This window comes from Pleurocapsa minor HA4230-MV1 (assembly GCA_019359095.1).
In the GTDB taxonomy this organism is placed as follows: Bacteria; Cyanobacteriota; Cyanobacteriia; order Cyanobacteriales; family Xenococcaceae; genus Waterburya; species Waterburya minor.
The window spans coordinates 285,312-342,982 of record JAHHHZ010000013.1; the positions used below are offsets into that span (position 1 = coordinate 285,312).

The 57,671-nt window shown below is 38.8% G+C and carries 48 protein-coding genes and 1 tRNA gene (2 of these 49 cut by a window edge); 20 read left to right on the forward strand and 29 right to left on the reverse strand.

Annotation, left to right across the window (positions count from 1 at the left end; all coding sequences use genetic code 11):
- Positions 1-500 carry the 5' portion of a fatty acid desaturase gene (locus KME09_06195; GenBank protein ID MBW4533512.1) on the reverse strand. The gene continues 262 nt to the left of window position 1, outside the view, so only the first 500 of its 762 coding nucleotides appear in the window; its start codon is at positions 498-500; the stop codon falls past the left edge of the window.
- An 18-nt stretch (positions 501-518) separates the two neighbouring features.
- Positions 519-1,190, reverse strand: coding sequence for a cytochrome b N-terminal domain-containing protein (locus KME09_06200; GenBank protein MBW4533513.1), 672 nt, complete (start codon positions 1,188-1,190; stop codon positions 519-521).
- 555 nt (positions 1,191-1,745) lie between these two features.
- On the opposite strand from KME09_06200, the gene KME09_06205 reads away from it, so the two are divergent.
- Positions 1,746-2,654 (forward strand): alpha/beta hydrolase, encoded by a 909-nt coding sequence (locus tag KME09_06205; GenBank protein MBW4533514.1) that lies wholly within the window; start codon positions 1,746-1,748, stop codon positions 2,652-2,654.
- 43 nt (positions 2,655-2,697) lie between these two features.
- On the opposite strand, the gene KME09_06210 is transcribed toward KME09_06205, so the two are convergent.
- Positions 2,698-3,564 carry an SDR family oxidoreductase gene (locus KME09_06210; protein ID MBW4533515.1) on the reverse strand — a complete coding sequence of 289 codons (867 nt, stop codon included), beginning with the start codon at positions 3,562-3,564 and terminating at the stop codon, positions 2,698-2,700.
- Positions 3,565-4,033: 469 nt separating this feature from the next.
- Between KME09_06210 and KME09_06215 the strand changes: the two genes are divergently transcribed.
- Positions 4,034-4,282 carry a hypothetical protein gene (locus tag KME09_06215; GenBank protein MBW4533516.1) on the forward strand — a complete coding sequence of 83 codons (249 nt, stop codon included), beginning with the start codon at positions 4,034-4,036 and terminating at the stop codon, positions 4,280-4,282.
- A complete protein-coding gene (locus KME09_06220) occupies positions 4,275-4,670 on the forward strand; it encodes a type II toxin-antitoxin system PemK/MazF family toxin (protein MBW4533517.1) in 396 nt (131 codons plus the stop codon). The genes KME09_06215 and KME09_06220 overlap by 8 nt, the downstream gene beginning before the upstream one ends.
- 169 nt (positions 4,671-4,839) lie before the next feature.
- Here the strand turns inward: KME09_06220 and KME09_06225 are convergent, their stop codons facing one another.
- The 3 genes from KME09_06225 to KME09_06235 all read right to left on the reverse strand — a co-directional run bounded on the left by KME09_06225 (position 4,840) and on the right by KME09_06235 (position 6,220).
- Entirely contained in the window at positions 4,840-5,367 is a 528-nt protein-coding gene (locus tag KME09_06225) for a hypothetical protein (protein ID MBW4533518.1), read from the reverse strand.
- Between the two features lie 204 nt (positions 5,368-5,571).
- Complete coding sequence (locus KME09_06230; GenBank protein MBW4533519.1) at positions 5,572-5,913, reverse strand: DUF86 domain-containing protein; 342 nt, start codon at positions 5,911-5,913, stop codon at positions 5,572-5,574.
- Positions 5,903-6,220, reverse strand: a complete 318-nt coding sequence (locus tag KME09_06235) for a nucleotidyltransferase family protein (GenBank protein ID MBW4533520.1) — start codon at positions 6,218-6,220, stop codon at positions 5,903-5,905. The genes KME09_06230 and KME09_06235 overlap by 11 nt, the downstream gene beginning before the upstream one ends.
- 391 nt (positions 6,221-6,611) lie before the next feature.
- On the opposite strand from KME09_06235, the gene KME09_06240 reads away from it, so the two are divergent.
- On the forward strand, positions 6,612-6,800 hold the full coding sequence (locus KME09_06240; protein ID MBW4533521.1) for a heavy metal transport/detoxification protein: 189 nt from the start codon (positions 6,612-6,614) through the stop codon (positions 6,798-6,800).
- A 91-nt stretch (positions 6,801-6,891) separates the two neighbouring features.
- Here KME09_06240 and KME09_06245 read toward each other — a convergent pair whose 3' ends face one another.
- Positions 6,892-8,076 carry an LL-diaminopimelate aminotransferase gene (locus tag KME09_06245; GenBank protein MBW4533522.1) on the reverse strand — a complete coding sequence of 395 codons (1,185 nt, stop codon included), beginning with the start codon at positions 8,074-8,076 and terminating at the stop codon, positions 6,892-6,894.
- A 59-nt stretch (positions 8,077-8,135) separates the two neighbouring features.
- Positions 8,136-9,362: a sulfite exporter TauE/SafE family protein gene (locus tag KME09_06250; GenBank protein ID MBW4533523.1), complete on the reverse strand. Its 1,227-nt coding sequence runs from the start codon at positions 9,360-9,362 to the stop codon at positions 8,136-8,138.
- Between the two features lie 368 nt (positions 9,363-9,730).
- On the opposite strand from KME09_06250, the gene KME09_06255 reads away from it, so the two are divergent.
- Positions 9,731-13,591, forward strand: coding sequence for a GAF domain-containing protein (locus KME09_06255; protein MBW4533524.1), 3,861 nt, complete (start codon positions 9,731-9,733; stop codon positions 13,589-13,591).
- A 41-nt stretch (positions 13,592-13,632) separates the two neighbouring features.
- Here KME09_06255 and KME09_06260 read toward each other — a convergent pair whose 3' ends face one another.
- Positions 13,633-14,667 carry a substrate-binding domain-containing protein gene (locus KME09_06260; protein ID MBW4533525.1) on the reverse strand — a complete coding sequence of 345 codons (1,035 nt, stop codon included), beginning with the start codon at positions 14,665-14,667 and terminating at the stop codon, positions 13,633-13,635.
- A gap of 497 nt (positions 14,668-15,164) precedes the next feature.
- Between KME09_06260 and KME09_06265 the strand changes: the two genes are divergently transcribed.
- Complete coding sequence (locus KME09_06265) at positions 15,165-18,779, forward strand: GAF domain-containing protein (protein MBW4533526.1); 3,615 nt, start codon at positions 15,165-15,167, stop codon at positions 18,777-18,779.
- A gap of 147 nt (positions 18,780-18,926) precedes the next feature.
- On the opposite strand, the gene KME09_06270 is transcribed toward KME09_06265, so the two are convergent.
- From KME09_06270 to KME09_06295, 6 genes are all read right to left on the reverse strand, one after another.
- Positions 18,927-21,218, reverse strand: a complete 2,292-nt coding sequence (locus KME09_06270; protein MBW4533527.1) for a S8 family serine peptidase — start codon at positions 21,216-21,218, stop codon at positions 18,927-18,929.
- A gap of 135 nt (positions 21,219-21,353) precedes the next feature.
- A complete protein-coding gene (dgt, locus tag KME09_06275; protein MBW4533528.1) occupies positions 21,354-22,685 on the reverse strand; it encodes a dNTP triphosphohydrolase in 1,332 nt (443 codons plus the stop codon).
- Positions 22,686-22,830: 145 nt separating this feature from the next.
- On the reverse strand, positions 22,831-23,043 hold the full coding sequence (locus KME09_06280; protein ID MBW4533529.1) for a hypothetical protein: 213 nt from the start codon (positions 23,041-23,043) through the stop codon (positions 22,831-22,833).
- Positions 23,044-23,371: 328 nt separating this feature from the next.
- Positions 23,372-24,490 carry an LptF/LptG family permease gene (locus KME09_06285; GenBank protein ID MBW4533530.1) on the reverse strand — a complete coding sequence of 373 codons (1,119 nt, stop codon included), beginning with the start codon at positions 24,488-24,490 and terminating at the stop codon, positions 23,372-23,374.
- A 407-nt stretch (positions 24,491-24,897) separates the two neighbouring features.
- On the reverse strand, positions 24,898-25,596 hold the full coding sequence (locus tag KME09_06290) for a DUF305 domain-containing protein (protein ID MBW4533531.1): 699 nt from the start codon (positions 25,594-25,596) through the stop codon (positions 24,898-24,900).
- Between the two features lie 136 nt (positions 25,597-25,732).
- On the reverse strand, positions 25,733-26,395 hold the full coding sequence (locus KME09_06295) for a DUF2301 domain-containing membrane protein (protein ID MBW4533532.1): 663 nt from the start codon (positions 26,393-26,395) through the stop codon (positions 25,733-25,735).
- 166 nt (positions 26,396-26,561) lie between these two features.
- On the opposite strand from KME09_06295, the gene KME09_06300 reads away from it, so the two are divergent.
- Both KME09_06300 and KME09_06305 read left to right on the forward strand, forming a co-directional pair.
- Complete coding sequence (locus tag KME09_06300; GenBank protein ID MBW4533533.1) at positions 26,562-26,720, forward strand: hypothetical protein; 159 nt, start codon at positions 26,562-26,564, stop codon at positions 26,718-26,720.
- 199 nt (positions 26,721-26,919) lie between these two features.
- Positions 26,920-27,004 (forward strand) — tRNA-Ser (locus tag KME09_06305).
- Between the two features lie 676 nt (positions 27,005-27,680).
- On the opposite strand, the gene KME09_06310 is transcribed toward KME09_06305, so the two are convergent.
- On the reverse strand, positions 27,681-28,679 hold the full coding sequence (locus tag KME09_06310; protein MBW4533534.1) for a replication initiation factor domain-containing protein: 999 nt from the start codon (positions 28,677-28,679) through the stop codon (positions 27,681-27,683).
- Between the two features lie 769 nt (positions 28,680-29,448).
- The gene (locus KME09_06315) at positions 29,449-30,576 is read right to left on the reverse strand and encodes a site-specific integrase (protein MBW4533535.1); all 1,128 of its coding nucleotides are present in this window, start codon (positions 30,574-30,576) and stop codon (positions 29,449-29,451) included.
- Positions 30,577-31,011: 435 nt separating this feature from the next.
- On the opposite strand from KME09_06315, the gene KME09_06320 reads away from it, so the two are divergent.
- Positions 31,012-31,884 (forward strand): YihY/virulence factor BrkB family protein, encoded by an 873-nt coding sequence (locus tag KME09_06320; protein ID MBW4533536.1) that lies wholly within the window; start codon positions 31,012-31,014, stop codon positions 31,882-31,884.
- Positions 31,885-31,909: 25 nt separating this feature from the next.
- Here the strand turns inward: KME09_06320 and KME09_06325 are convergent, their stop codons facing one another.
- The gene (locus tag KME09_06325; GenBank protein ID MBW4533537.1) at positions 31,910-32,893 is read right to left on the reverse strand and encodes a DMT family transporter; all 984 of its coding nucleotides are present in this window, start codon (positions 32,891-32,893) and stop codon (positions 31,910-31,912) included.
- A 304-nt stretch (positions 32,894-33,197) separates the two neighbouring features.
- Positions 33,198-33,419, reverse strand: a complete 222-nt coding sequence (locus KME09_06330; GenBank protein ID MBW4533538.1) for a hypothetical protein — start codon at positions 33,417-33,419, stop codon at positions 33,198-33,200.
- 86 nt (positions 33,420-33,505) lie between these two features.
- Between KME09_06330 and KME09_06335 the strand changes: the two genes are divergently transcribed.
- Positions 33,506-34,252 (forward strand): TIGR00297 family protein, encoded by a 747-nt coding sequence (locus tag KME09_06335; GenBank protein ID MBW4533539.1) that lies wholly within the window; start codon positions 33,506-33,508, stop codon positions 34,250-34,252.
- A gap of 17 nt (positions 34,253-34,269) precedes the next feature.
- On the opposite strand, the gene KME09_06340 is transcribed toward KME09_06335, so the two are convergent.
- A complete protein-coding gene (locus tag KME09_06340) occupies positions 34,270-35,769 on the reverse strand; it encodes a site-2 protease family protein (protein MBW4533540.1) in 1,500 nt (499 codons plus the stop codon).
- Positions 35,770-36,176: 407 nt separating this feature from the next.
- Between KME09_06340 and KME09_06345 the strand changes: the two genes are divergently transcribed.
- The 3 genes from KME09_06345 (at position 36,177) to KME09_06355 (ending at position 43,584) form a co-directional block, all read left to right on the forward strand.
- Positions 36,177-36,401: a hypothetical protein gene (locus KME09_06345; GenBank protein MBW4533541.1), complete on the forward strand. Its 225-nt coding sequence runs from the start codon at positions 36,177-36,179 to the stop codon at positions 36,399-36,401.
- A 608-nt stretch (positions 36,402-37,009) separates the two neighbouring features.
- A complete protein-coding gene (locus KME09_06350) occupies positions 37,010-37,603 on the forward strand; it encodes a hypothetical protein (protein MBW4533542.1) in 594 nt (197 codons plus the stop codon).
- 287 nt (positions 37,604-37,890) lie between these two features.
- Complete coding sequence (locus tag KME09_06355; GenBank protein MBW4533543.1) at positions 37,891-43,584, forward strand: VWA domain-containing protein; 5,694 nt, start codon at positions 37,891-37,893, stop codon at positions 43,582-43,584.
- A gap of 153 nt (positions 43,585-43,737) precedes the next feature.
- On the opposite strand, the gene murQ is transcribed toward KME09_06355, so the two are convergent.
- From murQ to KME09_06380, 5 genes are all read right to left on the reverse strand, one after another.
- A complete protein-coding gene (murQ, locus tag KME09_06360; protein MBW4533544.1) occupies positions 43,738-44,658 on the reverse strand; it encodes an N-acetylmuramic acid 6-phosphate etherase in 921 nt (306 codons plus the stop codon).
- 48 nt (positions 44,659-44,706) lie between these two features.
- Entirely contained in the window at positions 44,707-45,093 is a 387-nt protein-coding gene (locus tag KME09_06365) for a DUF3110 domain-containing protein (GenBank protein MBW4533545.1), read from the reverse strand.
- Positions 45,094-45,287: 194 nt separating this feature from the next.
- A complete protein-coding gene (locus KME09_06370) occupies positions 45,288-45,758 on the reverse strand; it encodes a DUF2996 domain-containing protein (GenBank protein MBW4533546.1) in 471 nt (156 codons plus the stop codon).
- Between the two features lie 98 nt (positions 45,759-45,856).
- Entirely contained in the window at positions 45,857-46,201 is a 345-nt protein-coding gene (locus tag KME09_06375) for a hypothetical protein (protein MBW4533547.1), read from the reverse strand.
- A gap of 267 nt (positions 46,202-46,468) precedes the next feature.
- The gene (locus KME09_06380; protein MBW4533548.1) at positions 46,469-46,708 is read right to left on the reverse strand and encodes a hypothetical protein; all 240 of its coding nucleotides are present in this window, start codon (positions 46,706-46,708) and stop codon (positions 46,469-46,471) included.
- A 107-nt stretch (positions 46,709-46,815) separates the two neighbouring features.
- On the opposite strand from KME09_06380, the gene KME09_06385 reads away from it, so the two are divergent.
- Positions 46,816-47,625: a creatininase family protein gene (locus KME09_06385; protein MBW4533549.1), complete on the forward strand. Its 810-nt coding sequence runs from the start codon at positions 46,816-46,818 to the stop codon at positions 47,623-47,625.
- A gap of 14 nt (positions 47,626-47,639) precedes the next feature.
- Here KME09_06385 and KME09_06390 read toward each other — a convergent pair whose 3' ends face one another.
- Entirely contained in the window at positions 47,640-48,350 is a 711-nt protein-coding gene (locus tag KME09_06390; GenBank protein ID MBW4533550.1) for an ATP-dependent Zn protease, read from the reverse strand.
- A gap of 362 nt (positions 48,351-48,712) precedes the next feature.
- On the opposite strand from KME09_06390, the gene KME09_06395 reads away from it, so the two are divergent.
- Positions 48,713-49,630: a DUF3365 domain-containing protein gene (locus KME09_06395; GenBank protein MBW4533551.1), complete on the forward strand. Its 918-nt coding sequence runs from the start codon at positions 48,713-48,715 to the stop codon at positions 49,628-49,630.
- Positions 49,631-49,666: 36 nt separating this feature from the next.
- On the opposite strand, the gene KME09_06400 is transcribed toward KME09_06395, so the two are convergent.
- Positions 49,667-50,980, reverse strand: coding sequence for a serine/threonine protein kinase (locus tag KME09_06400; protein ID MBW4533552.1), 1,314 nt, complete (start codon positions 50,978-50,980; stop codon positions 49,667-49,669).
- 167 nt (positions 50,981-51,147) lie between these two features.
- Between KME09_06400 and KME09_06405 the strand changes: the two genes are divergently transcribed.
- Positions 51,148-52,008 (forward strand): phosphate/phosphite/phosphonate ABC transporter substrate-binding protein, encoded by an 861-nt coding sequence (locus tag KME09_06405; GenBank protein MBW4533553.1) that lies wholly within the window; start codon positions 51,148-51,150, stop codon positions 52,006-52,008.
- Positions 52,009-52,072: 64 nt separating this feature from the next.
- Here KME09_06405 and KME09_06410 read toward each other — a convergent pair whose 3' ends face one another.
- Positions 52,073-52,789: a DUF4335 domain-containing protein gene (locus KME09_06410; GenBank protein MBW4533554.1), complete on the reverse strand. Its 717-nt coding sequence runs from the start codon at positions 52,787-52,789 to the stop codon at positions 52,073-52,075.
- A gap of 2 nt (positions 52,790-52,791) precedes the next feature.
- Positions 52,792-53,421, reverse strand: a complete 630-nt coding sequence (locus KME09_06415; protein MBW4533555.1) for a DUF3038 domain-containing protein — start codon at positions 53,419-53,421, stop codon at positions 52,792-52,794.
- Between the two features lie 144 nt (positions 53,422-53,565).
- On the opposite strand from KME09_06415, the gene KME09_06420 reads away from it, so the two are divergent.
- The 4 genes from KME09_06420 to KME09_06435 all read left to right on the forward strand — a co-directional run.
- Entirely contained in the window at positions 53,566-54,084 is a 519-nt protein-coding gene (locus KME09_06420; protein ID MBW4533556.1) for an adenine phosphoribosyltransferase, read from the forward strand.
- Positions 54,085-54,375: 291 nt separating this feature from the next.
- Positions 54,376-55,995: a TolC family protein gene (locus tag KME09_06425; protein MBW4533557.1), complete on the forward strand. Its 1,620-nt coding sequence runs from the start codon at positions 54,376-54,378 to the stop codon at positions 55,993-55,995.
- 36 nt (positions 55,996-56,031) lie between these two features.
- Complete coding sequence (locus tag KME09_06430; GenBank protein ID MBW4533558.1) at positions 56,032-57,315, forward strand: O-antigen ligase family protein; 1,284 nt, start codon at positions 56,032-56,034, stop codon at positions 57,313-57,315.
- An 85-nt stretch (positions 57,316-57,400) separates the two neighbouring features.
- Positions 57,401-57,671, forward strand: partial view of a response regulator transcription factor gene (locus KME09_06435; protein ID MBW4533559.1) — the start only. 446 nt of this gene lie beyond the right edge of the window; 271 of the gene's 717 nt are visible here — the first part of the coding sequence; it begins with the start codon at positions 57,401-57,403; the stop codon falls past the right edge of the window.

Below are 57,671 nucleotides of genomic sequence, written 5' to 3' on the forward strand. Positions count from 1 at the left end.
GAAACATCTAGCAAAACAAACGTACAGAATACAATTGTCATCCCAATTAATAAAATCCAAAATTGTCTACCTTTTTGATATTCTTGCATAAAGCTGATATACCAAAGTAAGAAATTATTTGAGTGTAAACAGTTAAAATCTGGGTCTTTTTCGGTAGCAGGATATTGATGATGTAATCGATGATTTTTTGCCAAAACTTTGTAAGGCAGTAGCGCATACAACCAAGAAGTTATGTAGCCGATCGCCTGATTGATTTGAGAATTTGGACAAATAGTTCCGTGTATTGCCTCATGGGTAGTAATAAAAAGTCCTGTCTGAAAAAAAGTTCTCAAGCAAAAACCTAGAATAATTAAACCTGGAGATACTGTAGTAATATCTAGTGCTAAAAGACTGATTAAACTAATAAACCAAAATGAAATTAAAACTACACTAACAATAATTCCGATGGCGGAATTAACATTTATCCAGCTTGACTTAGCTAATAATTGATTAAGGTACATAAATTATTTCTAAGCTAATTAAACCTTGGTGCTAGTGTTTTCTGAAACAGTTTTTTGGGCTGGAATAGATGCTGATAACTTTTCTAGCTGCTGTAATAATAATTTTTTTTGTTCTTGTTCTTGAATAACTAAAGCTACTAAATGAACTATGGCTAAAGCGATCGCAGCTGTAGATAGAACATAGCTGTGGAGCGTATAAAAATGTAAAATTGTCGTGGTATTTATGCCACTACCACCTGTTAATAGATTGACAATAAATGTTCCCGCAATTGGCACAGATTCAATAATGCTCAATTCAACTTTTAAACGCCAGTAACCTAATTGATCCCAGCTAAGAATCATCGCCGTCCAACCCAAACCAATAGTTGACAAGGTTAGTAAAATACCGCCGATCCATCCCGTCAACCAACTACGTTTAAATTGTCTACCTAGAAACATGACTATAATCTGAATTAATGCCACGGCAATAATGCCATTACCAGCTAAGTTATGCAGGCTGTAGATTAGCCAACCATTCGATATAGAGTCATCTATTTGGTTTAAGGATTGATAGGCATCTCCCGCAACAGGTTCGTAGTAAAATCCGATTAAAATACCTGATATAGCTGCGATAATTGCCAAAGTTAGAATGACAATTGATAAAATAGTTGCGGTTCGTCGCAACACGAAATTATAGTTAAAAGAATTCATGTTTAGTTGAGTTTGATTGTGTCCGTGGAGTTACTTGTTGCTGGAGCTATAAATAGAGCGAAATAAGCAAAAGATTTCAGTCAATTTTGCTACAGATGAACTTACTTTCTAAAAAAATACTGTTTTTAGTTTAGTTCAAAACTATTGCTCTAAAACGATAAAATCACTCAATGATTAGCTGTCTAAAAATTATCTAACAGTCTGGATATTGAATAATAAAGTAACTGATAAATTAATCATGCTTGACCCACCAATAAAGAGTTTGGCGAATCTGGCAAATCTTAATTTTAATCCTGGTGTCTGTTCTTGCATATTTTGTTAACTTCGTTGAATTCTGTTATTTGAAGTGCTTGTTTAGAAACTAACAAATTGATTTTTAAGAAGACTCTATCACAGGGTGTATGATTTTTAATTTAACTTATTCTTTATTATGTAAACGATCGCATTGAGAGTAATTTATTACTAGGGAAAGATAATCAGCAAAAAAGATTAACCTATTGTATAGATATAATTGAGCAAAAACTTGCGCTTAATCTTAAAGCGAAAATCACCAACATGTTTATTCCTCCTGGTTTCAGCCAAAAATCTATTCAAACGAGCTTAGGCTACATAGCTTACTACACCAACGATCGCCCACCCTGGAAGGAAGCAGAAACTGATGAGCGAGAAACCCTAGTGTTTTTGCATGGTTTGGGTGGTGGTTCATCGGCTTATGAGTGGTCAAAAGTTTATCCCGCTTTTGCTGCCCAATATCGCATCCTCGCCCCCGATCTGCTAGGTTGGGGAAGATCGGCTCATCCCCAACGCAACGAGCAAGTGGAAGACTATTTGATAACCATCGAAGAATTTATCAAACACACCTGCACCAAACCCGTTACAGTAATAGCCTCCGCACTTACCGCCGCCTTTACCATTCGGGTAGCGATCGCAACTCCAGAGTTATTTAAATCCTTAATTCTAACTACCGCAGCAGGATTGAATGAGCTTAGTAAAGATTATCAAGACAACTTTTTTACTCAATTAGCTGCCACGCCGATAGTCGATCGCCTACTTTACAATACGGGAGTAGCTACCAGTTTTGGCATTCGTAGTTTTTTAGAACAAAGACAGTTTGCTAATAAAGACCGAATCACTCCCGAAATGGTAGAGGCATACTTGCAATCGGCAAAACAACCCAATGCCGAATATGCTGCACTATCTTTTGTGCGGGGCGATCTTTGCTTTGATTTGACTCAATATATTACTCAATTAACCACCCCTACAGCCTTAATTTGGGGTCAGGCATCAGAATATACGGGGCCAGAGGTCGGATATCGATTACAAGCATTGAACCCTCAAGCAATTCGGATTATGTACCAGTTAAATAATGTGGGGTTCACGCCTCAACTGGAATTACCTGCTGTTACCATCGGTTTGATTCAGCAATTTTTACCTCAACTAGAATCAACAGTAGAAAACTATTGACTCGATTAAAATGGGCGTAGCATAAAACTACGCCCTAACTAATCTATGCATTTACAACTACGCCACCATTAGGGTGTAGCACCTGTCCTGCAAAATAAGAAGAATCATCCGAAGCTAAGAAAACAAAGCTGGTGGCAACTTCAACTGGTTGACCAGGACGTTCCATGGGAACTTGTTTCCCAAAACCTTTGACCTGTTCGGCGGGAAAAGCATCGGGAATAAAAGGAGTCCAAATTGGGCCAGGCGCAACACCGTTAACACGAATACCTTTTGCTAGTAAAGACTGAGACAAGGAACGAGTAAAGGCGAGGATTGCACCTTTAGTTGTGGAATAGCTCAGTAAAGATGCGTTACCTTTGTAGGCATTGATCGAGGTAGTGTTGATAATTGAACTACCTTCCTTGAGGTGAGGAATAGCAGCTCGACAAAAGTAAAACATGGAAAAGATGTTGGTGCTAAAAATACTGCCCAAACGTGCCGAATCGATATCTTCTAAAGTTTCGGCATTTTCCATATATTGCTCGGCAGCATTATTAACTAAAATATCTAGCTTGCCTAATTCAGCAACGGTTTTTGCCACTGCTTCATGACAAAATTTTTCACCACTAATGTCGCCTGCAATAATTAAGCATTTTTGCCCTTGAGCTTCGACTAGTTGTTTAGTTTTCTGGGCATCTTCATGTTCGTTGAGATAAACGATCGCCACATCTGCACCTTCTTTAGCGTAGAGTACTGCCACAGAGCGACCAATACCACTGTCCCCACCTGTAATTAGGGCAACTTTCCCCTTTAATTTATCGCTGCCTTTGTAGCTGTCGCGATCGTACTGGGGTGCTGGATTCATTTCAGATTCAAATGCTGGCTTTTGATTCTGAGACTGAGCAGGAATTTGATCGGCGGAAATAGTCATTATTCTCCTTTTATCTTTTTTACTCTTTTAATATGTACAGTTGCTACCTAATTAATCTTCCCTCTGAACAATTTGCTGGGGGAATATTGCTTAGTTACATTCCTCAGAACTCTAAAAACGAAAAGCGATTATAGGTAGCTAATGTTAATTTAGAAAAAAAAGACTTAGAAGATATGGGTCATAAGTTAGATTTTAAATTTTAGAATTTTAGGGCGATCGCCCTAATGAGTAATATCTAATTAACCTAAGTTCGGGTTAAGACAATTGATCGAAATGTAGCGTGTTTGTGGTAAAAAAATTTTGAATGGCGATGAATGTCCAAGGTAGTAGCGATGACTAAAACTTTTGGCAAGTAATAAACGTTATGTTTATACTCTTATGATACAGACTTTTTTCTAGTCTAATTTCTAGTCTAAAAATAGCCTAAAAAAATAGTACAATTAAAATACAAAATTTAAAAACTAGAGAAATGCCACAAATAAAAATTAGTTTGTCGGCAACTAATGCTGAGTTTATTGCCAATTATCAAGCTTTTGGCTATCCGAGTAAATCGGCGATTGTTGCTGATGCAGTATCTAGATTAAATAAAATTCTCAAGGAAGAAGCTTTAATCAATTCAGCAGAACTTTATCAGGAAGTTTATGACCATGATGCTGACCTACAACAACTAACCGATGATGCAGCTAACTCATGTCTAGATACGGTGTGTTTTGAGTAAAAAGATTCTCGCTCAAGAACCGCCTTTAGAATTCAGACCAAAAAAAGGGATGGTCGCGGATTTTAATCTCAATCCCACTAAAGGTTCGGAAACTGGTAAAATTCGCCCTTGTATCGTGGTTACCAATGATATTTACAATGCCAGACTGAGCGTTATTCAAGTTGTCCCACTTACGGAATGGTCAGAAAAAAAAAGTAGAATTTTAACCAATGTTACCCTAATCAATAATAAGACCAATGGATTGGACAAAAAATCAATTGCTGATTGTCTACAGACAAGACCAGTTGATTATACTAAGCGATTTGTCCAATATCGTGGAGTAATTACTCCCAAAAATCTCCAAAAAATAAATGATGCCTTAATCACTATTTTTGGGCTAGAAATTTGATTGGCTTTCACCGCAATTTACTTAACTATTATCGGTAAGACGATCGCCCTAATTAGTAATATCTAATTGCAACAACATGTTTACAATTTACGTACAGTAGAAGAATTAAAAAGAATACGAATCCATTCAAGTTTGTCTACTTCAAATCAGGCGCTCGGTTTTTCGAGATTTAGCGATCGCCTTTAATGTATTTACTGATTTTATTAGCAAGCCAAACAATTTCTTGATTAGTAAAAATAAAGCCAGTCAAATTATTTAGATCATATTCTTTATTCTTTGTTATGATAAATAGCTTGGGATATATATTATTAATTTCTTTATTAGATTCAATAATCTTTATATCAATAATCTCTTTAATTTTGAACGTTTTTTGTTTTCTTTTAAAACTTGAAGAAATATTAATTTCTTCATCACTAATGTTTATTGAAGTTTCAGTTACAAACTGTATAACTAAAACAAAATTGACGATAGTTCCAAGTCCTATCCAAGGCATTGAAAAAAAAGTCAAACCTATTTTATAAACAAGCTCTGCATAATATATTCCATAAATAATTGCAGATAGATTAAGTAACAAGAGAATATCTACTACCATAAAAATGGTAGTTATAGGATTATTAAATCCTGGTGGTGGAAAAATAAAATTTATGCTTTTATCTGTTTCTATTGTTGTAAATCTGTTTTGCTCGCTTTTTTCCATTTTCAAAAATCAACTTATTTTTCTTCCATTTTACTAACTAAAAAACAAATTATCATTACCAGAATTTACAGTGCTAGTAGCTTGTGGGCAATACTAGATGGTTTTAAAAAAGAAAATGTATTGTTTTTAGCGATCGCTTTAAACCAATTCTAAATTTATGAATTTGTTCGGGAGACATAGGGCGATCGCAAAAATTAAATTACTCTAACTATTTTCTAACAGTTCATGTAATTGCTTTATTAGTGGCGGTAAATCTGTCTTAATTGTTTCCCAAGTTATGCTTAAATTTACCTGAAAATACTCATGAATGATCACATTCCGAATCGCACGCATATCAACCCAAGGAATTTCTGGATACAAAGACTCTACCTCTGGTAAAAGCTGCCCTGCTGCTTCGCCCATAATCGCTAGATTGTACAAAACTGCTTTAACTGTTTTAGGATCTTGCTCAAAATCGGCAAAAGACATTCCTGCAATAAATGATTCAATTTCTTTACTCATTTCTAAAATGTCTCTAATCCGTCTTGATAAGTTTCTAGAAGGCACGTATAGCCTCCTGTAAGACTACCTCTCGTAAATCTTCTTTGAGAGAATCTGGTGTTCCCAAATCTACTTTACAACCCAAAATTTTCTCTAAATATCGCTGCAATCTAACGAAAGTGAACAATCCAATAGTTTGCTCGAACTCAACTAGCAAATCTACATCACTCTCGGCATTGGCTTCATCACGTGCAACTGAGCCGAAGATTAGTAAAGATTTGACCTTAAATTCTTGAAGAGAAGGTTTGTAAGAGTTTAACAATTCTATAACATCGTCTTTTTGAAGGGATTGCCTAGTATTTTTGAGATTCATATTCTTCTGAGTTTCAACTCTTTTGTGTTCAATTTTAATCTATTGCTACTACTGCTATTTAAATTTAACTTGTGGCCAATGCTAGATGGTTTTAAAAAATAAAATGCATTGTTTTTAGCGATCGCCTTGTCAACATAGCAGTGCTATTTCATTCTCATATATCCAGAGAATAAATTCTCTGTCTAAGTAGATTAAGTCCGTTTAAACGGACTTGAATTTTAAGCCAAGAAATTTATTTCTTGGTTCACTACAGTTAAAACGAAATAGCCTTTGTTAACATAGCTTCAATATCTTTCTAATTAAAATCTCTAACCAAAGATAGTTGAACACACTTGGAGATCAAAATAAGCTTAGTTTAATCAAATTTAAGTTTATCAGGTCAAATTTAACTATGGAATTTCATGTACCTACCTTAGACAGTAAGGAAAAAAGCACAGAGCTAAAAGAAGTAATTTTAACTTCTGAGCCAAATGCTGATGTCAATATTGATTTAGATTCTCAGAAAATAATGATTGAGTCTGAAGCATCTGCTGAAACTTTTAAACAGTTGATTGTGGCAACGGGACATAAAATTAGCTAGCAGTCTGTTTAGAGATTAAAAAGAAACAAGGGCTAATCGTTACGGACGATCGCAAAATCAATTTAATATTTTCCATTAACAGCGCCGAAGTCTAAGACTTTGATGATGTTTGCAAAAACTGTTGGATTTTTTGTGCTGCATGACGCAAAGTATCGGGATCTCTGACTAAAGCAAACCGTATATAGCCTTCCCCCGCCTGCCCAAATCCTGCTCCAGGAGAGGCAGCAACTCCAGTCTGCGCCACCAATTTAGTGCAGAAGTCAACGGAATTATGTTGCCAGGGTTCGGGTAGTTTTGCCCAAATATACATAGTGGCACTGGGAGATGGTACTGACCAACCAATATCTTGGAGTGCTTGGATGAAAACATCTCGGCGTTGTTGAAAAGTCTGCACTGTTTGAGCTATGGATTCTGGAGAACTAGACAAAGCTGCGATCGCCCCAGTTAAAATACCCCGATATTGATTAAAATCCACCACTGCTTTTATTTGCCTCAAGGCTTGAATTAAAGAGCGATTGCCGATCGCATAACCGATGCGAAATCCGCCCATGTTATAGGATTTGGAAAGAGTAAAGAATTCAATGCTTAATTCTTTTTGGGGATCGGCTTGCAAGATAGATGGGGCGAATACTTGTGAATCAAATACCAGATCTACATAGGGAAAATCATGTACCAAAACTAAATTGTGTTGGCGACAAAAGTTTACGGCTTGGTTGAAAAAGGTTAAAGGTGCGATCGCTGTAGTGGGATTATGGGGATAACTTAGCACCATCATTTTTGATTTTGATAGTATCTCTAGAGGTATATCTGCAAACACAGGTAGAAAAGCGTTTTCCGCCAGTAAAGGCATAGGATAAATTACCCCTCCTGCGAGATACACCCCACCTGCATGGGAAGGATAACCAGGATCTAAAAGTAAGGCAATATCACCTGGGTTAAGGATAGCTAAGGGTAAATGGGCTGTTCCTTCCTGAGAGCCAATTAAGGGTAAAACCTCTGTCTCAGGATCGACGGCGATACCAAACCGTTTACTATACCAGTCGGCAGCAGCAACACGAAAATCTTTAGTTCCAGCATGAAGTAGATAACCGTGAGTACTCGGATCTTCTAGGGCATTAGCGATCGCCTTAAGAGTAGCTTGAGCAACAGGTAAATCTGATGAACCTAAAGATAAATCAATAATTTCTTTGCCTAAACTTTTAGCTTGAGTTTTAGCGCGATCCATATCAGCAAAGACGTTGCGGGAAATAGATTGTAGTCGTCTGGCAAATTGCATCGGGATTAATAAATGAGGATTTTTGTTTTGTTTAAACCTGTTAAAGCTTTCAATTCTGGCTAAGTTTTAGGTGGAATATAAAACTGGCGACCAATAATTTTACCTAATAAGGAGGAGCGAGACAGCAGAATTAGACTAGTTAAAAAGATCACTACAGCGACTCTAAGCTTATTGTCCCAGCTTACCTGTAAGTCTCCCCAATAATGAGAACCTAGCAACACCGTATGACCAACCGCTAAGATCAAACCAGGTACAGTCAAAAGATGAATTCTACGCCAGCGTCTACCCAGTTTTTGTTGTAGGCGATCGCTACTAGTAATTGCCGCAGGAAACATCAAGGCTAGACTGAGAATGCCTAATACCATACCCAGACGATGCTGAGGTAACATAAAGGCGATCGCGTCAAGATTCCAATTTAAGGAATGGTCTAACATGTGGGCAGTATGAGCCAAGGCGAGGATAAATGCACCCACGCCAATGAGCCGACGATATTGTAAGGGTACTGTCCAGAAGCCACTGAGAGGACGAGCAATCAATGCCAGCATCAGTAGTAACAATGCACCATGTCCTGTATAGTCCACCATTACATCAGAGCGCAACAGAGTTAAAATCCCAATTGCTAACGTTACCCAGCCTCCTAGCCTAAACAGTTGGCTACGTCGATCTGCACTCACTTTAGAAGCAGATATGCCTACCCCTAACATCATGGGGGCTGTACCTAAGCCAAAACAAAGCATTGTCAGTGTACCAGCTAGTAAGCTTCCTGTTTCTACTGCTTTTAGCTGTGCTGTGTATAAAAAGCCACAAGGAATTAGTCCCCAAGCTCCTCCTAACAGGAAGGGAGTCCACCACTGTTGTTGAGTAGAAAGCTGATTCATCCCCGAATTTAAACGACTGTGAATTTCTCCTGATAGGGGATGTAAAAAGGGTAGACGTGGTAGCCAGTTGGGTTTTATTTGCCCAATGCCGAACCAAATTAGTAGACTTCCTGTGACGATCGCCATTACTTGCCGTAGATTACTACCAATACCTGCCAATTGCCCACTGGCAACTACAATTGACCCCACACTACCTAAAGCAGCACCAACCAAGGCATAGCTGATGACTCGACCTAGATTAAGGAGTAGATGAAATTGCCAACCATTAATTTTTGGCGGGCGATGCTCGTTAGCGTCGCGATCGCCTTGAGACAAGGCTAATGCTACAGTCAATGGCCCACACATCCCGATGCAGTGACCAAAACTTCCCAAAAATCCCAAAGCAACAATGAGCAGTAAATCTAACACTTATTTTGTCTGGCAAAAACTCTCTTTTATATTCGTAGCAAACTACGCTTAATGTGAATTATCTTCGTTCTAATTTACGAGCTTTTAGCTTTTAGCTTTTAGCTTTTAGCTCTTAGCTTTGAAAAACTCCTCACATAATTCCTGCTCGATCAACAATTTATTTGGCAACGCCTGTCTCCGCGTAAATACGTAAATACTGGTAATATTGTAAGCTAAATAAAATTATGTAAGGGTTTTTATATTTTTCATTAGCTTGGATCACTTTGATCGAAAGTAATTTGTTTGCTTGAGTTTTGCTTAATTTGCGAATATTCGGCTCTCAATAATAACTTAAGCAAGAATTTATCGAATTTTTAAATAGATTAATAATGGTTAAAATGTCTAAAAATAAAATTAATAACGGCAAAGATCGATTTAGTTCTGAGTTAATTGCAAGTGATACTTTCCAGAATCCTATTTTAGCGAATAATGAACAGAACAATCCTACAGTAATAGCAACTCCTCAAGCAGTTATTTCAGGACAAGAATTGAAGCAAACTGATTCTCATCCAGAAAAGGTTAACAAAGAAGGGGGCGAATTAATCAAGGTTGAGACAAAATCTCTATACAACAGTCAAGACAAGTCAATTTTTCAAATCATCAAAGCTAGAACAGCAGCTATTTTAGTAGGTAGTGCGGTGATGTTGCCTATCCTAGCAATAGGGACAGCAACTTACTATTTTGGTAGTCAAGCTGTTAACAAACAAACAATCCTCTCAAAACGAACCAATAATAATGGCTTAGCTGAAACAGAGTTAGCACGACAACAAAAACTACTGGCAGGTTTATTAATTGCTACTGGAACAACAGCTTTGCTAGCTGGCACTGTGGCTACTTTGGGGACAAAACGGCTGCTAGATGCGGTATCTAAAAGATCTAGAGAAGAAAGCACAGAAGCTACGGAAACCGAGGTAGATAAAGAGTTTATTCATAATTTAAGCCACTCAGTTTCACAGCCAGATGTTCTCAAAGCCATTGTAGAAGAAGCACGCACCTATCTAAATTGCGATCGCGTTGTCGTTTATAGCCTTAATCAAGATCGATACGGCGTGATAGTCGCAGAATCAGTTGCTCTTGGCTATACTCAATGGCTGGATATGACCATCGAAGATCCTTGTTTTGAAGCTAGATATCTCGATCAGTACCGTGATGGCAGAGTACGGGCAATTAATGATATTAGTAAAGTTGAAATGACTCCTTGTCATAAAGAGCAGCTAGAAGCCATGGAGGTTAAGGCTAATCTGGTCACGCCTATAGTTAATGAGGGAAATTTATTTGGCTTATTGGTAGCCCATCAATGTGAAACATCACGAGAGTGGCAAACAGGAGAAATTGATTTTTTACACCAGCTAGCTAAAAAAGCAGGTTTAGCTCTGAAAAACGCTCAGTTACTAGATAATCTGGTTCGTCTGCAAACTCAAGCAGAAACGGAGAGGCAATGGACTAACTATTTTACCGATGCGATTCAATATATCCGTCAATCGATTAAGCAAGAAGATATCCTAGAAATTACTGTCGAAGAAGTACGTCGAGTGATGATGTGCGATCGCGTGGTAGTTTATAGTCTCAATCAAGCTCGATATGGTGTGGTTGTAGCCGAATCAGTAGCTGCTGGCTATTCCAGAGCATTAAACAAAACTATTGACGATCCTTGTTTTGCAGCCAGATATCTCGATAAATACCGCGATGGCAGAGTCAGAGCCATCAATAACATCTACGAAGCGGGAATGACTCAATGCTATCTCGAACAGCTAGAAACGTTAGAAGTCAAGGCAAATCTAGTTACGCCGATCCTCAATGAAGGCAAGCTATTTGGTTTACTGGTAGCGCATCAGTGTAGTGAGCCTCGTAACTGGCAGGACTACGAAATCCGCTGGGTGACACAAATTGCCACTCAAGTTGGTTTTGCTTTAGATAATGCCCAAGTATTAGCCGAGTCTACTACCATTCAGGCTCAAGCAGAAAGAGAACGAAAATGGACTAACTATTTTACCGATGCGATTCAATATATCCGTCAATCGATTAAGCAAGAAGATATCCTAGAAATTACTGTCGAAGAAGTACGTCGAGTGATGATGTGCGATCGCGTGGTAGTTTATAGTCTCAATCAAGCTCGATATGGTGTGGTTGTAGCCGAATCAGTAGCTGCTGGCTATTCCAGAGCATTAAACAAAACTATTGACGATCCTTGTTTTGCAGCCAGATATCTCGATAAATACCGCGATGGCAGAGTCAGAGCCATCAATAACATCTACGAAGCGGGAATGACTCAATGCTATCTCGAACAGCTAGAAACGTTAGAAGTCAAGGCAAATCTAGTTACGCCGATCCTCAATGAAGGCAAGCTATTTGGCTTACTGGTAGCTCATCAGTGTAGTGAATCTCGTAACTGGCAGGACTACGAAATCCGTTGGGTGACACAAATTGCCACTCAAGTTGGTTTTGCTTTAGATAATGCCCAAGTATTGGCCGAATCTACTACCATGCAGGCTCAAGCAGAAAGAGAACGAAAATGGACTAACTACTTTACCGATGCGATTCAATATATCCGTCAATCGATTAAGCAAGAAGATATCCTAGAAATTACTGTCGAAGAAGTACGTCGAGTCATGATGTGCGATCGCGTGGTAGTTTATAGTCTCAATCAAGCTCGATATGGTGTGGTTGTAGCCGAATCAGTAGCCCCTGGATATCCTAGGGCATTAAATAAAACTATTGAGGATCCTTGTTTTGCAGCCAAATATCTCGATAAATACCGCGATGGTAGAGTTAGAGCCATCAATAACATCTACGAAGCGGGAATGACTCAATGCTACATCGCACAGCTAGAAACTTTAGAAGTCAAGGCGAATCTAGTTACGCCGATCCTCAATGAAGGCAAGCTATTTGGTTTACTGGTAGCTCATCAGTGTAGTGAGCCTCGTAACTGGCAGGACTACGAAATCCGCTGGGTGACACAGATTGCCACTCAAGTTGGTTTTGCTTTAGATAATGCCACACTCCTAAAAAAATTAAAACATGATGGTTTGCCAACGCAACTATTAAACAATTTTAGTCTTGGTATTAGTGAAGAACTCAACACATCCCAACTTTTGAAAATCTCAGTTGAACAAGCTCGTAAAGTAATCAAGCTCGATCGCGCTATGGTCTATCAGTTTGATGCTAGTTGGAACGGAAATATCGTAGCAGAATCAGTTGTTCCTGGTTATCCTAGAGGATTAAATTCTCAGATTAAAGACCCCTGTTTTGCCAAAGAATATGGCGAAAAATATCGTCAAGGTAGAATCAAAGCGATGCCTTTATGCGAAGCGGTATCCTTTAGGACGGCTAGCTTCGCAATCGCGAATATTCATCAGGCTAATTTAACAGACTGTCACTTAGAACAACTAGAATCACTAGCAGTAAAGGCTAGTCTGGTAGTACCAATTTTGCAGGGCGATCGATTATTTGGTTTACTAATTGGACATCAATGTGAAAAACCCCGCTGGTGGTTACAGTCAGAAATAGATTTATTTGCTCAACTAGCTCTGCAATTGGGATTTGCTCTAGATCGAGTTAAGTTAAGAGACGAATTGGATCTAGCCCAAGATATCCAAAGAAATCAGGACGATCGACAGCAGCTAGAACAACAGAATCTCAACCACAAGATATCAGAACTACTAAAAGAAAATCAGGCTGCATTACAAAGTCTTCAGACTAAAATTAGCCGTCAATCATCAGCGACGGGCGATTTTATCAATCAAATCTCAGAAATGAGCCAAAAGACTAACGCAATTATTAATGAAGATAATATTAACGTTGCCAGAAAAGCGATCGCCCCAACCACAGATAAAATCGAGATGCTCAATCAGTCGCACCAAATGGTTAACCCGATCGACGATCTCAAAGAAAAGATGGATTACCCAGTCAAACCAACAAAACCAGCTCAGTTACCAATGGGAGAAATTAACGTTGAAGTGAGTGAGATAACTTTAAACCCACCAAACATATATAATCCTGAGCTAGATTTCATTACAGGACAATTTACTGAAAGCTCTCAATCAGCACCGAGTTTAATCTTAATGAATCAATTTATCGGCGAGATTACTAATTTATCCAGTCAGATTTCCCAGCAATCTTTATTCGTCACCGAGTCTTTCCAGAAGCTTGCTGCATTTACCAGAGAGCTATCAGAACAGGATAAGTCTTAAAATCATAATCATTAATCAGACTTGGTAGTGTAGCAATATTACTAATCTAAAGGTATAAAACCTGCTTTAGTGATTAGCTTTTGACCTTGAGGTGTTAGCAGGAAATTGGCATAAGCTTGACCGATTTGTGAATCAGCTCTATTTTCCACAAATGTCACATATAGATAGTGAGTTAAAGGATATTGGGCAGTACGCAGTGCTTGAAAATTTGATTTATTACGACGTTTGGGACAATCAGAAGCAGGTACAAGAGGCTGTTGATAAGGAGCTACTAAGTCATCTTTTGCCCGCCCTAGAGGCAATAGTTTAATTGAACATTGGGAAATAATTGCTGCGGTGGAATCATAGTAAATCCCCCCAGGATGACTGGCTAGTTGACGAAGAGCTTCAGTTGTTGTGGGGACAAATTCTACGTTTAGAGCAAACTGTTGATTTTGCAGAATTTTCAGCTTAAAAATATCAACTAGATCTCCCGTGCTAGGAGGACGAGAATAAACAGTAATTGGTAAATCTAGACCACCTACCTCTCGCCAATTAGAAATTTTCCCCGTGTAAATTGCTTGGAGTTGACTCTTAGTCAAACCAGGGACATTGAGTTTAGGGTGAACAGCTACAGCAAGACTGTCCACAGCTACTGGTACTTGTTTAAGCTTTAAACCTTGTTGTTTGGCTAATGCATATTCTTCTGGACTTAGAGAATAAGAAGACTGTACAAAAGCTAACTGACCCTTGAGTAGCATTGCGATCGCTGGTCTAGAGCCTGGCGGTTGATTTTTTGGTTGTATATAGCGTAACTGTATTTCTGGTCGCTCTGACTGAATAACTGAATCTACTGCTAAACGTAGAGAAGCCCAAGCAGTGCTACCACCATAGTTAAAAACCCCAGTTGCGACATTTGGTACGCGAGCAAAATCAGGAATATTTTGGCTATTTTCCGTAATTTCTAGGCTGGATTGGGATAATTGCCCAATTCCTCTGCCAATTAATCCGATTGACCATGCCAAAGCAATCAAAGCTGCCATACCTACAGTAATTAAAGTCAACTTTTCATAGCTTCTCTCACGCAGATTACCCATAACATTAATTGAAGAGTAAGTAATATATTGATTCTTTTTTCATACTACGTGAAAATGACGACTAAAGATTTGTCTAATTTTTTTCTTGGTTACATGGCAGAATAACCTGTCACGCAAGGTATAGAATAACTAACTTTTGCTTGTAACTAACAATAAATAAATCAATGTAGACAAAAGAAATTTTGAGGAGTTTGTGTTAATTTGTATACAATAGAGTTTTAAGTAATTTTACGGAAGAGATTTTGCCAACATTGTTTTGTCGGATCGCACAAGGTACAAATGATTAGGATTAAAAGTATGAGTTTAAGAACAAAAAGATCAAGAAATAAAGTCAATCTCAAAACTTAGATTTAGAGAGCAAGCAAGATAAAATTCATTTAATCAATTTGATCTGAGCAGTACGATACTAAAAATTATCTGGAATAGTTTAATAATTTTTTTAAAATAATAAATCTTAGTTTTTTCAAGGTTGCGGAAGCTATCTATCAAAATGATCAATGATTCAATCTCCTAATATAGAACAAAACAACCATCAAAATCTTGAAGAACTTTTCAAAGTTACTGTCGAAACAACTAGAAAAAACCTTAAGTGCGATCGCGTCATAATCTATGATGCAAGTGAATTACCTCGATCAGAAGTGATAGCAGAATCTGTTGACTCTGTATATGCTGGGATTTTGGGACAGACAATTATAGATCCTTTTTTAGGAGGTGATTATTTAGAAACGTATTGCTATGGTCAGGCTGTGGCTATAGATAATATAGACAACGCAAATATAGCTCAAAATCAATTAGAAGATTTAAAAAAGTTAAAGATCAAAAGTCTGGCGATCGCTCCAATTTCTGTTGACAATAAGTTATTAGCATTTTTAGTTGCTCATCAATGTTCTAGACTTCAACCCTGGCATTCTCAAGCAGTCGCTCTTTTGACAGAGAAAGCTAACATAACGGGCTATGCTCTGGCAAGTATTCTCAAAGCTGAGAAGTCAAAAGTCAATTTTACCAAACAGGCAATAGAGACTCAACAGGAAGGAAATTCTCAAACAATGGATCGAGCAAAAAATGTAAATGAGAACGGAAATGGGAAGATTAAACCGATACAAAGCACTGGGATTCAAGAGAATATTAATAATTCGCTTGCCGATGTTAATGATAAAATAGCTGCGGAGTTGGGACAAGAAGATATCCTCAAGACGACAGTCCATGAAGTACGAAATCTGCTAAATTGCGATCGCGTGCTGGTTTATAGTCTAGACGAAAATAATCGCGGCATAGTAATAGCCGAATCTGTTGCTGCACAATGGACTAAAGCTCAGGGAAGAATGATTGACGATCCTTGTTTAGCCGTTAGATACATAGAGGAATATCGTCATGGTAGAGTTCGTGCTTTAGATGACATTCAGAATGCAAATGTAACTCCTTGTTACCTCGAACAGTTAGAAGAACTGGAAGTCAAAGCTAACTTAGTTGCACCAATTGTTAGTGAAGACAAATTATTTGGCCTATTAATTGCTCACCAGTGTTCTGAAACTCGCAATTGGCAACAACAAGAAATTAACTGGATCACCGAAATTGCTACTCAAGTAGGTCTTATGCTTGAATATACCAAAGTATTTGCCCAAACAGAGTCCAAAGAACAGGAACGATTAGCGGTAAATGAAAGCCAATGGAATGATCTTTTGACTGATGCGATTCAGTATATTCGTCAGTCTCTCAGCCAAGAAGAGATCTTAAAAGCCAGCGTTAAAGAAGTACGTAGAGTTTTAGAATGCGATCGCGTTGTTGTTTACAGTCTCAACCAGAATTTTCGCTATGGCACAGTAATCGCCGAATCCGTTGCCCCTGGCTGGATAAAAGCTTTGAATCAGGAAATAGACGACCCCTGTTTTGAACCGACTTATCGCGAAAAATATCTCAACGGTAGAGTTAGAGCGTGGAAAAATATTTATGAGTCTGGCTTGACTACATGTTATATCGAGCAACTAGAAGCTCTAGAAGTTAAAGCTAATTTAGTTACGCCAATCCTTAGCGAAGGAAAACTGTTTGGCTTGTTGGTAGCGCACCAATGTTCTGACTTTCGTGATTGGCAACAGCCTGAAATTCGTTGGGTAGCCCAAATTGCTACTCAGGCTGGGTTTGCCCTCGATAACGCTAAACTATTAGCTGATGCTAAACAGCTACAACATCAGCTAGAAAATGAAGCTAAACTCACCAAGTATTTCACCGATGCTGTTCGTTACATTCGCGAATCTCTGCACCAAGAAGATATCCTAGAAATTAGTGTCGAAGAAGTACGCAGGGTTTTAGAATGCGATCGCGTAGTTGTATATAGTCTTAACGAAAATTTTCGCTATGGCTCGGTAATCGCTGAATCCGTTGCGCCTGGTTGGACAAGAGCTTTAAACAAGGAAATAGACGATCCCTGTTTTGAACCAACTTATCGAGACAAATATCGCAATGGTAGAGTTCGCGCTTGGAGTAATATTTATGAAGCAGGAATGACCCAATGTTACATCGACCAGCTAGAAAAGCTACAGGTTAAAGCTAATCTAGTTACGCCAATTGTGAGCGAAGGTGAACTATTTGGTTTATTGGTTGCTCACCAATGTTCTGACTTCCGCGACTGGCAACAGCCTGAAATTCGCTGGGTAACCCAGATTGCGACTCAAGTTGGTTTTGCTCTCGATAACGCCGAACTACTAGTTAATGCTAAACAATTACAACAGCAGGTAGAAGATGAGAGCAAGTGGACAGATTACTTTACCGATGCTACCCAAAATATTCGGCTCTCCCTGAAAACAGGGGATATTCTCAATACTAGCGTTCGAGAGATACGGAGAATATTAGAATGCGATCGCGTGGTAGTCTACGGTATGAACTCGGATCATCATGGTCTGATTATTGCCGAATCAGTCGCTTCTGGTTGGACTAGAGCCAAAGGCAAAGTAATCAAAGATCCTTGCTTTGAAACCAGATATCTCGACAAGTATCGCAACGGTAGAGTTCGCGCTTGGAGTAATATTTATGAAGCAGGAATGACCCAATGCTACATCGATCAGCTAGAAAAACTAGAGGTGAAAGCCAATCTAGTTACGCCTATCATTAGCGAAGGTGAACTATTTGGATTGCTGGTTGCTCATCAATGTTCTGACTTCCGTGAATGGCAACAGCCTGAGATTCGCTGGGTAACCCAGATTGCGACTCAAGTTGGTTTTGCTCTCGATAACGCCAAACTTTTAGAACAGCTAGAAGAATCTAACAATACAAGCGATCGCTTATCCCATCAGCAACATCAGCAAACAGAAAGCCTCAAGCATCAAGTGGTTGAAATGCTAGCAAATAATGGAGACGCTTATCAAACTCTCTCCCAAGAAGCTATGCGCCAATCTGAAACTACGATTAATGTTCTACACCAAATTCAAAAGGTTGCCGATTCATTCAGTGGAATAGCTTTAAACGTTCAACAGATCAAATTCCAAGAACAGCAAAATGACCTAGCAGTAAAGGGTACTCAAGAGAGTTTAGATCGTGCTGTTGATAGTATTACCAATATGCAACACACAGTACAAAATGTTGCGGTTGGATTTGATAATATTAACTATTATTGCCAAAAGCTGACTGAGACAGTTCATACGATCAAAGATGTGAGCAAGCAATTAGTTCAACAGTCGATGAGCATCACCAGATCGATAAATCGTAGTCAGATTGAACAAAGCAGTCAAAACTCGATTATTGATTCGTCTGATACTATGTTTTCTTTGATGCAGCAGCTATTTGAAGCTACGGCTCAAGTAGAATACCTGTTTGTCAATATTAAACTCGAAGTGAAAGAAAAAACAATTGCGCTTGATTCAGGAACACAACAGCTAATTAGTGGAGTCGGAGAATTTAAAGCAGTCCGTCAAAAGCTAGAACGGTTTGCTGTTTTGAATCACAAGATGAATATTCTGATCGATAACATTGCTAAATCAGTAGAAAATCAAACGCAAAGTTCAGCATTCGCCAAGGACTCTGTACAAGAAGTGGCAAGTATCGCTGAGCGAATTTCTGAGCAGTCGATGACCATAACTCAATCGTTTAATCAATTAGTAGGATTAGTACAAAAACTTTAGTTAGCTTACAGCCATTTTCATTTGAATAGACTACGTTTTAAATGAGTTAGTTCGTAGCTTTTAGCCTTTAGCTTTTAGCTCTTAGCTTCTTTAAATTTTATTGTTGTGGTCTACTCATTTGAAAAGCGCAGTAAGTTCAGCTAATAATTAATCAGTAACGCCCACTTGAGCAAAATTAACCTCAGGAGAATAAGCGATTAGCTCGTCTTGCTCTTCTGTGGAGGCTATCTCAGAAGATTCTTCTAAATCGGATTGAGTAATCGGATAGATTGGCAAACTAGAATCTAAATTATTACTAAGGTAATCTGCTGTACTATTATTAGTCTGAGGAGACTGAGGCAGAGCGTCGATTGTCAAGGTGTAGTTTTCTTGGCTTTCTGGTGTAGTTAACTGTCCAGTTAAAGAATCATAATCTTTTGCTTCGGTACTAGAGTCATTAATGTCAATGCTATTAACTTCAATATAATATTCTGTACCTGCTTCCACTGCCACTTCTAGCAAACTACCTTGAATTAGGGAGTTTTCACCGTCATTAGAGGCGATCGCTTGACCGTCAGCGTCAAACAAGCGTAAACCTAGAGCAGTATTAGACTCTTGACTAGCATCAACCTGAATTTTAATGGTTTGATCTTCAGGCGCGACAAAACGATAAAGTTTGAGCTCCCTTAGATCGCTCGCACCAAGAATATGACCGGTATCATCTTCACCAATACTTGCTAAAGTTTTGTCAGCCGAGACTTCGCGATCGCCATCAGAAATTGAGTCTTGGGAAAGGGAATTCAGCTCAATTGAAGCAGCATCGGCATCAACGAAATTATCTAGATCTTCTTTTAAAGCGATCGCCGATTGATAAATATTAATTCGCGGATAGTCAAGATTAGTATTATCAACTAAATCTATTTCATCATCACCATCGTTAATGATATCGGCATGATCGATTAGATAGTCTTTTACCTGTTCGGGGGTTAGCCTAACATCATAATCAGCAGCAATTTCTTGCAATAGAGCAACCGATCCCGCAACATGAGGTGACGCTTGACTCGTACCGTATTCCTTAGCAAAAAGTTCTCCGTCAATCTCTGGTATCGTACTTTCAATTGCTGCGCCAGGAGCAAACAGAAAGTTGTCTGAATCTAGACGTTGACTAAATGCCGCAATGCGATCCTTGCCTGGAACTTGTGAATTGCCAATGCTATCAGGAGCTACATTATCCTGCCACACTGCACCGACAGAAATTGTGCTATAGATTGCAGGCGAGGATAGGTTTGGTAGTTGATTAGGTATAATTACGTTACCTGAAGCATCGAAAATATCACCGTTACTATCTCGCTTGCCTTCATAGCTATTACCTGCTGCTGCGACAACAACAACGCCTGCTGCCTCCAAGTCTGCGATTAGACGACGACTTTCCTGGTCAACTGGGGAATTCGGTTGATTTGGCTGAGTATAAAAACCGCCACCTAAAGACAAATTGACAGCGACGATGTTGGTTTGGGTATTAGGATCGGTTACTTCATCAAGTACCTGTTGAAGGGCATCAGCGATCGCCTGCTCATTTAACTCGCGATCTTCTGCTATCTTAAGTCCAATTAAACCGACATCGGGAGCGACGCCAATATTTTCATTCTCTGCCCCAATAGTCCCAGCAACGTGAGTACCATGATTGTTTAAATCATTGGGATTGGCATCTTCATTGACGAAATCATAACCTAATTTGTAATTATCATCTAGTAGCGGGTGAGTAGCATCTAAACCAGTATCAATGACCACCACATCGGCTCCAGTACCATCGATATTTTTAAAATCAGGATCGTTGCGTAAATCCGTTAGTCCAATCAGATCGAAAGCAGGATTAACTCCCTCTCTAGCCTGTTCAATTTGAATACTTTCGCCATTGAGATTAACCGTAACAGTATCATCTTCAGCTTTTAATGCAGCTAAAATTTCTGGAGCAATCGCTTCTTGTCTGACTAAGTGACTAAAAATTGCTCCTTCATCTCCTGGTACATCTTGAGAATTTATTTGAGCCGAAAAACTATGTCCTAATTCTTCTAGCAGCACACTTTCTACTGCATCAGGATCGTGTTGATTCTCAATTAAAAATTCTTGGGATAAATAGATCTGATTGGTTTTTTCTGCATAAGCTCCTTGTGCGCCATCGATCGCAGTGCTAGAAACAATTTCAATCCCTGGGAAGATATTCTCTTGACCTAACCATTGGTTAATAATATTTCTAGCATCATTACTTGGTTGGAAAGTAGATAAATCTGAGATTTCTGCACCAGCCAAAGGAACAACGATCTCATCTGAATGTTGGTCAAAAGCCAGAGTAATCTGCTGGTCAAAGTTATCATTGGAGATAAACTGACTCAGTTGCTTCCTCACTTCTGGCACAGCTTGATTTAAGATATTTTGTGCCGTAATTAATCCATCAGACATTATTGATAGGTGTTTTCTGTCTAGTAGCTCTTAAAATTGCCTAAATGCTCTAGTTTTAGCTACAGGAATACTATCAGCTTCTTCAGTAAAAATACCTAATTGTGGCAAATAATTTAATGATTGAGAAAACTTCTTTCAATTCCAACTATCTAAAAACAATCCTTGACTAATACCTGTCAAGCGACGATATTGAATTACGGCTTCTGCTTCGCTTAATCCTGCTACGATATCTACTGCCATGCGAGTTTGTTCTCGGTTTAATTCTGGAGAATTACCTAAGTTAGCTTCAATTTCCAGAAATTCCCGCACAAAACGAGCAGGAATAAAGCTCAAGTCGCGATCGCTAATTGCTTGCAGATAGATTTCAAATAGGGTTTTGATAATTCTCTTTTGTCCGTATCGTTGAGTGGCTAAACGGGGATTAGAAATCACATAAGACCAGACAATCCGCTGAAGAAACTTTAGCTCTTCTTCCCGATTACGATTGTATTTAAGATGACCGCGATCGCCATACTCAGTAGTTAACTGCACCGACTGCACATAGTTTTGAATTAGTTGTGAGCTAATGCGTTTGATCTGAGCTTTTTGTTCAAAAGAGCCTGGGGGATATTGCCCCTTGAGGTTATAGGTAGCATTGAGAAAGTTTTGGAAGCGATGGGGGTTAGCTTGAACTACTCTGGCTACTCGATTACGAGGTGATACCCTGAGCCACTCGGTAATAAAGCGGTCTAGTTCATCCCAATCTGTGGCTAATAGCTCTAGGGGAATCAAACCAGCCAGGTAAAAATCTTCGAGATCGTGAACGCTATAAGTAATATCATCAGCAAAATCCATAATACTGGCTTCAATCGATTGCCGATCATCTGATTTCTCGCGGACAAAGCTAAATGCCTCACAGTCTAAATCGTAAATACAATACTTGCGATGTCTTTTAGAAGCAGTATCAGGCGATCGCAACCACGGATATTTTAAAACTGCATTTAGGGTAGCTCGGGTCAGATTTAAACCATAATAATCGAGCCGATGAATTGCCAGTCTGGTTAAAATCCGAAAAGATTGGGCGTTTCCTTCAAAACCATCGGTTAAACCAGCTTTTCTAGCGCAAGTATCTAACTCTTCCTCAGCAATATGACCAAAGGGAGGATGACCCAAATCATGAGCCAAAGCAGCAGCCTCAACTACATCTGGATTAACTCCACCAATCGCCTCCGCTACCTTTGGCTGTTCTGCTAGCAATTTTTCAGCTAATCTACGAGCCACCTGAGCCACTTTTAAAGAGTGAGTTAAACGGTTATGAAAGACATGCCCTTCTTGCGCCGTTAAAACTTGCGTAATTTGCGCCAAACGACGAAAAGCAGAAGAATAAAGAATGCGATCGCGATCTATCTGAAAAGATTGACGATTATCTCCTGGTTTATCTCCTTGACTACCAAAGGGATTATGTTGTCTCTGCTGTCTTTGCAACATAGTAATAAGCGATCGTCTATTAAGATTGTAAGATTAGAATAAGATGGGATTAACAATAAATTGGCACTAAAAAAGACATACTCTCATCTAGATAGTACGTCTTAAGTCGTTATTTAGCCTTATTTCCCAGAAGAATTATAAAATTTTATAAAATTTCCAAATCCCAGGTCGAATTAAATTGAGCTTTTCCCTCTTCCACTAACCGCCATGCTGCTTCTTTCAAACTGCGATGAGATAGCTGGTTATCGGCGCTTTTCAGTTCTATTGTTTGCAAACTAATCGGGATTTGATGTTCTTGTAATTCGCTCAGCAGAAGATTTCTTGCTTGTTCTGCTTGTTCGACAGACGATAATTTCATTGTAGAAGTCAAGTTGCAGCTCTTGATAAATGGTACTATATGTAGCGCTTGATGTTTTATTCAGCGATTTAAAACTCTATCCATAGCGCCGTATACCATTATGCAATACGATCGCTAAAACCGAAACCTAATTAGTAATATCTTTTAACATGTCGCTCAAATTTAACTAAACCTATGATATTAGTCTGTCAAGTATTAATTGATGGGTTTAGATTAGGTAGGAGGTAGTGGGTAGTCCTAAAGGACGACGCGCAGCTAGTCCTAAAGGATAAGCTCCGCAAATGCTTTAGCATACCGCTTCGCATATGGGTAGTAGGTAAAAAACTCATTACTTATTATTCAAAAATATACCTGATAAACTTAAACCAATCATGTTAGGAAACCAAATGCCCAGCTCGATCGGAATTAAGCCCGTGATACACAAACTAGTAGCGATAAATTGAATTGCTTGATAGCTTATTATAATAACTATAACTAAAGATATTTTGTTAATTTTGTTAGAGTGATTACAGCCTAAAATTCCTCCTAGTAACGTAAATACGATACAAGAAAAAGGTAATGTATATCTTTCTTGAATATTGATTTGTAGCTGGCGTATCTTTTGCAGATCGTTGCTTCCTCGCAGAACATTTAACCAACGATATAGCTCTAGTAAACTCATTTCTCGATTATCTCGATAATTTTGCACATAATCTAAAAGATTATGATCTATGGGTAGAGCAAGCTGCCTAAAATAACTAAGTTGGGAATGACTGTCATGGGGAGCAATAATTTGCTGCTTACCATCAACAAAAATCCATAATTTTAATTGTTTATCCCAAACAGCAGAGCTTGCCAAGATGATTTTATGTAAATGCTGTTTTTGATACTTCAGTGCCGTAATTCCATAAAGCTTTTGCCCGTCAAAGCGATCGGCAATAATTAAATATGTTAATAGCTGAGACTGATTGGTAAAAGAAAAATCTTGATAGATAATATTTTTCTGGTGATATTTTTGCAGATTATCACGCTCAATTTTAAATTCATTTTCAATAATCATAGCTGCCTGATAATTTGTAGATGGAACTATTAATCCATTCAAGAAAAACATTAAAATAGTTATTATTAAACTAAAAATTAAAGCAGGAACTACTAAACGTATTAATCTTACACCAGAACACTTTAAAGCAATAATTTCGTTGTTTTCTGATAGCTTGCCATAAGTTATCATAGTTGCCATTAATAGCGAAAATGGCAAGCCGAGAGAAATAAAAGCAGGAAATTTTAGTAAGTGAACTTGAAATGCAGCTTGGGTCGGAAAATTTCTCTCTGTAATAAACTGAATTTGTTCAAAAGAAATACCAACTAATTCACCTAAAATAGAGCATAAACATAAACTAATTATCCAAGGTTTAATTAATTGTTTAATAATGTAGCGGTCTATTAGAGGGATAGTAAACAGTGACATTATCATATCATTGCCACATTTTTCTGATGCACTACCTTAAAGTTTAACTAAGCCAATGAAACTGTTAAAATATTGATTCAATAATACCTTAGTTACTGAAATATTTGCTCCAATTTTATCATTGCTATCTTAGAATGGTCAGGTTTGCAAAGGTCGCATCCAAAAGACCTACTTTAAGGCGATCGCTAACTAACATTGCAGTTTGGTCAATCTTTCAATATGCAATCGCTATAATTGTAGGCACTATAAACTCTTAATCTCGACCAAAAAGCGATCGCGCAAGATGAAGATGAATATATCTGGCGATCGCTACAAGCTAGCGCATTAGGTTACTTACTGAACTGATGTTACGCAGAAAAACGAAAAATCAATAGTTTTAATGAAAAATGAAAAAAGAACAATTTGATCTATTGCTTAGACCAATCTTTACGCCATTGATTCATTTGCTCGATTTCTTGTTGTTGAGAGGTCAAAATATCTTGAGCTAGTTTTTTGACTTCAGGACGTTGAGATTTACTTAAAGCATCTTCAGCCATAACTAATGCACCTTCGTGATGGGGAACCATAGCGTTAATAAAGCGTAAATCAAACTCAGCATCACCAGTCCCTAAATCCATGCTCATCATCATGGCTTGCTTTTGTTCATCGGTCATTGCCATCGTATGACCCATCTGGGAGTGATAAGCCATCGGCGTACTATCTGCTTTAGGATACCAAGCTGTCCGCCACTCTTTCATTTGACTAATCTCGCGATTTTGAGCAGCAATAATATCTTGAGCTAGTTTTTTTATTTCAGGACGTTGAGATTTACTTAAAGCATCTTCAGCCATATTGACAGCACCCTGATGGTGCATAAGCATCCCATCAATAAATCGTAAATCGTAGTCTGCATCGGCAGGCCCTAAATCCATTGACATGTCGTGAGACTCATGACCATTCTCCATCATGTCTCCAGTCTGCTTGATTTCTTGCTTGTTACTAGTTTCGGTAACTTGAGTATTTGAAGCTTGGCTTTGGTTGGAGTTGGGAGAACAAGAAATAGTTAAGGTTGCTGCACCTATCCAAGTTAAGGCTATCAGTCCAGTTTTAATTAATTTTGTTGGCATGAAATTGAATAAGAGTTTGAATTATTTAAATAACCCAGAGTAATATACAAAAATAAAATCAAGATGAAATATGTCACTTTTACTTTAGCTGTTCATCTTAACAATTAGCATCATGCCCAACTTTTCTTAGTTGCTTTTAATTACTTTCAGTTGGGCGCTTTTCTTGCTCTTTTAAATAGGCAAAGACAGACTTGTCACCAATATCAGGATCAATTTCTTGCGTCATTTTTCTCACGGCAAAGATGCTAAAGCCGATTGACCAAGCTCCTAGTAAGGCTTGTTCCATTTCTATGGGCAGAATTCTTGTCATATGGCCTAATAATAGTAAAGGCACGATCGCAGTCAAAATTTTAGTTTCTAAGCGATTAAAACAAAAAGCCTCTTTAAAATAAATTCCTGTTAAAGCAGCAAAGGTAAAGCCTGTACCAAATAAGGTCAGCGGATGATCGTAGATATATAGTGCTAATGGTTCATGATGAGATACGGCGATCGCTATAGTAGCCACTGTACCGATAAGCCAAAAAACTTGTAAAGCCAAATGTAACGGTTTTAAATAAATATGGATGAAATATAGGCTTACTCCTAAACCGATTGAAAAAACCGCAAACAAAGGAGTAATCGCTGATAAAGCAGCTGTTCCCTGAGCAAAAAAGAGGTTACTGGCGATCGCAAAACTGGCTGCTGCCATGACTAATCCCCCACGATAAATAATCACTTCTAAGCGATCGCGTTTAGTAATTGTGTATTCACCAAATTGTCCTTGGTAAGTTTGGGGTTCTCGATCTAAAAGAGCAATCATAGATTTATTTAGGGTTAATTAACTGTAGTGTGATCAAGTTTTCTCAGCCAACTCTATTCTATTAAGATTTTATGAAGTTTTGCTCATAAGCATTTCTTTTCATAGTGGAAATGTTATCTTATATATTCGTTTCACATACATTATTTATAGAATTATAAAGTCCACCATGAACAATAATCGTCAAGAGATTTTAAAAAAAGCCTATACTAGTCATCGTGAAAGTATGCTTCGCAGTTTAAATATACGGCTAGAAGCAGCTCGGGCTAAGGGAAATGAGCAATTAGTCAAACAGCTAGAAGCGGAAGCTAAATATTTACATCTTTAATTAAAGATTGATGAAGATCAGATCTTGATGATTAACTACAATTAGGGTTTAGCATGGCTAAGCCTTTTTTTGTCGATCTACAATTGATCAGCAATTTCTGACATCTTGACATAGTAGAAAATTATTGCTGCTGAAGCTCAGTTATATTTCAGTATTCAGCAAGGATTATTCTCTGCTATGATGATTAAGCCATAAATTAGGAGAGGTGGCAGAGTGGTCGAACGCGCTCGACTTGAAATCGAGTTTCTTGAAAGAGAACGTGGGTTCGAATCCCACCCTCTCCGTTGTTTCAGAGGTTATGTACTCTCAATGTACTCGGAGTACATAGTCTCATTTTAAAGTAGTAAAGCAAACAGGGTAAGTAAGTTAGTAGGTAGGTATCTGGTAGTTGTTTAATAAGTTATTAAACAAGTCAGGGGAATGCTTCTATTAGAGTAAAATGATAAGTTGAGCTAATTTCCAGTTTTTAGCTCTCAGGTATCTAAACACATTCTTATCAAAATACTGGTCTAAAATTCGATTTAAAGTAAAGCTGAGATGATATTTGACTAGGTAGCTTACTAGGCTTTTTAGAATCACTCAGATTCTAAAAGTGCAAATTTGACCTCGATCTAGCTCTAAAATGCAAAATAACTAGCTTGTACTGAAAAAGTACTGCTATAAGTAAAGCTAATCTTCCTGGCTGAGGAAAGCTTTTTCGCAGGAAATCTGGGAACATGGTAAGCTACCTGTAACAGAGTTACAGGAGGGAGCTAAACCCTATAGGTGACTAAGTTACAGCCTATAAAAGACTGTTAAATATTTGCGGGTAGGGCGTAGCCTGGGGGAACTAAGTAATAAGTAAAGAAAGTAGAGAAGGAAGAAAGTAGTAGTTAGTAAGTTAGTAAGAGCATCTCTGCTAGTTGTGTCACAAGTTGTGACACAACTTAGAAAGACCTACTTACTCAGTCGTAATTTCGACTAAGATTTTGAGGGATAAATAAGAAAAATAGTGTCTCTTAAATCTTGCCAAAAAGGTAGTTGAATAGTTCTTGCCTTAGTAGCATTCTTGGGAGAACTAATACTGCTCTTGTCTCTAAAATCAATCCCATCTAAAGCAGCATGAGCTAATACCTCGTGAGTAGCATTGATTATTTGAACGTCACTATGTTTTGGCGATCGCAAATTAGCTAATTGCTTAAATAAGTCTCTTGCCTTATCCTGCTTCAATTCAGCTTCATATCTCACAAACAGCCTGTGTTTAGTGTAGATTCTGATAAACAGACTAGAACGTCTTGAACCGATACCTAGAGTACCTACAAGCAAGTTATCGATGATGTCTAAGTAACTATCATCTATGGCTCGGAAGCCAAAATTATCACCTCTCAAAAAAGCAGCTATCATCTGACCTACTGGGAATAGCTTACGAGAGTAATCATCAATAGCTACGTCTAGACGATGACATTTAAGCTCCCAATTGCTGTTTAGGTAGCAAACTAACTCTATCTGTTCTAATAGGCTTAAATTAGCAAAATAAGCACCTGTGAAGTCAATCATGATGTCATAGCTATATCTGGTATTACTACCGTGGTATTTAGCCTTTTTGGTATAGCCTAAGACTACTCCTGTTTTAGATACTATTCTGTTCTGATACTTCCCACTGTTAGGCATCTTTGGGGCAGGATGCCAAGGCTTATTAATTTTTTGAAAGTCTGTTTTGGAAAATAGGGAAGTTCTAAGTAAGCAAAAAGATTTATCAGTTAAATCAACACTACTAACTCGTAGATAATCTAGATGAATTAAAAATAATTTTAATGATAATTTTAATAATAATTGGGAGTCTACTAGAGAAGGTAGAAGTGAGTTAAAGCTATGAGTAGAAAGAGTTAGAGTATTATGAAGGAATAGCGGGGTATTACTAGCGCTTTTTTGAGTAGCTAAAAGTTGCTGGTTGCTATTTTCGTTATTTAGTTTTAACATTACGTTTAGGATAAAGAGTTAGTTCCGCTGGTCGGGGCTGATTTTTTTTTGCCTGTACCAGCTAAACTAGTAATCATGTACTGTTGTATCCTAAACTTCAAAGATAGTCTAAGTGAAATGTAGCTAGATACATCCAGATAGATTGAGTTATAGTTGCGTACCCTTCCCTACGCAGACAGGGTGTATTCCTGAGTTGTTTAACTAGTAGTTAAACACTTTAGAAAAGTGACTAGCTAAATTGCTGTGGAATGTTTGCCGATGAAATAGAAACCTATAGGTTTAGCCGTTGTCCTCAGCTTTTTCAAACTGAAGGCAAGTATTTCTGAGTTGTTTAATAAGTTATTAAACAACTACCAGGGATGTCTTCAATAACTATGATTGACTTGAGCAAATCTACTCTGATAACTGTAGGGTAGTAGTAGTTGCATATATCCCTCTGAAGGCTGTCAGTCTCAAATTGTACGTCTTCGTTCTCGTTCGTCCAGTATCTCCGCTTTGCTCCGACTCTACGAGCAAGTACTTGACTAACTCTCACTTCGACTATTTTTAGTATCTGTTCAGCCTTTAGGGGGAAGTGATACGCAGTATAGAATCGACCTTTAGGGGCGCACACTGATTTAAGCCAGGAATACTTAAGTTTTCCGTGAGTATCAGTGCGTTGTTAAATAGCCGATTAGACAGAAGACGTAAGAGGAAGCGTATCTGCTAGTTGTGTCACAACTTGTGACACAACTTAGAAAGAAGCCCTAGCTAAATAGCCTGCTACTATCTAAAGGTTCGGTAATGTTTCTAGTCCAGAAGCTTTAGCCAAGTAATGTTCTTCGATAACTTTGATTGAAGTACCGCATATTTTTGCTATTTGGTGTAATTTTAAATCTGAATGATTAGCTAATATCGTGATAAAAGTATGCCGTGTTTGATAAGGTTTTCTGTACTCAATACCTAGCTTGTCTAAAACTGTCTTGTAAGCTCCAGTCCTAAATGAATTATGGTTTATATTCTTAAATACATTAGTATTCAAGTCACTAGGATTTATTTCCTTCTTCCTTTTTAAAAGTAAACTTGAAAGACGTTCATTCATAGGAAAATCTCTCTTTGCCTGCGTCTTCAAACCTTTTTTTTGAACTCCTTTCCCCGCTCTACCATTGGTTGCTAACACTCTTGCTTCTTGAAATCTAATTTGATTCTTCTCAAAATCAATATGATTCCAATTCAAGCCTAATGTTTCACTCGTTCTTGCTCCTGTTAAGAAGTTAAACTCTGCGTAGTCAGCATATCGTGTGTGGCTTCCTTCATACCTTTCATATTTTCCTGATCGGAGAGCATCAATAATCAGATTTCTTTCTTCAATGCTGAAGGGATTTATATCAGTCTCTTCTTCATTCTTTTTCTTGGTGGCTATTGTTTTGATAATATCTGGGTAAGGATTTTCCTTGATTATTTTTCTTCTAACTCCCCACGTTAAGCAAGCAGATGCTTGCTTCAAGTAACGCTTAGTCTGCTTAGGTGTTGTAATGCTCATCAAGTGATTAAACATTACATTCGCTCCCTCGATATCCAAGCTAATTTTAGGACAATCGTTAAATATCCTGGTAGCTTGTTTTACATCATTTTCAATGTAGGATGCCTCCCAGCTACTCTGTTTTGTAATTAGATACTCATTCCACAGCTCTTGTAGTGATTGTTTCCCGAAATTACCCTCTATAACTTTGGGCTTGAGGGATGCCTCATAATTAATCAAACCCTGCCAGTCCTCAGCATTTATGAGCGCCTGTATCTTGTCTACGTGCTGAAGTGCTGTAGCCATAGTTTCGTTACTATCGGCGCTTAAATAAAGAGATATTCTTTTTCTATTTTTCTTAAATACCCCTTGAGCAATTTTGACGGGTATATTCACCGCGTAAGTGTTCTTATCAGTTTTGTATAAATTAGCTTTTCCTTGTCGTGTTCTGGGTGCGTACATATGAACTGTATAAACTAAAAGATTCAACTAATGTACTCTAAATGTACGCCAAAATACAAGAGTACAAAAAATAAATAACAAAAGACCCTATACAAAAAGCTTTTTGCAAATAACCTTGCTCGACTTGAAATCGAGTGTACTGAGAAGTACCGTGGGTTCGAATCCCACCCTCTCCGTCTTAATTTAAACTGCCCTATTCTATACAGGGGCATAGTTTTAAACCGTATCTTATTTCGCATTTTTAGTAAGCGCATTATACTAAGTTCAGATTCAGACAATCTTGCTTTGGGCAGCTTTATACTGAATATTTTCTCGATCATCAATCAATTAAATAACTATCAAAATCCACTACAAAAATTTCACAGGTAAATGAATTTACGCAAAATTGGTAGATTATTCCGAGAAACCTTCAAGGAGTGGCAAGAAGATAACGCATCTCGTATTGCAGCAGCTTTAGCCTATTACGCAGTTTTTTCGATTTCGCCTCTATTGGTGATTGCGATCGCCATTGCTGGGACATTTTTTGGACAGCAAACTGCTCAAGATCAAATTACCGAGCAGCTAACCGCTTTAGTGGGAGAAGACGGAGTTAAACCCGTTTTGATGGCGCTTGATAATATTAGCCAACCTGAAATTAGAGGAGTTGCCTCTTTGATTAGTGTTGGCGTACTGTTACTTGGTGCTTCAGGATTTTTTGCTCAATTACAAGATGCTTTAAATACGGTATGGAAAGTCAAACCACAACCAGGGCAAGGAATTTGGATATTTGTTCGCAAGCGAGTTTCATCTTTTCTAATGGTATTGGCGATCGGCTTATTATTAATTCTGTCGCTTATTTTAAGTGCAGTAGTATCTACTTTAAGTAAATATCAGACAGACTATCTTCCTGGTTGGGCAATTCTCTGGGAAAATTTAGACTTTGCTGTCTCTTTGGGCTTAATGACTTTTATCTTTGCCTTAATGTTTAAATATGTTCCTGATGCCAAAATTGCTTGGAAAGACGTTTTTGTCGGTTCGGTAATTACTGCCTTACTATTTCTCTTCGGTAAGTTTTTACTGGGAGTATATCTAAGTAAAGGTAGTTTAGGTTCAGCCTATGGTGCTGCTGGTTCACTAATTGTCTTATTAGCTTGGATCTACTATTCAGCGCAAATTATCTTATTCGGGGCTGAATTTACTCAGGTATATACGCGCATATATGGCTCAAAAATTAGACCATCAAAACATTCTCAGGTAGATTAAGGCTGCAAGGCTTCATCAATTATGGTTATTTCTGTATAGAAGAACTACTCGATTGTGCCAAATAAATACCGAACAAGATTAAAACTAAAGCGATCGCACTAGTAATAGTAATACCCTCAGCAAATATAGCCCAGGCTAGGAGGGCGGTAACTAAGGGTTTCAATAAGGCAAAAATACCCACAAAACTAGAAGAGAATTGTTTGAGGCTAAACACTAATAAACCCTGTCCAAAAGTCTGACAAACTACCGCCAAGGCAATTACTGTTAACCAACCCTCTAGAGAAATTGGCAACAGTTGAGTATCTGTTAACCAGATTACAGGTAAAACTATTAACGAACCCCCAATACAGCGCCAGAGCAATACCCGCTCGGTTGTACAACCGCGATCGCGTAAATAACCAATAATTAAAATATTTACTCCATGTAAGGCAGCAGAAAGAAGCGCAATACTATCACCAAATAGGTAATCATCGCCTATCTGTAGATCGTCCCAACCAATTACCATAGCGCCGATTATTGCGACAATCATGCCGATCATAAATTGGCTATTGAAGCGTTGTTTTAAGATTAGCCACGCTCCTAAACTAATAAACAAAGGAGTTAAACTTCGTAGTACTGTTGAACTGGCAATACTGGTTTGAGTAAAAGATATTGCCCAAAATAAGGCAGATGCAGTGGCGCAACAGCTAGCCAGCAGGAGTAATCCTGGCTCTTGATAGTTAAAATTTAATTTAGTTGAGTTAGTTTGCTCGGATTGAGCAGTACCAATGAGCTGCCAACAACTCACAATTATGCTGGAAATCCAGAGGCGATTAAAAATTATGGTTGTTGGACTAAGTTCTAGCTCGCTAAGTTTAGTCAGTATTGGCGAAAAAGCTAAGGCAACAATGGCGATCGCTAAAATTACCAGACTCAAACTATGGTTAATTAGCTTATTCTGAGATAAATTTTCATCTACTGTGATGGTTTTTTCAAGGGGCGTTAATAAACTATTTTTGTTCAAATCAATGAAGCGTTAATTAAAGATTGATAATTGCTTAATTTATTTTTAACCATAGCACCAGAAAATGTAAATCAACAATCCCTATAGCTTTGAACTTCGCCTTTTAGATTAATCAAATTTAAATTATGGCGTTGCTGAATCTAAGTATGATTTTTAATTTTGTGTTGTCGAGTATAAAATTTAAAAAGCTTATAGCTACAGCCCCTTCGGGGCAAGCGCGCTTCGCGCTTGGGGCGTAAGCCCCGTGCTTATAGCTACGAACAGTTTACTTATCGGTTTTATATTTCAAATCAGCAACGTCTAAATTATTTTAAACATCCATTTGCTCTTGTAAATAAGTCTGCAACAAACCATCCAGTTTATCTTCAGGACAGCATTCGATTAGGGCTTCAAACGCTTCATATAGTTTAGCTGCGCTATCTCCTAGTATTGGCGTAATTCCCCAAACATCTTCGACCCAGTCTTTCGGCGCTTGGTCATCAAAAATCATGCGTTCCAATAGTTGTTTTGCTTCAGGTTTAGAAAGAGCCATAATTGTGGTGAACTAGATTAACAATCTTTTATTATTAAGCATCATCGGTTGATAAGCTGAAAAACATCCTTCATTAAGTTTAAGAAATGTTTGACAATCTGGCTTGGTCTAATCCTTGGGCGATCGCTTTATCCATAAATACTGTTTTACTGCTAACTGCTTTTATTAGCCCGAAAAAGCTATTAACTCCTATAGGAAATATCAATGGCGCAATCCTCGGAGTATTAGTTTGGGGAACTTTAGGCTGGCGTGGCTATTTAATCGTGATGCTATTTTTTTTACTCGGTTCTACTTTAACCTTTGTCGGCATTGAGCAGAAAGAAAAAGAAGGTATAGCAGAAGAACGTTCGGGCATGAGAGGAGCAGGAAATGTTTGGAGTTCAGCACTTGCTGCATCCCTTTGTGCGATCGCCACTTTATTTTGTCCAGAATCAATTAAAGGGTTATTTGTCTTGGGTTATGTAGCCAGTTTTTGCACCAAGCTTTCTGATACTACCGCTAGTGAAGTGGGTAAAGCCTATGGCAAGACAACCTATCTAATTACTAACTTACAATCAGTCCCCAGAGGGACGGAAGGAGCAGTAAGCTTAGAAGGTACGATGGCAGGAACGCTGGCTTCCGTGGCACTCGCTGCAATTGCTTGGGTAATTGGCCTAATTAGTCCCATCGGGATTATCTGGTGTGTAATTGCTGCCTTTATTGCCACTACGATTGAAAGTCTGATCGGTGCAACCCTAGAATCTCGCTTCACTTGGTTGACTAACGATCTCGTGAATTTAATCAATACTATCATTGGTGCGATCGCCGCTATTTTTTTAGCCTGGATAATCTGAGCGCACAAATCACACTACTAAGAGCCTAAGCCAATACGACCAGCAAGACTAGTGCTTAAAGGAATCAGAGTTGCCAACATTAAAAATAAGGCTAACAAACCCCAAGCTGCTCTACTATCATCTGGTTCAGTTAATTCATTCTGTACTGGACGCTCTAAATCTCGTTGTAAAAATAAGATTAATACTGCCCAATATAAAGGGATCGGATTGGCGGGATTAAATAGAGAAACAATCCCCAAGATAATTAAAGTTGCTAGTGTGCTGCGTCGAGCAGTTTTGCGTCCATAAATAGCATGAACAATCCTTCCTCCATCTAACTTGCCTGCTGGTAAGAGATTCAAAGCAGTAATTACTAAACCCAGCCAACCAATGATGACCAAAGGATTAATATCTACGACTGCCTCTTCTAAAGCTGAACCTAAAACTACTTTCGCTAAAGTGCCGACCAAAATAGAAGCACGAAAGAATTCTGTAGGCAATTGAAAGGTACTGCCAGGATGAGACAAAATCAAACCAGAAATTAACAGCAGCAAAGATAATACTCCACCTACAGCAGGGCCAGCAAAAGCAATATCAAATAGGGCAGTGCGATTGGGTAACAAAGATTCAAAGCGGGTAATTGCGCCAAAAGAGCCGATCTGCCAGTTAGGGAGGAAGAAGGGAATGCTTAGGCGAATATTGTAGCGATTGGCGATCGCTTTATGACCAAGTTCATGAGCAATTAAGACCGACCATAATCCTAGGCTAAGGGGAATTGCTTCAGCGTAGCGACTAAAATTATCAAACAGATCGAAACCTTGTAGGATGCTCGATGCCTCTAAACTAGTCAGGATTGTACCGAGCAATAAGACAAGCGCTAAATTCTTCTGCGCCAGGGTAGTAGTCTGAGGATCGTTAGTCTTGGGTAAGATTACCACGACAGGTCTTTCCTCTGGGCTTTCTACCAAAAATAAGCGGTATTTATCTGCAAAAGCCTGTTCCAGCTTCTTACTCATCTTGGCATAAGCAACATCTGGCTCACCTCGTAGGTTGCCCTTAAAAATTGCACCATCTTGATAGGGGATGGTTTCAGTCGCAAAAAAAGTATCGATCCCAAAAATTCCTTTAATTGTTACCAAATCTTCATCGGGAATTGGCGAAATCTCGGTTGTTGGTGTTTCTGTGTCTGTTTGACCCTCAACTGATGCTGTTGATTCTATTGCCTCTCGTTTAATTCTCTCTGCTGCTTTTTGTTGCAACAGGGTTTCTTGTCCTGCCTCCCGAAGCTGTTTACCTAGCCAGATATAAATTGCGATCGAAGCTATTAACAAAAATAAAATACTGACTAAATTAAGATATATACCCAAAGCAAACAAGCCAAAGAACAATAGCCAAGGACTCATCAGGACAATGGATTGCAGCCAAGCAAGAATTCCCAGTCTGCCGTAAGTTTTAGCCCTGTTATAGCCCCATACCAGGATCACTGTAACAGCAGCAAAAAGGATAAAGGTAGCGAGAGATTCTGATCCGTCTAACATGCGTTGTTTTAATATTTTGCTAAATTAAACCACGATTAACCGTTAGCAGCAGAATTTAAGCTGATGCTGATTAGGTAATCATCAATGGTTTACCTTATTTTATGATCACATTTTATGATCATAGGTGCATTCACGGATATTTAGGTATTCGATCCATGGCGCTCAACTAGCGATCGCAAATTACTGTGTCCTTGATTTAACGGGCGATCGCCTTTTTCTTTTAGATCTTGTAGGTTGGCTAGAGCGAAGCGAAACCCAACAAATCATTCCATACCAATTAAAGAATTAAAAACCAAAGACGAAGAAGATGGTCGGGTAAAATTGCAATAGCATTAATTATAAATGGGTGTTTTGTAATCGCTCTTTTGAATGAATTTAGCCCAAATAATGCTAATGGAGGACAACAAATGAAAACCCAGAATGAGATTATCAAACAAGGCTATAAGGCATTAGTCGATTCTTTAAGAGTTGTAGATGCAATTCGATTTATACAATACTTTAGTCCTGGAAAGGGTGACTATACCGAAGAACGTCATCAATGGTTAGAGCAAAAATCTTTGGATGATGTATCAGAAAATATAGGGCAATTAAGCAAAGATGAGCTTAATCAATATCTTGAAGTTATTGAATAGTGCGCTCGCTCTTTCTTGGTAGGTTACGTTAATGCAATGTAACGCACATAATCGAAAAAATAACGAGCATAAATTTAGTTTAATTAGAATATTTTAGTTTACTTATTTTGCTTAGTAATTTCAATTAAGTAATTCTCAGTAATTATTAAACTTTAATACTTTTGAATATATTTTCTCCGCATAAATATCTAAGTAAAAATTACGAATTAATTAAACATTAAATAATTAGCTAATGAAGTTAATAAATACCAGAATTATTTACTTTACTTAAAATTCACAATTACTATTGACGTTCACCCCCTCTCTAATGTTATCAATGATACAGAGTATTAATTAATACATTTTTGTCTGTGATTTGAATCACCATCTAATTGTGATTAGAAGTTGGATAAGTATGTTAATTGATTTGTAAGTTGATTGTTTGACAAAAGTTTTTGTCAGTTTTAGCTTGCTTAATATGACTAGTTTTATTAGCTAGTAATTGTAATTTTATTTAGCCAGTAGTATTTTATATATACCTGCTGAAAGATTGACTATGAAAAATTCACACTCAAAGAAATTTGATTTTGATATTCTGATGAATAGTTGTTAGTAATCATTAAAATCAAATGAATAATCTTAAAAAAATACTTTTATATGTCTCAATTCCTATTTTGCTTCTCTTGCTAATTATTCTTTTAGTTGAAAAAAGGACTAATAAAGCCTTGAATGATTACTCAATGTTGCCTGATGGAGTAAAAGTCGTTGACAAGATTGTATTAGGTAGAAGACCAAGAACTTTGTCTAGTGGGTTGATAAGAGCATATCATCAAGAGCTTCAAGACGGAATTTCAAGGGCATTTCGTCGCAATGCAATAGAGCTTGTTTGTACTAATAAAAGTGAAGTTTTGTTAGTTGAGAAAATTCATATACCAATTGGTCAAGGCCCTGTTATCGATGATCGACCTCGACTTTGGATTAGAGATGGTAGTGTTGACTACAATCCAGTTTTAATTAAAAATATCGAAGTTTTCTATGGAGATTATTTCGATACTGTAGTTAGTAATCCCCTTTCCAAAATAGAAACCACTGGGATTATCAAAGCTTTAGAGAAAAGTAACTTCACTAAAATGAGCTTTGAAGCAATGGATGGTAGTCGATTGTTTACTAATGATGCAAAAGTTCCTGAAGTCAGGCGACTAATTAATAATTGTCAATCATAAATAGCTAAAACTATTAATTGCTATTTATTTAAACTCAAGTATTTTGGAGTATTAATAATGAATAAAGTTACCTATAATTTCCCACTAGATCCTAACAGTAATTCAGAATCTGAATTAATTACTGCCCTATATTTATACAGTTTTCTCTGCCAGAAGATGTTTTATTTGTCGTCAATAACGATGGAACTAAAGAAATTCAGAAATTTCGTATTGAACCTAATAAAAGACTAGATCTTAACTCCAAAGAAAATTTTGACTTTGATACCGCTAATCCTGTAGTAGGAGCATTGAGTGGTCTAATATTAGAATCTCGTGTCGATCCGTCGAAAATTGGCCGTACAGTATACTTCGAGTTTGACAACAGAGCGGATCTTCCTTCCCGCGTTTATAACGAGTCAAATTTTCAAAGTGACGTTGTTAAAGAATTCCAACTTAAAGGTCTTGATCCCTTAAACTCGGGAGAAGGATTTGATCCTTTCAAACTTAATAGCGCAATGCTAGAGGAAGCGAAAAAAATATTCGATTCAGGAGTTACTAAATTTCTCTACAAGGGAAAACCAGTCGTCTATGGAACAGATGGTCAAGATATTTTGGCACCAATTGATATAAATGGCGTAACGTATCCATATCAATCAGATTATAAAAAAAATGGTTTGGTTTTCATTGGAGGGAAAGATATAGATTATCTCTCTGGTGGTTACAATGACGACATTTTAATTGGTAACGAAGAAAATGATGTGATTACGGGCGATGCTCCTTTAACGAGTCTTTTTGGTGGTAATGATACGCTTGAAGGAGGCCCAGGAATTGATAAGCTTGATGGCGGTGCTGGAGAAGATGTAGCAGTATTCACTGATGCTTATGCTGACGAAAATGGTGATCAAAATTATACTTTTCTTACTGAGGGTGCAACTACAAAAATTGGGCATACTATAGGTCTTCTTGAACTTGGAATTGACGGCGTTGATACTCTCAAAAATATCGAGTGGGGAGAATTCACCGACATACGAGTACCCATAGGAAACGCGAGACTCGCCTCAGCAACACCTAGCGCACCGCGCCTAATCCCTCTACCCCTAGAAGACGGTGAAATCGAAACAGAAACTAAACAAGCAACCGACACTACTCCCAATCCCAACATAAACGACCTCCCCACCCCACCTCATGTATCCCTATCAGCACCCGTGGCAATGCTGGACGGGAATGTAGACTATACCCTCAATATCTCCCCCTACAAACCAGATACCCAATACAATATTTCCTACATTCTCGATACCTCCGCCAGTATGGATTCTGGGGAATTACAAGCAGCCAAAAATGCTTACACCGACCTAACCAACTACTTTATCGATAACGGACTGGCAGAAAATATCAACTTTGGTGTAGTTAAGTTTAGTCGCAACGCTACTTTATACAAAAACCTAACTGCGAATCAAGCAATATCCACTATTCAAGGTTTAACCTCATCCCCAGCAATAGAAGGTACAGAATATGACAATGCTCTCTATGAAGGATTTAACTTCTTATCACAATCACCCCTAAACGCCTTAAACACTACCAACATTTCCTATTTTGTTTCCGATGGCAGATCTGATATTAGTACTAACTTCTATCATGATGATGCTCAAAGACTAAGAAGATTTTCTAATGTGCAAGCTTTTGGCATCTATGACCCCCTCGATCCTGGCGGAGTAACTTCCAGCCAAATTAACTTTGTAGATTCTAATAATGGTGTGCTGGTTAACAATGTTAATGACTTATCAACTGAACTCCAAAAATCAGGATTAGCAGGTAAAGTAAACCATGTTGATATCCTGGTCAATGATGTAGTAGTCGATACCATCCAAGCTAGTGAATTAACCGATAGTCCTCTAGGCTTGACTTATAAAGGTTCATTAGAAAATGAAGGTTCAATAGAAAACCTAGATGTCAGCATCGATGCTGAGAATGTAATTACCGCCGAAGTAGTCTTTAATGATACTACTGCTACTACCTCTGTAGACTATACCGTCACCGCAGGAGATGGTAAACTCACCGATGCCAGTGGCAACTCCATAGACGAATCAGGCAATACTTCTGGAGATGAAGACCCCTTTGAAAGGATACGCAATGGTGGTGATACTAATGATGATATCACTATAGGCTATAGCGATCGCGGGGCAAATGGTGGTGCTGGTGGAGATTACATCGTCGGCAACCAACGAGATAACCAGCTTGATGGAGGGGACGGAAATGATACCATCATGGGTCATGGAGGCAATGACACCATCATTACAGGTACAGGGACGAATAAAATTAATGGTGGTAAGGGAATTGATACCGTACTCTATGGCAATGTTGCTAATCAAGGTAACAATATATTTCTACGCCGAGCAGCCAATACAGTCAGTTATAACAACACCGATACTCTAACCGAAGTTGAGTTTATTCAATTTTCTGATGTCCGACTCAGTGCGAAAACCCTACAAGTTACCCCGACTCTCGCAGGCAATGATGTTAGTGTCAGCGAACCCAAATCTGGTAATGCCACGGCTCAATTTACCTTGAACTTGTCTACTCCAGCACCAGTGAATGTCCAATTCAACTACCAAACTGTCGATGGAGATGCCGTAGCAGGTTTAGACTATATCGCCAAATCAGGACAAATAACCATTGCTGCGGGACAAACTAGTGCCACTGTTGACGTAGCAGTTATTGGCGACAACCAATATGATGAATCAACCGAAACCTTTGCCTTAAATTTATCATCAATTACAGGAGCTACTTTTGCTGATAATCAGCCAGAATACACCCTAGTTGCCAATATTGAAAATCGAGCGCAAGACTTAAACTTAATTGGCGATGCCGAAGCAAATACCCTAACTGGTGGTGCAGGAGACGATTTAATTGATGGTCAAGGAAATAATGACTATCTTGCAGGAGAAGGGGGTAACGATACTCTCATCGGTGGTAGTGGCATTGATACCTTGGTTGGTGGCTCTGGCAGCGATAGCATGAATGGTGGAGCAGATAATGATACTTATGTAGTTGATAGCGCAGGGGACGTGGTGAACGAAACCTCAACCCTTGCCACAGAAATTGACACCGTACAATCATCAATTACTTATACTTTGGGAACTAACCTAGAAAATCTCACCCTAACTGGGACGAGTGCGATTAACGGAACAGGTAACGCTCTCAACAATTCCATTACTGGCAATACTGCTAATAACAGCTTAATTGGAGCAGAGGGCAATGATACCCTCAATGGTGCTGCTGGATTAGATACCATGACTGGTGGAGCAGGGAATGATACTTATGTAGTTGATAATGCAGGGGACGTGGTGAACGAAACCTCAACCGCTGCCACAGAAATTGACACCGTACAATCATCAATCACTCATACTCTGGGAGCTAATGTTGAAAATCTCTCCCTGACAGGGACGAGTGGGATTAGCGCAATAGGCAACACTCTCAACAATTCCATTACTGGTAATGCCGCTAACAACCAAATTGATGGTGCTGCTGGATTAGATATTATGACTGGGGGAGCGGGTAATGATACTTATGTAGTTGATAATGCAGGGGACGTGGTGAACGAAACCTCAACCGCTGCCACAGAAATTGACATTGACACCGTACAATCATCAATCACTCATACTCTGGGAGCTAATGTTGAAAATCTCTCCCTAACTGGGACGAGTGGGATTAGCGCAATAGGTAACGCTCTCAACAATTCCATTACTGGTAATGTCGCTAGCAACAGTATATCTGGAGCAGAGGGCAATGATACTCTTAACGGCGGAGCTGGCAATGACAAGCTTTATGGCAAAATTGGCAACGATTTATTCAATGGTGAAGATGGAGATGACTACCTTAGTGGTCTTGATGGAGTAGATACCCTCGATGGTGGCGCTGGCAGCGATAGCATGAATGGCGGAGCAGGAGATGATACTTATGTAGTTGATAATGTAGGGGACGTGGTGAGCGAAACCTCAACCCTTGCCACAGAAATTGACACCGTACAGTCGAACCTCACTTATACTCTGGGAGCTAACGTGGAAAATCTCACTCTAACTGGGACAAGTGCAATTAGCGCAATAGGTAACGCTCTCAACAATTCCATTACTGGTAATGTCGCTAGCAACAGTATATCTGGAGCAGATGGATTAGATACCCTCAATGGCGGTGCTGGATTAGATACCATGACTGGTGGAGCAGGGAATGATACTTATGTAGTTGATAATGCAGGGGACGTGGTAAGTGAAACTTCAACCTTTGCTACAGAAATTGACACGGTACAATCGAACCTCACTTATGCTCTGGGAGCTAACCTGGAAAATCTCACTCTGACAGGGACGAGTGCGATTAACGGGACAGGCAACACTCTCAACAATTCCATTACTGGCAATACCGCTAATAACAGCTTAAATGGAGCAGAGGGCGATGATACTCTTAACGGCGGAGCTGGCAATGACAAGCTTTATGGCAAAATTGGCAACGATTTATTCAATGGTGGAGATGGAGATGACTACCTTAGTGGTCTTGATGGATTAGATACCCTCGATGGTGGCTCTGGCAGCGATAGTATGAATGCTGGGACAGGGGATGATATTTATGTAGTTGATAATGTAGGGGACGTGGTAAGTGAAACTTCAACCTTTGCTACAGAAATTGACACGGTACAATCGAACCTCACTTATGCTCTGGGAGCTAACCTGGAAAATCTCACTCTGACAGGGACGAGTGCGATTAACGGGACAGGCAACACTCTCAACAATTCCATTACTGGCAATACCGCTAATAACAGCTTAAATGGAGCAGAGGGCGATGATACTCTTAACGGCGGAGCTGGCAATGACAAGCTTTATGGCAAAATTGGCAACGATTTATTCAATGGTGGAGATGGAGATGACTACCTTAGTGGTCTTGATGGATTAGATACCCTCGATGGTGGCTCTGGCAGCGATAGTATGAATGCTGGGACAGGGGATGATATTTATGTAGTTGATAATGCAGGGGACGTGGTGAGCGAAACCTCAACCGTCACCACCGAAATTGACACCGTACAATCGAACCTTACTTATACTTTGGGAGCTAACCTGGAAAATCTCACTCTAACTGGGACAAGTGCGATTGACGGAACTGGTAACACTCTTAACAATTTTATTACTGGTAATACTGCTAATAACAGTTTAACTGGAGCAGATGGAGTAGATACCCTCGATGGTGGCTCTGGTAGCGATAGCATGAGTGGAGGGACAGGGGATGATATTTATGTAGTTGATAATGCAGGGGACGTGGTGAGCGAAACCTCAACCGTCACCACCGAAATTGACACCGTACAATCGAACCTCACTTATACTCTGGGAGCTAACCTGGAAAATTTCACCCTGACAGGGACGAGTGCTATCGGCGGAAGTGGTAATGCGCTTAATAACCTTTTAACAGGTAATATCGCTAGCAACAGTATAACTGGAGCAGAAGGCAATGATACTGTTAATGGTGGAGCTGGCAATGACAAACTTTATGGTAAAACTGGCAACGATTTATTAATTGGTAGTCAAGGAGATGACTACTTTAGTGGTCTTGATGGAGTAGATACCCTAATTGGCAATGAAGGTAATGACTCCTTCAATGGTGGCACAGGTAGCGATCGCTTTGTCTATGATACTAATGCAGCCTTTACTCCTAGTTCAGTCGGTATAGATTTGTTAACTGACTTTACCAGTGGCACTGACAAGATTGTCCTGGATAAAACCACTTTTACTGCCTTAGGTAGTGTTGTGGGTGGCGGATTCAGTCTCGCCAGTGAGTTTGCTGTTGTCGGTAGCGATGCAGCAACAGCAACTGCGAACGCCTTAATTGTCTACAGCAGTGAGAGCGATAACTTGTTCTATAACCAAAACGGAGTGACCTCTGGTTTGGGTTCTGGCGCTCAATTTGCTACTCTAAGTGGTATTTCTTCTTTGAGTGCTAATGATTTTGAGCTTCAAGCCTAGTCCAATTAGTTTATCTTGCTAAATAAATTAATTACTTGCGATCGTCTTCTGCGTGGCAGCGCTGATTGCTTAACTTCTCAGTTTAGTAAAATTTTGATTAGGCGATCGCATTTTTATTACTACATTAACTTTAATAACTATTTTTACCAAAATTTAGGTATTCGATTCATAACGCTCAACTAGCGATCGCAAATTACCTTGTTCTTTACTCAATAGAGCTGTTCCTGTCTCGGCATCTAAACCAGTCCAATGCATCAGTAAAGCTAGCTTGACTTGCTTGTGACTCTTAATTAATAATTCTTCTGCGCCAGGGCGATCGAGATCGGTTAGGTCACTAACAATCCGTAAAGCGCGATCGTAAAGCTTATCATTAGTGACAGCTACATCCACCATCCGATTGCCATAAACCTTGCCATAGCGCACCATAGCCCCCGTAGAAATGATGTTGAGCGCCATCTTGGTCACAGTACCCGCTTTCAGCCTAGTCGAGCCTGCTAGAATTTCTGCACCAACCAATAGACGAATATCAATATCAGCCTCCATCGGCACTTGTTCAGCACTAACACAACTCATGCCGACAGTTGTTGCCCCCCGAAGTTTAGCTTCTTGTAACGCACCATGAACAAAAGGCGTTGTGCCACCTGCGGTAATGCCGACTACCACATCCAAGCTAGTAATGTGGCGATCGCGCATTGCCTGCGCGCCATCTTCGGGGCGATCTTCTAATGCTTCAGAACTTCTGATTAGAGCAGCAGCACCACCTGCTAGAATTCCCTGGACTAATTCGGGGGGAGTACAAAAAGTTGGGGGACACTCAGCAGCATCTAAGACTCCTAACCTGCCACTTGTTCCTGCACCAACATAAAACAATCTACCTCCCTGTTGTAACGCTGCTGCTGTCGCATCAATGGTTTTAGCTAAATCAATACGGGCATTAGCGATCGCCTCTAGCGTTTTTGCATCTTCTCGATTAAATAAATCAACAATTTCTAGACTAGATAAACGATCTAAATTCTGACTTTGAGGATTAATCTGTTCCGTTAACAAATGTCCCCGCGACTGCAAATTATCCATATTTTTTTAGTATGGGCGAACAGCTGTCCGCCTTTAACTGACTTTTAATTAAAGCAATCCTTCTAGTTGGCGACGAATTCGCTCTAGCTCGTCATTAGCCATTGAATCCACCGAGTCCACTTCTGGAGAGGAATCTTTTGCTTTCTGTTGTTCCCAACTAAGTTCTTCAACATTTTTTTCAGGCGGAATTTCTAATTGTCCAGGCTCCACTAATTTAGAGTCATAGTCTGCCTGACGACAAAACTGCTCTACTTCCTCAGAATCAATTGCTTCTACTTTTGGTTCTAGAAAGTCTTGCGCTTCTAATAACAATGAGTAACGCAGGGCATCATCTTCGTCCTTAAACATCAAAATGGTGTTGCGATCGCCCATTTGAATTGTATGAATTCCTTCATTGTCAGTTCCCGCATTAAACAGCAAAATGTATACCAGCATCTCAACTAACGCTAATTCTATATTTATGCCAATTACAACATAAATTGCTGCAATGAGTAAACCAAATCAACCGACTTTTAGTTTGGCATAGTTGAATTTTAACGCTTAATTTAGCGCTCAATTAAGACCATAAAAATAGAGACGATTATTCAATAATTGCCTCTACTGTTTAGTTACAACCACCCTGACACCAACTAATTTCTCGCCAGCCATTTTTGAGCATTTAAACGTTGAATTGTATACATCACCAACAGGTCTAAATTAACCCTTTTTTCGTCAATCATAAAAGATTCAATCGTACTAGGAGCATTGCCATAAGTCGAACTAGAAAAGGCTTTCTGCCCCGAAATATCTTCATCGGGAAAGTAAATATTAAATTGGCGATCGCCATTTTGCCACTTACCTACTACCTGCCAACAGGGTTCATTTGAGTTTGCCCCTTGAATGGGAACTCCTTGCTGTACGAAAGTTAAATCTGCATCTTCAATTCCTAATTGCGCCATCGCTTCTTTGAGGGTGGGCAAATAATGCTCTGAAATAAATTCGTTGAAAGGCTTGTCTTCGAGTTTGGGCGCTTTTTCTTTCTTTGCTTTGGCAGCAGGTTTAGCCTCTGCTTTCTCTTCTGCCGTTGGTTTTACTTCTTGATTATTTGTTTCCTCTGCCATGTTCCACCAAATTTACAGCTTAAGCTACGGTATTAGATGTGGATCATTCTATCACGGCTATTTACGACGGAATTGATCTAGTCAAAATCTAAGCCAATTTAAGTAGTTTGCCAAAATAATGTGGCGATCGCTTCTCGAAAAAAGAAATAAGCATCCCAAATAATCAAACTATATAAAGCGGTGAGGGCGATCGTCAGTCCCAGCTTTTTCAGCGTCAATATTCCAGCACTGGCATAAGCTAACCAATAAATCATAAAAGGAGTAGTTAAATAGCAAAAAAAACCATATCCCAAAGATTTAAGTATTACTTGAATGACTTTGTAGTCGATGCTGTTGGCTATTTTTAGCATAATACAAAGAGACAAAACACCAGCTACAAACTGTAGGATACTATTTTTTAACAGTATGAATAAAACACTTTGATTATTGGGCGGATTTTTCATGGTCAAATAGCTACCCCTCTCTAGCCTTAACTAAAAAAAGATATTTGTATTATTGTAAGATTACTCCGTAATTATATCTAAGTATTTATCGGTATTTTTTAAAGAGTTAAACAAGCTAAATGAGCAAATATGTAGCTGTGATGTGGAGCGATTTAAGTATATTTAACTAGATGATTGAACACAAAAAAGCTGAACTTGCGGGGAAATCTTTCCAGTTCAGCTTGGCTAATTAAAATATTAAAAATATTAGGCTTGTTTTAACAATGATTAAATCTGATTGGTATTTTGTAGGCTTTGAATACATGCAGTACAAGAACAACCAAAATGATTTAGCAAAGTATTGTCATTAACTAATTGTAGGGAAGAGCTAACAACATTTAAGCTAACAGCAGGGGATTGTAACTGATCTTTGATCGTTAGATTAGCGGCGATCGCCTGATTGGTCACAAACAATAAAGCCACGAAGCTAGCAGATGCAGCTAAAAGACGTAATATGTTTTTAAGCATAAAAATTTTACTGAGGAAATATACAAAGTTATTTGTAGGTTATTGCAAATAATTATAACGGTTGAGATCGACCTTTTGTAATTTCACTATGACAAATAGATAGTTCTATGATGCACGGCTTTATTCCTCCTCAGCGCTATTTTCCTTATCTCACCTGGTCACAAATTGAGCAGATGCCCAATAAAGAAAATGTGGTAATTATTCAACCCGTTGGGGCGATCGAACAGCATGGGCCTCATTTACCCATTGCGGTAGATTCGGCGATTAGTTTAGGGGTATTAGGTAAAGCTTTGTCAAAGTTGGATCGCGATCTTCCAGCTTATGCTTTGCCTTGTCTCTACTACGGAAAATCTAATGAACACATTGGTTTTCCTGGCACAATCACTCTTAGCGCCCAGACTCTGTTAGCTGTAATTACCGAAATGGCTTTGAGTATCTATCGCTCAGGCTTTCGCAAGCTGATACTGATGAACTCCCATGGGGGACAGCCTCAAATCATGGAAATTGCAGCTAGGGATCTCCATCAAGAACATCCAGACTTTTCGGTATTTCCCTTGTTTACCTGGCGTGTGCCTCATGTTGTGGGGGAGATGTTAACACCGCAAGAACGGAAATATGGGATTCATGCGGGAGATGCCGAAACCAGTATTATGCTGTCTCTCTTGCCACAACAGGTTCAAATGGACAAGGCAGTCAAAGAATACCCCCAAGGCTTACCAAAAGACAGTTTACTCGACATGGAAGGTCAACTACCTTTTGCTTGGTTAACCAAAGAACTAACTAAGAGTGGAGTTATGGGAGATGCCACCGTTGCCACGACAGAAAAAGGCGATCGCATTTTAGAATCTTTGGCGACTGGCTGGGTTCAGGTAATTCAAGATGTTTATAAATTTCAACAACCTAATTTTGATTACTGATTATTGATTACTGCTCATTGTTCATTACTCATTGCTAGTTGTTCGCTATCTGCATCGCAATGTTGTTGAATAATGGCGTAACATTCCTCAACAGAGGCTCTTGCTGTCATTGCTGCTACTAAAGCTTCATAAGATTTTTGGTGTCGAGTCAAAAGATTTGTCGCCTGTAGTTGCGCCCAACGTTCTTTTTGGGGATATCCTACCTCTGGCAAACCCGCCATCATTAAAGCTTGTTTAAGTTGCTGTCTATCTTCTGCACCTCCTTGAGCATTACCATAAACCATTTTTTCCGCAGCAATTCCCGCCATCCAAACAGTGCAGAAACGTTCTAAACTAAGGCGCATTTTTTCTAGTTCAAACGGTTTGGCTGTTAAAGACTCGGTATCAAAGCCAACTCCACCTCGACCTAACTTTCCTTGTTTGAGAACTTCCCAAGCCGTTAAGGTATAGCCTGTAATGGGAATCCCTAAAAAATAAGCGGTCAAAAAATGTCCCGCTTCGTGGTTAATAATGCGTTGGCGTTGTTCGACAGAAGCAAATAAATCTAACAGTAAAGAAACTCCGCGACTATTCCAACTCAGAGTATCAACTGTGGCTAAACTCAATATTCCAAAGGTAGCCGCAGCAGGAACAAAGGGGGAAATGTTAAATATTGGCCCTAATAAAGAAGAAAGAGTCATCGTAAAAATTGCGATCGCAATCAAATTTAAAGCAGTTTGAGGCATCTTGGCGGTATTTATTTAATATTGAGATTTGTAAACTTAATCTTCAGTATATAGATTTTAGCCAACCCAAGTTGTAATTAGATTACTCATAAGCTGGCTGTTGATATTTTGTGGACAGCAATAAAGTAGTCCAATCAACAAAGTTTACGAAATAAATGTTCACGTTACTATTAATAAAATGTTAATAGTTTAAATGTATAGATTCAAATTATAATTAATCTCAAAATCAATAACAGTCTATTAATTTCCCTAAAAGGTTATTGTTAAGATGTTTTTTTTAGTTTTATGTCTTAACCTCATGAGCAATCTAGCTATTAATAACTTTTATAAATATCAAGATAAAATGTTTAAAATATTTAAAAATGTTTAAATTTAATAGTTGGAAATTAAGAAAAAAATTCACTATTTTACTCTTGTTAGTTCTCTTGATAGGATTAACCTGTATCGGCAGCATTTTAACAGCAGTTCTGAAACACAAAACAGAACATGAAATTAGTGAACAAGCTTTAATTTTAATGGAGACTATGAACTCGGTGCGGGACTATACTAGTAACCAAGTTCAACCTGAATTGGCCGATCGCATAGATGTTGAGTTTTTACCCGAAACTATTCCAGCTTATTCAGCTAGGGAGGTTTTTGAACATCTACGGCAAAATAATCCTGAATATCGCGACTTTTTCTATAAAGAAGCTACGATTAATCCTACCAATTTACGCGATCGCGCCGATCAATTCGAGACAACATTAGTCGAAAAATTTATTGCTAATACTGATTTGCCAGAAACCAGCGGTTTTCGTTCTATTCCTGGTGGTGATATTTTCTATATTGCTCGACCAATTAAAGTATCTAAAATAAGTTGTTTGCAATGTCATAGTACTCCAGATGTTGCCCCCCAAAGCTTGATCGAACGCTATGGTACAGTCAATGGCTATGGTTGGAAATTAAACGAAATTGTCGGCGCTCAAACCATTTCAGTTCCAGCTCAAAAAGTTTTTAATGAAGCAAAAGAGACTTTTTTACTGATCATGACTGTTGTTTCTTCGATCTTTATTGTGGTTATTTTACTAGTAAATGATCTATTAAATCGTCATGTAATTCGCCCCTTGAAAAAAATTGCCAAGGTAGCCGAAGAAGTCAGTACAGGTGATATGAATGCAGAATTTGGACAAGTCTCTGAAGATGAAATTGGCAACTTAGCAGCAGCTTTTAAACGAATGAAATTAAGTTTAACTTTAGCAATGAATCGAATTAGTCAAATTAAAAGTGTTAATCGAGATTAAAGAATTAACTTCAGTTCAATCTGCTAAATCTAAAGATTAAGTCTCTAATAACAACCGTTTAAATTTGATAGCTTGCTGAGAATCGGGAATTTGCTCAGCTAAATCATTGACAAAAGCTTCTGGAGATTTAGATGCAGATTGCATTAAAACTTCATCAATAATTAAACTCGCCATCGGGCCAATAAAATAAGCCAATTCTTTCTGACAGCGTTGAACAAATTTAGGTTCAATAGTTGGCTGTTTTTTAGATAAATTAAGCACATTATTCGTGTTGGCTGGTCTTAAATCAGTCAAAGATTTAGATGTTAGAGGTTGAGTACAATCGACAACAGCATTTTCATTAAAGGTATTTTCTTGATTAATTAAAGTAGCAGAATCGGGTGGAGAACAAGGAAAAATTGAGTCTAGTTTAGATGATTGAAATTCATTATTTCGAGTAGGTACGACAATAGAAGTATGGCAATCAATTATTTTTTGCTGAATATCAAGTAAAACTGCATTCGCTGCATTATAACGTTCCTGGGGTCTTTCTTTAGTCATTTTATCCAGAATTTCGGTAAATTCTTGGCTGACTCGCACATAATTGTGCCATTCCCATTCCAGAGAATAACTATTTACTAAGGATGTAGGATTTTTTCCAGTTAGTAATACTAAAGCTGTCACTCCTAAAGCGTAAATATCACTACTAGGAGAGCAAATACCCATGCCGATTTGTTCTCGGGGAGCATAACCAATTTTGCCAACAAAAGACATTTTTCCTACATAGGAATAATTATCGGAGTTGAGTTGTTTTTGTTCACGAACAATATTAGTCAGCTTGCCCACACCAAAATCAATCAACACTGGTAATGTTTTGCCTTCTGGCTGCATAATCATAATGTTATCTGGAGAAATATCTCGATGAATAATACCTAATTTGTGGATGTAGTCAAGGATTGGCAATATATTCATCAACCATCTAATTACTTCCGATTCCTGAAAAACTTGATTGTTTTTTTGACGTTCTTGTAAGATTGCAGAATAAGTTTTTCCTTTGACATATTCTTGCACTAAAAATAGACGGCTTTTTCCCTCAAAACAGGCAAGAAATTTAGGAATTTGGGGATGAGAAATTTGATGCAGTATTTGAGCTTCTCTTTTAAATAGTTCTCGAGACTTCTCTAGATCGTATTGTCCCGAACCCAGTGGAGCAAACTCTTTAAGCACGCAGGGATCTTGAAACCGATGAGTATCAAAAGCTAAATAAGTGCGTCCTAATCCACCCTGACCCAGAACTTTTTGAATTAAGTAGCGATTATCAATCAATGTACCAGTAGGGATTTCGGCTTTCCCTTCAATCGCATTAGACATAATATTTTTGATACTCCTGAATCTAAATTAGTTACTTTTTGCTCCTAATTATTTATTTAAGTATTGCCTAACAAATCAATAATTAAATAGATGGGAAAATGATGTTAACATACTTCCCATTGTAGATATACTTCCTTCAGCTTTAATCTTTAACTTTAATAAATTTCATGTATTTTTATCGTCGTTTATTAATAGTATTCTTGTCAATTTTACTGGGAATAGTCTTAGCTATCGGTTGTGCTTCCAGATCGCCTTCTGGAGAAAAATTGGTGATTGGTGTTGTCAGTTACGATGCAGGTGCGAGTTCGATCGATAAATATGAAAATTTTCAAAATTATTTAGCAGCACAAACTAAATCAATTGTGGAGTTAGAGCCAGCATTTAATGAACTGACAGCCGTTGAAGAAGTTAAACGAGGAGTTTGGTCAATAGTTTTTGCACCTCCTGGATTAGCAGCGATCGCCATCAAGCAGCAAAATTACTTGCCGATCTTCTCAATGGCAGGTTTACGCAATGTACGCTCTGTAATCGTCGTCAACAACAATCGGTTGCAAAATCTTGACGATCTAAGTAACAGTATTGTAGCACTAGGACAACCTGGTTCGGCGGCAGGATATTATTTGCCTTTATATGACTTATATGGTTTGACTCTTAAGGAAGTGCGGTTCGCCCCGACACCGAAAACTGTTTTGCAATGGCTCTCTCAAGGAAAGGTAGATGCGGGGGCTTTATCGGAAGCAGATTTTGAGCTTTATCACCATGAATTTGAGCAAAAGGGATTGCGTATTTTGCACACAACCCGATCGGCTCCTCCTAGCATCGTGTTACTTCAATCTTCAATCGATGCAGAATCTCGACAGCAAATTGTCGAGGCGATGAAGGCAGCTGCTCCCAGCACGATTGGGGATGCTGGCTATCTTCCCGATGCGCCAATTCCTGACTACGAGCAATTTATTAAGATTGTGGAAAAAGTCAGACCCCTCGAAACCCAAGTCCAAGAAAAACCCGCAGTTCTAATTTTTAAATAAAGCGATTAGGCGGAGCCTACCCTTCGCGATCGCCAAAATTACTGTAATCAAAAATCGAATTGGTTTATTTTGTCGTCGAATTATTACCAGACGGATTTGGCACAGTACCTGGTGGTGCAGATTGAGGCTGAACAGGTATAGTTTGCGTTGGTGTAGATTTTGACTCTGGTTTTGGTTCTCGCATCACTGGGGGAGGAATCAAAAACAAAGCCACTGCCGCCAATGCCAAGCTAGTCATCCCAACTACAGCAGGAGTTGCCCTTTCAACTAGAGGCTGCTCTGGTTTACGATAGCGTCTGCTAACTGGCTGTAATTCCAGGGTCATATCAGGCAATACAGAACGATCCGCATAAAGTTGATCGATCGCATCAACTAAATCGAAAAGCTCTACTGTCGTAATGTCAATTTCGGTTTTAGCTTCCCCGCTATCAGGCTGAGGCTGTAAAGTCAGGCGATGTAAATGTGATTCGGGTACTGGACTAATAGATACTTGAGGATATTCAGCGCTACTATTGTTAGATTTATGGTTAGATTTGTCAGAGGCAAATAACCCACTTAAGAATCCTTGAGCGTAGTTACTGATGGCGCGAGCAAGATTAGTTAAAAAAACGCTACCACCACTCAACTTTTGATTCGACTTGAGTAAATGACACTCAGCATTGATCAAGATAGATATCGGCGGTTGTCCGCTCAAGATATCAGCACTTTCTGTATTAGCATCCTCCATCCCTTCCAAAATCAGATTGCAGCTAGGCAAACTATACTGTCTTTTGCTACTCATAATTAAGCCACTTCCCCATCAAACAAACTATACCAAACACGCTGTATACCCCTTGTACCAGTACAAAACAATAGCTTGTTCAACAAGGACAAAGCCAATTCGTTCAGCTGTTCTTCGGAGTCAATATAGGCTGACACTTTAGCACGACGAGAGTTCATCCGACTACGGAAATGAGCGCGGAATCGCTCTAAATATTCAGAGAGACGAAAATGATTATCTAGGGGGAGATTTTTCTCTCGCATCTGTTGTTCTGCCAATAATAGCTGTCGAATCACAACCATTAAATCTTTAGCTCTAAAGCCAGCAATAATTACCAGGGCTTTTGCTTGATCTAGGCTCAAATAATCTCTAGTGTAAGAACGTCGCCAAGGATTACTACAGCGTAAACGCCAAAGATTAACCCGATGCTTGACAACGCGATCGATGCCCAACTGTCTGGCTGTAGCTAGCATATGTTCTGATGCCCCTAGTTCTAAAGCTTCTAATGCTAATAACAGTAAATCTATTTGCTGTTGAGTGCGGGGAGAACAAACCTTAGCAGGAAGAGATATGTCTGGTAAAGTATTTAAAATTGAGGCTGGGCTGTCTCCTAAAGATTGATGTTCCGATTCTAAACTTGCAGATTGGCTCATTATAAAATTAAGTCCAAATTTAAATTGCCGATGATTGTTCTTTGTCGAGGATAACAAATAATTATCTGGTGTTATGATGCCATAGCTATTCGACTCAAAAACCAGTCTAGCCTGATTTTTTGCAGTTTATTGATAAAAAGAAGTATGCAACTTAACTCATTAATTCGCGATATTCCCGACTTCCCCCAATCAGGAATCTTGTTTCGCGACATAACTACTCTCCTAAATAATGCCCAAGGTTTACGAAATACTATCGATCGCCTGTGTACAGAATGCCAAACAGCTAATTTAACACCCGATTACATTGTTGGCATGGAATCGAGAGGATTTATTTTCGCCACTCCCCTGGCATATCAGCTCAACGCTGGATTTGTGCCTGTACGCAAGCCAGGAAAACTTCCTGCACCCGTCTACTCAGCGACTTATGAATTGGAATATGGCACAGATCGACTAGAAATTCATCGAGATGCGATCGCTCCTGGCTCAAAAGTGTTAATTGTTGACGATTTATTAGCCACAGGGGGAACGGCTAAAGCTACGGCTGAATTATTAGCCCAACTGCAAGCGGAAGTGATTGGCTTTGCTTTTGTGATTGAGCTGTTGGCGCTCAAGGGGAAAGATAAATTACCCACTATTCCCGTAATTAGTTTGGTCAAATATTAAACTGATTGTGACTGTAACTCATTTGGTTGTATATTATTTCAAGCAAATAAGTTACAAAATTTTGACGTTCTAAGCATAATCTAGAAGCATTGATCATAAACTCGATAGAGAGTATAAAATTGTCTATGTTTTGAGATCGTAGATTTATTATCTTGCTGCAAGATCGGGTTGAGCGAGGCAAATTAGTGGTCAAAAACAAGTATAAAAACCAGTAAAATTGCTGCCCAACCATTAACTTGTCGAGATATTTAGTCAAAAATTATTCTAAATTATTAAATTAAGGAGTGAGGAGTGGGTCAGAAAAATAAATTCATTAAACTAGTTGGTATTAGTACGGCGATCGCCCTAAGTAATATTACCGCCTCTGTTGCTCAAGCACCTGGTAAGATTACTGAACAGATTGCTCAGGAAAGTGAGATGCCAGATGCAGCTCAAGAAATTCAACCTGCTCAACAGTCTATTCCTGACGTTGAAAAGCTTAATCCTAGCGGTAATCCCCTCTCATTTCCCACTACACCTGAAGAAGTTAAGGTAGATGCTCAAAAACCGATTACCATAGAACAGGCTCTTGAACTATCCTTGAATAACAATAAGGAAATCGAAGAGGCGAGAATACAGGTAGAACAAGCTGAAGCTGCATTAAGAGAGCAAAAAGCCGCTCTTTATCCTACTTTAGGCCTGACAAGTGGGTTGACCTATGGTAACGATCTTTTTCTCGATAGTGTTTCTGAACAGAGGATCGATCAAAATGTCGAAGACACTGTAGAACAAGCTCGCGCTGAGAACCCTGATCTGACAGAAGCAGAACTTGGACAATTTGAAGAAGATGTCAGGCAAAGCGAAGAAGATCGCTTTACAGATGCTAACTCCGCTAGCTTCGATTTCCAGGGTGGTTTGGTCATCAACTATGATATCTATAATGGTGGTCAAAGAGGTGCTGCTATCCGTGCTGCGGAAAAGCAATTGCGCAGGATAGAGCTAGATTTAGAGAGAGTCGTTGAGGAAGCTCGTTTTGAAACTTCTAGAGATTATTACGAACTACAAAATAGAGATGCTCAAGTCGAGATCCAACAAGCAGCCGTACAAGATGCAAGTCAGACCTTAAAAGATGCTCAACTTTTACAACAAGCAGGACTAGGCACTAAATTTGAAGTGTTGCAGGCAGAGGTAGAATTATCTCAGGCACAACAAGATTTGACAACAGCGATCTCCAATCAAAATATTGCTCGTAGACAGTTAGCAGAAACCTTAAGTGTTTCCCATAGCACCGATCTGGCTACTGCTGATGCAATTCAGGAGGCGGGAGTTTGGGATCTGGAGCTACCTGAAACTATAGTTCAGGCTTTTAAAAATCGGGCGGAACTAGAACAATCCTTGCTAGAAAGAGAGATTAGACAGGAAGAGCGAACAATAGCTTTGTCACAAGCAAGACCTAACCTCAGTGCTAGTGCTAACTATAGCCTCAACGATGACTTTGAAGACGATTTTGATGTTACCGATCAATATCAGCTAGGCTTAAATTTAGAGTGGACACTATTTGACGGTGGCGCAGCTCGCGCAGGAGCAGAACAGGCAGAAAAAGACCAAGAAATTGCGGAGACAGGATTTGCCAACCTGCGTAATCAGATCCGTTTTGCCGTAGAGCAAGCATTTTTTCAACTGAGGTCAAATAAAAATAATATTGTTACCAACACCAAAGGAGTGAGATTAGCAGAAGAAAGTTTACGTTTGGCTCGACTACGTTTCCAGTCAGGAGTCGGTACTCAAACTGAGGTGATTGATGCTCAAACTGCATTAACTAGGGCAAGGGGTGACAGGCTAAGCTCGATTATTGAATATAACCAGTCCTTTGCTGATTTAACTAGACAGGTTTCTAATACTCCTGATAATGGATTACAGGATTTACCATAAAGTATTGTTAGCTCTAAGCTTTTAGTTCGTAATAAAATGTGGTTGAGCAAATTAAAAAATACGAATAATTGGATCTGGCGCTGGTTTTGTGTTAGCGTCCTTTTTTTTCCTCTATTTCCTGCCTTGGGAGCATTAGGATTAGTAGTTGTTTTAGCCCTAATTTGGCGAAATAGCTATGCTCAAATTCTTCGCAGTTCTCTTAATCGAGCATTTGGCATATTAGCTGGTTTATTAATTCTTAGTGCAGCACTAGCAGAATACCCTCAAGAAGCAGGGTTAGGGTTGGCTAATTTTCTGCCTTATTTCGCCTTATTTATGGCGCTTAGGTGTTTGATTACCGAACCGAGACAACTTCGTATCTTATCCTGGCTATTAATACTTCCTTCCTTACCGATAGTGGTGCTGGGTTTGGGACAACTTTTCCTGGCTTGGGATACAATCGCGCTAATTGAATCTATTTTTGGCTGGCAGTTAGTTCCCTTGGGAGTTCCTCCAGGCAGAATGTCATCCGTGTTTAATTACACTAACTTTCTGGCAATTTATCTGGCGATCGCTTTTACCCTAACATTAGGACTATGGTGGTCAATGTGGCGACAAAAATCAACTAACTTAAGCAATCAACGTCTATTTTCTCTAGGCTTACTAATGTTAATTTTATTAGCCGATCTTAGTGGCTTAATTTTGACTAGTTCTCGCAATGCTTGGGGATTAGCTGTATTTAGCTTTATGGCTTATGCCCTATACTTTGGGTGGAAATTGTTGATCTGGGGCGTTACTGGCGCTGCTACGGCTATTATATGGGCTTCTTTCGCCCCCAATCTCGGCGGGATGCAGTTACGTCAGATAGTACCCAGTTTTATTTGGATCAGACTATCAGATCGGGCATATGAGCGTCCTGTAGAAACTCTGCGACTTACTCAATGGCAATTTTGCTGGGATTTAATTACAGATCGTCCTGTTTTTGGTTGGGGACTCCGTAACTTTACACCCCTTTATGAAGCCAAAATGAATCTCTGGCTAGGACATCCCCACAATTTATTTTTAATGTTTGGTGCAGAAGCAGGAATGATCTCTTTGCTATTATTTTTAGTAATTATTGCCGTCATTATGTTTCCAGCCGCCAAGCTATTCTTAACTTGTTCGGGTCAAGAATATGACCTGATTCTATTTAGCTATTTACTGGCTTTTACCGCCTACATTCTTTTCAACCTAACAGACGTTAGCATCTTTGATTTGCGCGTGAATACTATCGCCTGGATCTTACTAGCAGCAATCAGTGGCGTAACTAATTCTCAATTAAGCAAACCTGAAATTAACTAGTTGAGATTAAAGGTAATATTTTTTTTACAGCCATACTAGTAAAGTTATTACAATTATCAACTGTCCATTACTAAATCTGACCCTGATGGAAATTCTAATTATTGAGGACGAAGAGGAAATCGCTCAATTAATTGAACAAACTCTTACCAAAGAAAGTTTTTCCTGTCGTATTGCCAACGATGGATTGACGGCATTAGCTATTTTTGAGCAGCAACAGCCTGATGTTGTTATTCTCGACCTTATGCTGCCTGGTTTAGATGGACTAGAAGTCTGTACCCGTATCCGCCAGCAGCCTTATAATAAAGATCCCTACATCATGATGCTGACTGCTAGAGGAGAAGAAATTGACCGAGTTA

Bases quoted from the DNA above. Each gene is read 5' to 3' on its own strand.
- KME09_06200 (MBW4533513.1), bottom strand. From the start codon at position 1,190: ATGAATTCTTTTAACTATAATTTCGTGTTGCGACGAACCGCAACTATT.
- KME09_06205 (MBW4533514.1), top strand. From the start codon at position 1,746: ATGTTTATTCCTCCTGGTTTCAGCCAAAAATCTATTCAAACGAGCTTA.
- KME09_06210 (MBW4533515.1), bottom strand. From the start codon at position 3,564: ATGACTATTTCCGCCGATCAAATTCCTGCTCAGTCTCAGAATCAAAAG.
- KME09_06215 (MBW4533516.1), top strand. From the start codon at position 4,034: ATGCCACAAATAAAAATTAGTTTGTCGGCAACTAATGCTGAGTTTATT.
- KME09_06225 (MBW4533518.1), bottom strand. From the start codon at position 5,367: ATGGAAAAAAGCGAGCAAAACAGATTTACAACAATAGAAACAGATAAA.
- KME09_06235 (MBW4533520.1), bottom strand. From the start codon at position 6,220: ATGAATCTCAAAAATACTAGGCAATCCCTTCAAAAAGACGATGTTATA.
- KME09_06240 (MBW4533521.1), top strand. From the start codon at position 6,612: ATGGAATTTCATGTACCTACCTTAGACAGTAAGGAAAAAAGCACAGAG.
- KME09_06245 (MBW4533522.1), bottom strand. From the start codon at position 8,076: ATGCAATTTGCCAGACGACTACAATCTATTTCCCGCAACGTCTTTGCT.
- KME09_06255 (MBW4533524.1), top strand. From the start codon at position 9,731: ATGGTTAAAATGTCTAAAAATAAAATTAATAACGGCAAAGATCGATTT.
- KME09_06260 (MBW4533525.1), bottom strand. From the start codon at position 14,667: ATGGGTAATCTGCGTGAGAGAAGCTATGAAAAGTTGACTTTAATTACT.
- KME09_06265 (MBW4533526.1), top strand. From the start codon at position 15,165: ATGATTCAATCTCCTAATATAGAACAAAACAACCATCAAAATCTTGAA.
- KME09_06270 (MBW4533527.1), bottom strand. From the start codon at position 21,218: ATGTCTGATGGATTAATTACGGCACAAAATATCTTAAATCAAGCTGTG.
- dgt (MBW4533528.1), bottom strand. From the start codon at position 22,685: ATGTTGCAAAGACAGCAGAGACAACATAATCCCTTTGGTAGTCAAGGA.
- KME09_06280 (MBW4533529.1), bottom strand. From the start codon at position 23,043: ATGAAATTATCGTCTGTCGAACAAGCAGAACAAGCAAGAAATCTTCTG.
- KME09_06285 (MBW4533530.1), bottom strand. From the start codon at position 24,490: ATGTCACTGTTTACTATCCCTCTAATAGACCGCTACATTATTAAACAA.
- KME09_06290 (MBW4533531.1), bottom strand. From the start codon at position 25,596: ATGCCAACAAAATTAATTAAAACTGGACTGATAGCCTTAACTTGGATA.
- KME09_06295 (MBW4533532.1), bottom strand. From the start codon at position 26,395: ATGATTGCTCTTTTAGATCGAGAACCCCAAACTTACCAAGGACAATTT.
- KME09_06300 (MBW4533533.1), top strand. From the start codon at position 26,562: ATGAACAATAATCGTCAAGAGATTTTAAAAAAAGCCTATACTAGTCAT.
- KME09_06310 (MBW4533534.1), bottom strand. From the start codon at position 28,679: ATGTTAAAACTAAATAACGAAAATAGCAACCAGCAACTTTTAGCTACT.
- KME09_06320 (MBW4533536.1), top strand. From the start codon at position 31,012: ATGAATTTACGCAAAATTGGTAGATTATTCCGAGAAACCTTCAAGGAG.
- KME09_06330 (MBW4533538.1), bottom strand. From the start codon at position 33,419: ATGGCTCTTTCTAAACCTGAAGCAAAACAACTATTGGAACGCATGATT.
- KME09_06335 (MBW4533539.1), top strand. From the start codon at position 33,506: ATGTTTGACAATCTGGCTTGGTCTAATCCTTGGGCGATCGCTTTATCC.
- KME09_06340 (MBW4533540.1), bottom strand. From the start codon at position 35,769: ATGTTAGACGGATCAGAATCTCTCGCTACCTTTATCCTTTTTGCTGCT.
- KME09_06345 (MBW4533541.1), top strand. From the start codon at position 36,177: ATGAAAACCCAGAATGAGATTATCAAACAAGGCTATAAGGCATTAGTC.
- KME09_06350 (MBW4533542.1), top strand. From the start codon at position 37,010: ATGAATAATCTTAAAAAAATACTTTTATATGTCTCAATTCCTATTTTG.
- murQ (MBW4533544.1), bottom strand. From the start codon at position 44,658: ATGGATAATTTGCAGTCGCGGGGACATTTGTTAACGGAACAGATTAAT.
- KME09_06365 (MBW4533545.1), bottom strand. From the start codon at position 45,093: ATGCTGGTATACATTTTGCTGTTTAATGCGGGAACTGACAATGAAGGA.
- KME09_06370 (MBW4533546.1), bottom strand. From the start codon at position 45,758: ATGGCAGAGGAAACAAATAATCAAGAAGTAAAACCAACGGCAGAAGAG.
- KME09_06375 (MBW4533547.1), bottom strand. From the start codon at position 46,201: ATGAAAAATCCGCCCAATAATCAAAGTGTTTTATTCATACTGTTAAAA.
- KME09_06380 (MBW4533548.1), bottom strand. From the start codon at position 46,708: ATGCTTAAAAACATATTACGTCTTTTAGCTGCATCTGCTAGCTTCGTG.
- KME09_06385 (MBW4533549.1), top strand. From the start codon at position 46,816: ATGATGCACGGCTTTATTCCTCCTCAGCGCTATTTTCCTTATCTCACC.
- KME09_06390 (MBW4533550.1), bottom strand. From the start codon at position 48,350: ATGCCTCAAACTGCTTTAAATTTGATTGCGATCGCAATTTTTACGATG.
- KME09_06395 (MBW4533551.1), top strand. From the start codon at position 48,713: ATGTTTAAATTTAATAGTTGGAAATTAAGAAAAAAATTCACTATTTTA.
- KME09_06400 (MBW4533552.1), bottom strand. From the start codon at position 50,980: ATGTCTAATGCGATTGAAGGGAAAGCCGAAATCCCTACTGGTACATTG.
- KME09_06405 (MBW4533553.1), top strand. From the start codon at position 51,148: ATGTATTTTTATCGTCGTTTATTAATAGTATTCTTGTCAATTTTACTG.
- KME09_06410 (MBW4533554.1), bottom strand. From the start codon at position 52,789: ATGAGTAGCAAAAGACAGTATAGTTTGCCTAGCTGCAATCTGATTTTG.
- KME09_06415 (MBW4533555.1), bottom strand. From the start codon at position 53,421: ATGAGCCAATCTGCAAGTTTAGAATCGGAACATCAATCTTTAGGAGAC.
- KME09_06420 (MBW4533556.1), top strand. From the start codon at position 53,566: ATGCAACTTAACTCATTAATTCGCGATATTCCCGACTTCCCCCAATCA.
- KME09_06430 (MBW4533558.1), top strand. From the start codon at position 56,032: ATGTGGTTGAGCAAATTAAAAAATACGAATAATTGGATCTGGCGCTGG.